Here is a 57671-nt window from a genome sequence, read left to right as displayed (position 1 = left end):
TTAATGTGGACGATCTGGAGTATCAATTTCAGGAACGTGTAAAAGCTTTGACGCTAGAAGACTTCAAAAACTTGTTTGAAAAAGCAGGTGTACATTTACTGGATATTTTTGGAGATTATAAATTACGTAAGTACCATAAAGACAAGTCCGAGCGCTTAATTATGATTTTTAAGTAGATGTCGTATGAATAAATACCTTTTACCTATATATGCCATAATTATTGGTGTGATCATAGCATTTTTAACCAAAAGGCAAAAATCCATTTATACCAAATTACTATTATCCTTTAGTGGTGCATTTTTATTGGCTCTAACACTTTTCGACCTGCTACCAGAAGTTTACGAGCATCTCGATGCCAAGCAGTCCGGATTTTTTATAATGTGTGGAATTCTGTTGCAGATTATTTTAGAATTTTTCTCAAAAGGAGCAGAACATGGTCATGTACATATACACAAAGAAGATACTAAATTCCCATGGATACTATTTATAAGCCTATGCATCCATAGTTTTTTAGAGGGTTTTCCAATTCACCAGCATAATGATATGGTTTATGGCGTATTTATACATAAAATACCAATTGCAGCATTGTTAACCTCTTTTTTATTGCAATCTAAATATATGAAAGAGCAGGCCATTAGTTTTATATTGGTTTTTGCCGCCATGACACCCTTGGGTACCTTAGTGTCTAATTTGTCTTCAATAGACCCACATATTCTTATAAGTATTAATGCATTAGTAATAGGCATCTTTTTACATATTGCAACCACCATTTTGTTTGAAACTGGTGAAGGGCATAAGTTTAATTTATCAAAACTGGTTGCCATTTGCTTGGGTATTTTAATTGCATATTTTATTTAAGAATATTCTATTTTTTATCTATCAATTAGCTACGCTCAGTTCAGCTTTGCCTCGTGTCGAGTGAATTTAGCAGATAGAAATCTGATAAAGTAGTATCGAGAATCTTATGAGATATAAACGATGAGGTTCTCGATACAATTTTCTATTGAAAATCGCTCGAACTGACGTAATATTGTAAGAGTATATCAACCCACTTCAATGTTTAGTAAAGAAGAAAGTCGCATATTAAGACAAGAATTCTGGACCAGCTTCGGAAAGTCCTTTCCAAGAAAATGGTTGCTATACAACACCAAAATAAAAGGTTTGTCCTTTAAATTTTATTTTGATACCAAGTCTGCATTAATCGCCTTAGACCTCGAAGACGATTTAGAAAATCGAATTAACTGTTGGGAAAAATTAGTGGCTTTAAAAGGCATCTTAAAAGACGAGTATTTACCAGATGCCATTTACGAAGAGGAATACTATTTAGACAATGGCAAAGAAATCTCTCGTATATACCTGCCTTTAGAGCAAAAGGTATCTATCCATAACAAAAATACTTGGCGCGATGTTATGGAATTCTTTAATGTTAATATGACTTTGTTTGAAACTTTTTTTGAAGAATACAAGGACATTATAAAAGTTTAATACTTTCAAAAAAGGGAGGTTCTATAAACTATCTAATGGACTTTTAATTTTTGATTTACTTCTTGGGGTAACCTTGGTGTAAATTTGGGTAGTTTTTATAGAATTATGCCCAAGTAATTCTTGAATAAAGCGCATATCTGCGCCAGACTCCAACAAATGAGTAGCGTATGAGTGTCTAAGACCATGTATACCTATATCCTTTTTAATACCAGCTTTTTTCATAGCCGTCTTAAATACCTGTTGTAAACTCGATTTGGCATAAGCACCACCATACTGTCCTTCTAGCAAATATATTTTTGGCTTATATCTTAAGTAATATTCCCTGAGTTCAGGCAAAATAGATTCGGGTAATGGTACATATCGGTCTTTTTTACCTTTAGAGCTGCAAACATGTACAACCATTCTCTTACTGTCTATATCCTTAATTTTTAAGCCCACGACCTCAGAGACGCGCAATCCCATGCCATAAGCTAATTCTAAGCCTATTCTATGTTTAAGATTCGTAGTTACCCTAAAAAGCTTTCTGACTTCTGATTTGCTTAACATTTTTGGTAAGGTCATTGGCTTTTTGGGGCGCGGAATATCGAAAAACATTTTTGGACGGTGTAATACCTGTTCAAAATAAAATTTAATGGCATTTATCTTACCATTCATCTTTCGTTCGCCCATTTTTTCCACTTTTATGCAATAGAGAAAGTAGTCCTTTAGACGCTTAGGTGAAAGGTCTGCAACATCATAATCATCCAAAAGATTAAGTAAATGGAAGAAGTCACTCAAATACATCCGTCTTGTATTTTGACTATATTTTTTAAGTGTAAGCTGTTTATCAAAGTCCAAGTATGCTTGTTGATTTATGGGATGAATTTTTAAGGCTTTTGCCTTGACCATATTTTTGGACTTTAACTTTAGAGCATCCCTTACTACCGGCAAGTCTGGTAAATACCATGACTTTTTTGTTGCGCTCCATTTTGCAGAAGGAAAACGTTGCCTAAGATCTCTAATTAAATCCTTATTGAATTGAAATTTAATTAGAATAACATCCTGATCTTTATGCTTGGCTGTTGAAAATTTATATTTTTTAAAATCCATACAGGTATATTGTATATCACTAGAGTTAAATATAAGCAATTTGATATACAAAATACATGATAACAAAAAATTAATTAACCATTGATATGCTTAAGTTTATAAATAATTTCTATATTAGAAAATAGAGACATAAATACAGATATATTTATGTGTTAGTGGCAATGCTTCGCACGAGAAAACCGTTTCGCTTATCGCGAAACTTCTTTTTGCTCTATTGCCACTAACGGCCAGACAGCACGACCGCTATTCGCTGGCAATAGCATATGGCCATTTCCTTTTACAACAATGAAAAGCAATCCCTACTAGGAACTGCCACTAACATCGGGTAAAGCGAATAACGTCTAAAGGCTTCTATTGCTTATATTTGTTACTCAAACATCGCAACTCGCCTTACCCGTCTGGCCGTTAGGTGTAATTTGACCAAACCCTGAAAATGATATTAAAACATGAAAATTTCGTAATCGAAATAACAGATGAATCTGATTTGGATTCAGCAAAATTCAGTCAGAAATTTAAGAAACAGTATCCAGCCGATTTAGGTCATAAATTAGAATATCAACCTTCCTCTAAACACGGAATTAGGATAATAGAAAACGGAATTGAAAAATGCAGCGTAATATTATTGGAAAATGGAGGCGCAACTGGAATTTCCGAAAACTCATTCCTCATAAAAAATGACAGAATCTATATCTGCTGTTCTGATAAAGTTTATTGCTTAAATATAACGGATTTATCTGCCAACTGGAGAAAACAATTTGACATTGCAACCTGTTTTGGAATTTACGAATTTGAAGGCGACTTTATTATACATGGAGAACTTCAGATTAGCCGAATCGACAAAAACGGAAACGAAAAATGGACTTTCGGAGCCAAAGATATTTTTGTGAATCCAGATGGAAAGGAAGAATTTAAAATTAATGATGACAGAATTGAATTGACCGATTGGAATGGAACGAAATATGAATTAAATTCTGACGGAGTTGAAATCTGAATAAACTACACCTAACAACGTGTATAGTCAATTGCTGGATGGTGTTTAAAGATTACCACGGAAATTCTGCCGAATTTCCTTCACGCAGTTTCTTTTTGCTAACTTAGCGCTAACAGCAACTAACCATACACGAACACGATGATGTACAATTCACCAAAAGGTGAACTCAAGTTGCTACATTGTCGCTGCGCTCCAATTCCCACCACTTGAGATATGTACATCATCGCAGGGCTATGCCAGATTGCATATGGCGTATGCATTAGGTATATGTCCTTCAATCACCTTTGGGCGCCATCGAGGAAAACTGTACATATCAATGGCTATATGCAACCTGTCCACGTTTATCTTGTATTTATAAATAGCAGCGAATATATTCGCTATATTTAAAATCCAAAACGTGGCTACACATAGCCCTGCGTTAGCCACAATTAAAACAAAAAATGGAGGAAATCGGAATTATTGCATTGTTACTTATCATTGCGAATGGAATTGTAACCTATAAAGGCTTAAATGATTTCATATTTTTCGATAAGTTTTTATTCAATGTTGACCGAATACTGGTCGATAAAGATTACAAAAGACTTGTCACCTCTGGATTTTTGCACGCTGATTGGACTCACTTTACATTTAATATGATAACCTTATATCTTTTTAGTCAAAGCTTGGAAGTATATATCGGAATACCAGCGTTTATAGCATTGTACTTCGTAAGTTTAATTGGTGGAAATTTACTTGCTCTTTATATTCATAGAAATCATCCTGACTATTCTGCGATTGGAGCTTCGGGAGCAGTTAGTGGATTGGTATTTGCCTCAATCGGATTATTCCCTGGAATGGAAATAGGTTTTATTTTACTTCCAATTTTTATTCCTGCTTGGCTTTATGGAATAGCTTATGTCTTATATTCAATCTATGGAATTAAAACAAAAAAAGATAACATTGGACACGAGGCTCATTTAGGTGGAGGAATTGTCGGGCTTATAATAGCAATTGGAATAAATCCAAGCATTATACAGACGAATTACTTTCCAATAATCCTAATCCTAATACCATCTTTGACTTTTTTATATCTAATCGTAAAGAAACCGCATTTTTTAATAGTTCAGAATCCTTTTTCAAAAACCAAAAATGTTGTAACAATAGAAGATAAATATAATTCGAACAAAGCCTCAAAACAGAACGAATTAAACCGAATTTTGGATAAAATAAATAAAAAAGGTTACGATAAGTTATCGAAAAAAGAAAAAGATAAGCTTAACGATTTATCAAAGTAAAGTACTTTTGGCAGCAATGTGTATAATTCATTGCGTTTGATTTTCCTTTCGGAAAATCCTCGCTCATGAACAATGGGTTTCTACTTATTTGCTATCTTAGGTCTCACGCAACTAACCATGCACAACAACGTTGTGCTTCATTATAACCAACCATTAAGATTCCCGCTTTCTCGGGAAATAGAATATGATAAAATTCTTTAGAAAAATTAGACAAGATTTACTTTCAAAAGGTAAAACTGGAAAGTATCTAAAATATGCGATTGGAGAAATTGTACTTGTTGTTATTGGAATTTTAATTGCATTGGGAATAAATAATTGGAATGAAAACCGCAAACAAAATAATATAATCCGTAATTTTTATTACCAATTAGAAGGAGACTTGGATGATGAGACACATAATCTAAAAACAGTAATTATTCGAATTGATGAAAGTATAAATTCATATGAGGAATATTTAGAACTTACTAAAGCATCAAATTTAAAACTCATCGAAATGATAAATGCACTAACTGAAGTTAAGTTAGCTTTTTGGTATCCATCATTTAATTCTAATACTATTGGAACGTTAGAGACTACGGGAGACATAAAATTAATGCCCTCTCTCATAAGACAAAAGTTAATTTCTCTGATAAGAAAACAAGAAGGAATTGTCAGTCAAGCCAATGGGAATTACAGTGTTTATTTGAGTGATTTACAAAAAGCTGGGAATTTAGGATTTTATAGAAACAATTATCACTTGAAAGAAAATAGCCATTTAAATTATACAGAAAACTACCCAGAAATAATATTGACTCTTGAGAACGCTTTATATCTTAAAAATTACACAGAAAAAAGACAACTAATTGAATTAAAGAAAATGCTAAATGATGTCAATGAATTGAAAGAATTAATTAAGATTGAGATAAATAAAAAATAACGAAAGCACAACAACGTGCATAGCTCATTGCGGCTGAATTCCTTAATCGGAATTGCTTCACCAGTTCGCTATGCTCGTGTCATTGCAATTTGCTATCTTTCGGTTACGGCGTAAAATCATGTCTTCGACAAGCTCAGGCACCAACTGATTTTCCGCAACGACACCATGAACAAGACCATTAAGTAAAATTTAAAAACATACATGAAAGTTACTAAGCACTTATTTTTTATAATTTTCTTTATTGGAATAACGAATCAGAGTTTAGCCCAAGTTAAAAAAGATACCCTGAGTGTTTTATTTGTTGGAAACAGCTACACATACTATTCTAATATGCCTCATCTTGTTTCTTTGATTTCAGACAGTACAAAAGTTAAATTAATAACCTCTAAAAGCACTGCTGGTGGAGCTAAATTAAGCGACCATTGGAATGGCAACAAAGGACTTAAATCAAAAGAAGCAATAAGCAGTGGAAAATACGATATTGTTGTATTACAAGGACAAAGTAAGGAAGCTGTTAAGGAAAAGGAAGAATTTCTCATGTATTCTAAAAAGCTATCTGACCTAGTTAAAGCGTCTGGTGCAAAACCGTACTTATATGTTACTTGGGCTCCACAAAAAATTCCACAATATCAAGAAACAATAACAGAAACGTTTCAACAAGCATCAAAAGAAAGTGATTGCGGACTTGTAATGGTTGGAGAAGCTTGGAAATTGGCTAAAGCATTAAGACCAGATATACAATTGTTTTTACCAGATGGTAGTCATCCATCAGATTTAGGAGCATTTTTAACGGCTTGCGCTTTTGTAAAAACTTTTTCAAAAGAACTACCTAAAAGTCAACCAGACAGGTTTTTCATAACTGATTCAGATGGAAAGGAAGTTATGATTTTCAGGGAAAATTCTATGAATATTGAATTCTGTCTAAAGGTAATTCAAAATTTATAGAAAAACCAGCAGGTAACAACCTTCATAATTCATTGCTAGGACTCGTCTACTTACGAATATTCTTTGGGAAAATTCTATTTGGTTTTTATTTACTAAATTAAGTGCTGAAACACCCCACTAACCATAAACAAACACGCCGTTAGCCTCAATAAACTTCAATAAAAGAATGAAAAAAAATACCCTGTTAATATTAACAATCTGTTCAATATTTATTTTGCATCAAGAAATTATCGGACAATCAAAGACAATCGAATTAGAGGTTGTAGATAGCCTATTTTCAACATCACTTCAGGAAAATCGCGAATTTTGGGTAAAGCTCCCTGAGAATTACGAACCAAATGGAGATCAAAAATATCCTGTGGTATATTTACTAGATGGATTCTCTCTGCAAAACACTTTGGAAACTGTATATAATAACTATTGGGGGCATTATTTACCTCATATGATACTTGTTGGGATTTCAAATAAAAATAACAGAATAAAAGACCTAACCACGTCCCAAGTTAAAATGAGGCGAGGAAGTATTATGGACGCTGAAACAGGAGGCGCAGGAATATTCACGCAATTTATAGAGAGAGAACTCATTCCACATATTGATAATACATACCCTACAACACCATATAGAACCTTAATTGGCCATTCCTATGCTGGCTTATTTACCATAAACACGCTCTTCAATCATAATCATCTATTTGAAAATTACATCGCAATAGATCCAAGTATGGATTGGGATGATCAAAAATTATTGAAACAGACGAAAGAAAAATTAAAGGCAAAAAGTTTTAAAGGAAAATCACTTTATGTATCTCTCGCCGCAGAACAACTACATATGTTCGATGAAAAAATAACAATAGATAATATTATGACCGATACCTCAGAATTTACACTGTTTGCTCGTTCAATAATCGATTTTTCAAAATTCATGGAATCGCGGACTGAAAGTGGATTAAATTTCTCTTGGAAAATTTATCCAGAAGACTTACATGGAACGGTGCCCTTACCTTCAATGAGAGATGGATTAATTTTTCTTTTTAACTGGTATCAGTTTAAAACCCCAGAGAGATATAACAACCCGGACACAACCGTAGGAGAATTAACTGAATTATTAAAAAAACAAGAGGAGATCTATTTAGCCCATTTTGGTTATCATGTACCTCCAATGATTGAGGAATTATTAAATGGTTATGGCCATATGAATATGCAAATGGGGCAAACTGAAAGGGCACATATGTTTTTTAAAATGAACGTCCACTATTACCCAAAAAGTGCAAATGCCTATGATTCAATGTCGGGTTATTATGAAACTCAAAATGATATTCCTAATGCACTCAAGTTTGCCCAGAAAGCTGCTGAATTAAGTGATAACGAATACTATAAAACTAGAATTAAAGAATTAAAAAATAAATAACCGAGGCTACAATGTATATAAGCCATACCCCCTTAGGGATACGGCTCATTTACTCGACATATCAGGCCACTAGATGCAATTATTCATGGCATTTATATTTTAAAAATAAGAATTCATCAGTCGCTTCGCTCGGTGGTTGCTCTTTTTTTGTTCCCAATAAAAGAAAAATCAAAGCTAACGCTCGCTTCCCCAGCTAGCTTAAGGTCGATAATTGGCAATTAAAAACCATAGCGCGGGATAACTATTGCAAATCATCGACACCATTTTTCATTATCTTCACAAAAAAACATACAACTGCAAATAGCGCAGCGTTGTGTTTAATTGGCAAAAAACTTTCAACTAAAATAAATCTGAATGGAACAAAAGAAAAAAAAGAGCTTAATTGGAACAGCAGTTACTGTAGCGATAATGGTACTTGCTGTGAATTTCGGTTCAAGATTATTTAAGTCTAAAAAAGAGCTGACTTTGAGTAATGAAAATACGATTGCGGAAAGAGCCAGAATTATGAATAAGGACTGTCCGTTTACTTTTGACTCAAATACGAGCCTTGACAGTGTGACTTCGCCTGAAAAGAATGTTTTAAGACAAAATTACACACTTCTGAATGACAGCAAATCTGATATAGATACACAGGCTTTTAAAGAATTATTTAAACCTGAATTCAAGAAAAATCTGCAAAGCCAAAATCAAGCTGAATATTTCAAAAAATATAATACAAAATTAGTTTATAGATTTTACGATAAAGACAAAAATCACGTAACTGACATCGTTCTTAACCCTGATGAATATTAAAACCGAAATCTGAATTGAGTAATCTGATAAAACAACTAAAACATAACAACGTGTATAGTTCATTGCTTCTGATGGCTAAGCGCAGTGTTGGCAATAATAATGAAACAAGCTTTTAGCATATTAATAATCTTTCTGATTTCAATCAATGGATTTGCTCAATGTGATGATATTGATAAACTGGAATTAGGAGGCACTTATTCGTCTCGAACAAGAAACTATATTCCATTTGGAATAAAGCACAAAGACTCAATAGAAAGAGAAAACACTTTTTATCCTTATGACATTAAGAATATTGAGGAATATTCTGATTTTATCCTAAAAAAAGCAAAAGAATATATTGTTAAACGTGCAAATATTGACTTTTACAATAAATTGGTAATGGGAGAATTTCAAGTTAATTATCTGGATAATGTAAAAGCGGAATATGACAAACCCGAATTATACGAATTAGCAAACTATAATGTCACTTATTGGATTCTCTTCACTTATCGGAATAACGGATTTGAACACGCATTTGGATTGGAATTTGACAAAGACGGAAAAATGGTTTCCGAAAACAAATTTCCTGACTTATCACTCAATCCTGAATTTGAAAATCTGACTGAACCTTGTCTTGCTCTGCAAAAAGTCAAATCGGACGAGAGATTTAAAAATAAAAAAGTGGACTTTATTGAGTTAGCCTATATCGATGATATAAATTCATTTTGTTGGTTAGTTAAAGAAAAAAGGAAGCAAGTAGAAAAATTGGGAGTTAGTGAATATTCTGTAGACTTATTTTATGTCAATGTAAATACAAACGAAATAGAACTTATTAAAAAAGAAAATGGAACTGTTATAGCTTGTGGTTATAAATTAACAAAGAAAACCAAAGACTAAAAAATTACTATTGCCAATACCGTTTATAATGAATTGCTTTGGTGTTTAAGTCTTAATCGGAAAATTCGGAGAATTTTCCTCAGGTTCTTTCCCTTTTGCTATCTTAGTCTCTACGCATTTAACCATTCATAAACACATTAGCCATAATTTTAAGAATGACTCGTCATATAATATTAACCTGCGTACTTATTTCGCTCCTGCTCTCATGCAATGAAAAGCCAAGTTTTATTGATTTTACTTATCCTAAAGGAAAAACAAAAGCCTTAGTGTTAAGCTATGATGATGGAACAATACAAGATATTGAATTAGCTAAACTTTTTGATGAAAATAGCCTTGTTGGAACCTTCAATTTGAATTCAAAATACTTGGGAGCAACAAGAGGTTGGCCACAACAAAATGGAGACACGATATATCAAAGATATGTTCCAAAAGATTCCTTAACAATCATTTATAAAAATCATGAAATAGCCGCTCATGGAGCTTTACACAAAAATTTCACTGGAATATCAAGTGAGGAAGTATTGGAGGAAACCAATACTGACCTTGAAATAATAGAAAAACTAACCAATAGAGAAATTATAAGTATGGCATATCCGTTTGGAAGTACAAATGATTCTATAGCCACATTAATTGCTTCAACTGGTATTAAAAATGGAAGAACTGTGGATGACACTCATGCATTTGATTTTCCAAGAAATTATATGATGTGGCATCCTACTTGTCATGATAGCAAAGTTTTGGATTATCTCGATTCTTATTTAGCATTGAATGACCAAAAATTATCTGTTTTTTATGTTTGGGGGCACTCATGGGAATTCGGCAATAACGAAAGATGGGAAAACATGGTTGAATTTTGTGAAAAAATTGGTAAATCAAAAGATATATGGTCTGTAAGTCATGGTAAACTGACCAACTATTTATTAGCCATTGAAAACGTACAAATTGGCAAACGTCAAATCATAAATCCTTCTTACAATGCTCCTATCTGGATAAATCTTTCAAGTGGAATTGAAAAATTAGATCCTGGTGAGTCTATTCAATTAAAACGGTAGCTAATAAAGTTTATAGTTCATTACTCTCAAATTCCTAATCGGAATTTCAAGCATTTTTACTAAGTTTATGGTTTGCTGCGACAAGTCACTCCGCTCGTGTTGGCGAAATGTATACAAAAACCTTGTCTGTCATACCACAACAAACGCAATAGCAACTGAAAACTGAATTAAAAACAAATAATAAATGTTCATTATAAATCTGACGTACAAAACAGAACTAGAAAACGTTGATCATTATTTAAACGAACATATTGAATTTCTAAATGAGCAATATGAATTGGGGAATTTTCTGGCTTCTGGACGAAAAATTCCAAGAACTGGCGGGATAATCTTGTCTAGAGTTGAAAACAAATCAGAACTTGAAAAAATCATTGAAAAAGACCCTTTTAACATAAATGAACTAGCCGATTATGAATTGACTGAGTTTATACCGAGCAAAACTTGTAATGAACTAAAGTTCTTAATTAAATAATAAGTACGAACACATCACAATGACTATGAGTAATTGCTTGTTTTCGTCTACTTCTAAAAATTTGCTAGCGCACAGCTCACACTTTGTGCTCGTGTCTCGCAGATCATCAGTTTGGTGAGTACTTGCAAAGTTAACTGCTAAACCACGCAACTACTCATAGCCGAAACCGTTTATAATGAATTGCTTTGGTGTTTAAGTCTTAATCGGAAAATTCTCCGAGTTTTCCTCAGATTCTTTCCCTTTTGCTATCTTAGTCTCTACGCAACGAGGCATGCACAAACACGTTGTAAACAATTAAAATAAGACAGAAGTATTCATGCGAATTTCATCCGAAAACATTCAAAAAGTTCTTTACGAACTTTTCGTTAAGTATAAATTCACCACAGAAAAAGCCCAATTAATTGCTAATGTTTTTACAGAAAGCACATTAGATGGTGTGAGTTCTCATGGGATCAATCGTGTGCCTCTTTTTATTGAATATATTGAAAAAGGTGTAATTAAAATTGATGCCGAAGCAGAAAAGGTAGCTTCTTTTGGCAACATAGAACGTTGGGATGGTAATCTAGGTCCTGGTATTGTCAATGCAACAAAGTGTACAAAAAGAGCTGTAGAGTTAGCAAAACAGCATGGAATGGGAATGGTTGCATTACGCAACACCAATCATTGGATGAGAGGTGGAACATATGGAAAACAAGCAGCTAATGACAATTGTATTTCGATTCTTTTTACAAATACTAAACCCAATATGCCACCTTGGGGTGGAAAAGACAGCAGAATAGGTAATAACCCCTTTGTTGTATCCATACCAAGAAAAAAGGGGCCTATTGTATTGGACATGGCAATTTCACAATTTGCGTTCGGTAAGATTAACGATTATAAATTAAGAGGTCAAAAGTTGCCTTACCATGGAGGTTGGGATGACAACAATGAACTCTCTAATGATCCTGATAAAATTCTATTAAAAGAACGCGGATTGCCAATCGGCTACTGGAAAGGGTCTGCCCTTTCTATTGTACTAGATATGCTGGCCACTATACTATCTGCAGGAAACTCTACCTACAAAATAGGTTCAAAGGAAATTGAGACTGCCATTTCACAAATTTATATCTGCATCTACCCTGAAGTTTTTAATGATAAAGGGCTACAGCAAAAACTAATAGAAGAAATCATTGATTTTACTCATGACGTAGAACCTATAATCCCAGGAGACAATATTTACTATCCAGGAGAACGAAGTTCACAAACCAGAGCTAAAAACTTAAAAGAAGGGGTTTTGGTCAACGAAAATATTTGGGAAAAGATTATGGCACTATCAAAAAAATAAATCAGACAAACAACTTATTGAAAATATATTGTCAAAAACCATTTAAAACAATGCATAACAACAATTTGTTTGCGTCAGTTCACTTCTCTCGTATCTAGCAGATTTTGCTACGCACAGTTCACTTCGTTCATGTCTATTCGGTTTGTATTTGCTAAATTAGTTGCTTAAACATGTACTAGTCATACATAAGACCGTTAAAATGAGCATCCGTAATTACACTATAATCTTAATCTTATTGTTTAGCCTATCGTCTTGCAAAGACACAGAGAGCAAATATAGTACTGATGAAATTACCAAAAACATTGCTTCGGACTTACAAATTGACCATCTCAATATTTGGGTTAATAATCCGAAAAAAACAAAAGAACGTTTAACTGATATTGGATTTACTGCTGTACCAGATTCACTTTCTGCAGTTCACCACGGACAAGGAACTGCAGGAAAGTATTTTCATTTTTTGAATGGCTACCTCGAATTGATTTTTGTTTATAACCAAAACGAGCTGGAAGACAATGTTTTAAAAAATAAAGATTTAGATTTTACGGAAAGAGCCAACTTTCAAAACAATGGAGCTTCCCCTTTCAGCATCGCTCTGAAAGTAAAAGATTATAAAACAGAAAAAATCCCATTCGAAAAAATAAGCTACCATCAAGATTGGATGGAGGAAAACACATCTATCTATTCAGCAAAAAACTCAAAAAAGCATCTTAAAGAACCTTCAATTTTTGTTGTCTATCCCCAAATTGAATCTGATAGATTTGAAACATTATCCGATTTAAAAAACATCCCAGAAGAATATGACTTTGTGAGAGCATTTTATAAGCATAAAAATGGAGCGCAAAAGATTACCAATATTATAATTACATCAACTGATTTAGATGTAAATACAGAAACGATCAAAGCAGTTAACGGAACTGAAAACTTGACCGTTAAAAATGGCCCAGAACATTTAATGGAACTTTATTTTGATAATAATATTCAACAAAAAACATTCGACTTAAGACCTCAACTCCCTTTAATTGTTTATTTGTAATCAACAACTTTTGACAATAACGTGTATAGTCCATTGCTACTATCGCAACCTTTAAGAATAATTTACAGACACACTAAAGTTCAGGTTTCTTTTACTAACTTTAAGCATATCATAGTAAATAGCCAAAAGATAATTGGAACAATCGATTTACATAAGCGAAAAATTCAAAATTCCAAGAATTGGTAAAATACCGCTCTGTGTAATTATTGTAGTTTTTGTTTTTATACTAGCAGTACTTCAAGATTATATATACAGTAGAATCAAACATACCGGATTTTATCTATCAGAATCAATGCTTTATAATACGTTCTGGGCATTTTTTATTCCATTGACCCTTTCTATAAACCGACTATTAAAACTTGTTAACCCAAAAAACATATTGGGTAGATTCCCTATAAATTTGGGAATTGCCATATCATTTAGTTTTATCCATATCCTAGTGTTCACCGCTCTATTTGTGCTAGTAAGTCATTTGGTATTTACGACACCACATCGTTTTACGACTATGTTTAATACTGCCTTTTCAAATCAATTTTTTATTGCTGTATTGTGGTATACTGTTTTCCCTGCAATTTATATTTCAAAACATAAACCAACTGATTTAACCACGAGTTATTTTGAAAAAATCAAAGTAAAAGTAGGCTCGAAAATTATTACGATTCCAACATCGACAATTCAGCTTATCTCGACTGATAAGCCCTATTCTATTATTTATACAAACGATCAAAAATTTTTAGACAATACAACTTTAAAGGAATTTGAAACTAAACTTAACCCAAAATGCTTCTTAAGAGTACATCGATCGACAATTATAAATGCAACGTACATTAAAGAACTAAAATCGAGAAGTAACGGTGATTATGATGCAAGACTCGAAAATGATGAAACTATTAGATTAAGTAGACATTACAGGCGCAACTGGCACCAACTACTCCAGTAAAACATATATTGACTCCACATAGATAAGTAACGACAAAAAGCAAAGTGAACATTCTCTGAAACATCTACATTTATTGAAAAACTTCAAAAATGTTAAGACTTTTAAAAATTGGACTCCTACTGACAACGTGTTTAAATTTGGTGAATTGTAATGGGCAAACTCACAATAAGGAGACCAACACCTTAAGTGATGATTTTAACAAATCAATGCCCTTTTATTACAAAATGCCCCAAAACTTATCATCAAGTGATACAAGTCCAGCATTTGCGAAAGCAGGACAAAAAATTCTTCTAACGGGAACCGTTTATCAACGAGACGGCAAAACACCTGCTCCAAATGTGATTCTATACTATTACCAAACAAATACTGATGGGATTTACGCAACCAAGGAAACCGAGGAACGAAATATGCCAAAAAATAAGTTGGGACAAACTCATGGCTACATTAGAGGTTGGTTAAAAACAGATGAACAAGGCAAATATTCGCTTTACACAGATAAACCTGGAGCGTACCCAAACAGAGACGATGCAGCACATGTGCATATTACGGTTAAAGAGAAAAATATGAAAGATCCATATTACATAGATAATTTTGTATTTGATAATGATCCTCTTTTAACTACAAAGCACAGAAAAAAAATGGAAAATCGAGGTGGAAGTGGCGTTGTCCGATTCGTTCAAAAAGGAGATCTATACATTGGTGAACGCAATATTGTTTTGGGCTTAAATATTCCAGATTACACTGTTCAAGCTCCAAAACATTCAAATTCGGGCAAAAATATTGGTGAAGATATTATTTCTTTTACGCCTTTTCATGCTTATGGAGCAGACAAAGGCACAAAAACCTGTCCGATTTGTAAATACGGTTGGTATCACGGGATTTTATACTTTGTTGGTAACAAACCCAATTGGGATGAAGTAAAAGATTGGCTTATATTTTTGGACCTTGAAAGCCAAAAAAGAGAAAACTATTTGAAAGTGTTTTTTGTATATGGCAAAGAATCGAACTACACCAAAGACAAGAGAATTCAAGAATTGGAAAAACTTGGAACTGAACTTGATTTACAAAAGGTCGCTTTAACCTTTGTTCCTTCCTTTAAAGATAAAAGTTCAGAAATAAATCTGAACAAAATAGATCCTAATGTGAAAAATACTTTTCTCATTTATAAGCGAAGTAATATTATTGACAAATATGTTGATCTTGAACCAAATCAAGAGAACTTTAAAAAAATAATTAATCGACTTGATGAAACAACCAACCAATACTTTAAGCTTTTAAGATCGAAGCAGTAATAAAAACGAGTCGATAGCCTATAAAAATAATAGCAGTTTTGGTATTTAAACAAAGCTGCTTTTTTTATATTTATGTTTAGTGCAATCCTAAAAAATCATTTTTTTTAGTACACTGCTTATATGAGACTATCATCAGAGACTTTAAGAATGATTAATGAAACCAAATAAGTAAAATGAAAACCAAATATCTTTTACCATTAATAAGCTTCATTTTTTTAATTGCTGCCTGTTCGGAGCATAAAACTAAAACGCATCATGAGGAAAGTAAAAAACAACATGTAACACCTTCTGCCAATGACTATATGCATCAGTCTTCAACCGACGAACTAATTGAACGTTTTGAATCGCCAGAAAGAGATGCCTACCAAAAACCAGAAAAAGTATTGGAGTATTTGGGTGATGTAAAGAATAAAAGGATTATTGATATTGGTGCTGGCTCTGGTTATTTTTCCGTAAAACTCGCAGAGAAAGGTGCAAATGTTATCGCTGCTGATGTTAGTGATGAGTTTCAAAATGCCTTAAAAAAGCGTATTGAAGACCATAAGATTAAAAATATTGAACTTCGTAAAATCCCATATGATAGTCCTAACTTAAAAGATGAAGAAGTAGATATGGTATTGATTGTAAACACCTATCATCACATAGAAAACCGAAGTGCTTATTTTTCGGAGGTAAAAGCTGGTACAAAAGTGGATGGAGAACTAATCATTATCGATTTTTTTAAAATCGAAGTTCCTGTTGGTCCACCTACAGACCACAAAATTTCTATAGATAAAGTCATAGCAGAATTGAAAGATGCAGGTTATAGCAAATTCAATGTCAATGTTGACCTATTACCTTACCAATATATCATCAAGGCCATGTGAAAGAGTGAGAAGTTCTAAGATGTTAAAACAGTCTTGGCAATTGAGGACTAACTATAAATACAATTAAAATAGTATGAGAACAACACAACATATAGCGCATCACCTACACCAGGTCTATTTTGGTGGTAACTGGACAGCTTCCAATCTTAAGGATCATCTAAATGGTGTGACTATAGAAATAGCTACTCGAAAAGTAAATGACTTAAACACCATATTAGCCTTAACATTTCATATTCATTATTACCTAAAGGGTACGATGGATGTTTTAAAAGGTGGTGATTTGACTATAAGAGATACGTTTAGTTTTGACCATCCTAACATAAGGACTGAAACAGAATGGCAAGACTTTCAAGCGAATATGTGGACTGAGGCTAATGAGTTCATTTCATGGATTGAAAAACTTAATGATACTATCCTAGAAACATACTTGGCAGAAGAAAAGTATGGCACGTATTTTAGAAATTTGGCAGGCATTATAGAGCATACCCATTATCACCTGGGACAAATTGCTATCATAAAGAAAATAATAGTGTCATCTTAAATCACGTGATTAAAGATCATAAAAAAATGACAAATAGCACCAGCCAAAACAAACATATGCCAAATAACGTGGTTGTAAGGAATCCTCTCAATAGCGTAAAACACAATTCCTACGGTATAGAATAATCCGCCAGCCATTAACCAAAATACGCCGCCGGTTCCAAGTGCTTCAGCAGTATTTGTATAGTCGAAAACAATCAACCAACCCATCACCAAATAGAGTAGTGTGGAAAAGGTTTCAAATCGTCCTGTAAAAAAGAGTTTTAGTATCACGCCAAAAGCGGCAATTCCCCAAACCACCCAAAATAACGACCAGCCCAAACTATCTCTCAAAAGAATCAACAAAACTGGTGTGTATGTTCCTGCTATTAATACATAAATACTAATATGATCTACGATCCTAAAATAATGTTTGCGCTTCTCCCCTTTTACTCCATGATAACATGTAGATGCCAAAAATAAAACGATGATGGAGGTACCATAAGTTATAACACTAAATAAGCTCCAAGGTTTGGCCTTATTATCTGAATATAAAATGAGTAGTATAAGAGCTGCTATTCCCAGAGCTGCACCAATACCATGAGATATGGCATTTAATTGCTCTTCGCGTTTAGATTGGATTCTCATTTATTGCTTGGGTTTAGCCTTTCTTCTAGTTTTTGGTTTGGACCATTTGTTTACACAAGCATAGAAGTCAATGTCAAATGCAGGTCGTTGACGTTCCAATTGCTCATTCTGAAAAGCGCGCTGTAGAATATCTTCAATTAAATAATCTTCTTCTTCTGCTAAGGGATCAAACGCTTTCTTCAATGAAATATCAAATAATTTCGCCGTACTATTAAACCAAAAGGCGCGCCAGCCACTGCGAAGTTCCTTAATAAGATCAAAGGTAGTTTTACCCGTTTGCCTATGAATAAGCTTTACCAAGATTTGGCCTTCTGTCTTTGTGAGTTTCTTCAACTCTTCAGAAAACTCATCTTCGATATACTTCTGAATCACTTTCGCGTATTTCTTTTTTTCACTTTTTCGTTTTAGTTGGTCTAATCGCTCTTGTAAAGCCTCTAAACGATCTGCTGCCAATTTAGCATAAGGATAGACCTTTAGTGTTTTACGTCTTAAGATGATATAGCGAATACGAGCATCACGATTTTCAAAATGAAGATTGGGCAATACTAGAACCTCTTCCAACTCTACAGATGTGACAGGAATGGAATCTCCCTCAACAATGATGTAATGGACCTGGGTGGAATCCTGCTCTACTGGTTCTATTTGGGCAAATACTGCCCATGAAAAAAATATTAAAATGTAGGTTAAATGCTTCATATGTTTTGTTACTTCCAAAACTGTTCCAAACTGCAATCTTGGAGTTCTTCAAAATTAAGAATTATTAAAGGCTATAACCTTAAATTCCTATTAATATTATTATTTTTAAAGAAAAATTTTACAAATGGCCAAAAAGCAATTACTAACAAAAAAGTCCATGGACTTTTTAGAAAAATATTTGAATAACGCATCACCTACTGGATATGAATGGGAAGGACAAAACATATGGATGGATTACCTTAAACCTTATGTTGATGAATTCATTACAGATACATATGGCTCAGCCGTGGCGGTGATAAATCCAAAAGCAAAATACAAGGTTGTCATTGAAGGACATGCAGATGAAATCTCATGGTATGTTAACTACATTTCGGACAAGGGTTTACTATACGTCATTAGAAATGGTGGAAGCGATCACCAGATTGCACCAAGTAAAATAGTTAATATTCATACCAAAAAAGGCATCGTAAAAGGTGTTTTTGGGTGGCCAGCAATACATACAAGGAGTAGAGCAAAAGAAGAGCCACCTAAGCCAGATAATATTTGCATTGATATTGGTGCTAAGGATAAAAAGGAAGTTGAAAAAATGGGCGTTCATGTAGGTTGTGTCATTACCTATCCTGATGAATTTCATATTTTAAACAAAGACAAATTTGTTTGTAGGGCCTTAGACAACCGAATGGGAGGTTTTATGATTGCTGAAGTGGCACGTTTACTACATGAAAACAAAAAGACCTTACCTTTTGGTTTATATGTTACCAATTCCGTACAGGAAGAAATCGGACTCCGTGGAGCCGAAATGATTACAGAAACCATTAAACCTAATGTAGCCATTGTTACTGATGTCACACACGATACAACCACACCTATGATAGATCCTAAAAAACAAGGTCTTGCAAAAATTGGAGATGGTCCCGTGGTAGCTTATGCACCTGCCGTACAGCAAAAACTGAGAGATTTAATTACCGATACTGCAGAGGAAAAGAAAATACCTTTTCAACGTACTGCGTTATCCAGAGCTACGGGAACTGACACAGATGCCTTTGCGTATAGTAATGGTGGCGTAGCTTCGGCATTGATTTCTCTACCACTTCGCTATATGCATACAACCGTAGAAATGGTGCATAAAAGTGATGTTGAAAACGTGATTCGGTTAATTTACGAAACACTTTTAAAAATAGAAGACGGAGAAACGTTTAGCTACTTCAAATAGAATTAGGTCCATGGCAATAGAAGATCTAAAAGATCAATTTAGTTTTCCAAACGATGTCGCCTATTTGAATACAGCAAGTTTTTCTCCTGCCTTTAAATCGGTCGAAGACGCTGGAATAAAAGCAGTGCAACTTAAAAGTAGGCCAGATTTTTATCAGAACTCTGACTTATTTGAACCTGTTGCAAAATTGCGACAATTATTTGCAAAAGTTATTGGCGCAGATGACCATAATCGTATTGTAACTATTCCTTCAGTGTCATATGGTATGGCAACAGTTGCCAATAACATTACGCTACAAAAAGGAGATGAAATTCTGTTAATCGAAGAGCAATTTCCTAGTAATGTGTATACGTGGAGAGCGCTTGCAAAAACTTTCGATGCGAACATCGTTACTATCAAACAACCTAAAACTATTGCCGATTGGAATTCTGAGATCTTAAAAGCTATAAACGATAAAACAGCAGTTGTTGCCATGGCCCATATCCATTGGGCGAATGGCTATATTTTCGATTTAAAAGCGATAAGATCTAAAACAAAACAGCATAATGCGTTGATGATTATCGATGGTAGTCAATCCATTGGTGCCTTGCCTTTCTCTATAAAAGACATACAACCTGATGCCTTAATCTGTGCTGGTTATAAATGGCTGTTTGGACCTTATGGCTGTGCTTATGCCTACTATAGCGACTATTTTGACAATGGTTCTCCAATTGAACAGAATTGGACCATTCGCCTCAATAGTGAAAATTTGGCGGGATTGACCAAATACCAGACCGCATACAAGCCTTTAGCACAGCGCTACAATGCTGGTGAGTCTGCAAGTTTTATTTATGTGAAGATGCAAACAGCCGCTCTAAAGGAAATTTTAAAGATTGCTCCTAAAGAGTTACAAGATTACTGCGACTCTATTTCAAAAGATGCTTTAGAGGATTTGAATGCATTAGGTTTTATTAGCGATGATTCTGAGATAAGAGCAAAACATTTATTTGGTATTAAAATTCCTAAAATAGTAGATTTAGAAAAATTAAAGCATCAATTAAAGAGTGATAATGTTATTGTTTCTTACAGAGGAGATTACATTAGAATTTCATGTCATGTTTTTAACACTAGAATACATTTTAACAAATTAGTAGAAAGTATCACCAAAGTTGTTAGTTAGTGGATGAATACATAGACATAGTAACTTCTGCAGGAATAGCAACTGGCAAAACCGCTTTAAAATCTGAAGCACATAAAAATGGCTGGTATCACAACACGATTCATTTATGGTTATATACAAAAGCAGGTGAGATTTTGTTACAACAACGTTCACATAAAAAAGCCATTCACCCTCTCCTTTGGGACGTTTCGGCCGCGGGACATATTGACGCTGGAGAAACATTTATTGGAGCAGCTTTAAGAGAAACCAAAGAAGAAATTGGATTGGAACTTCAGGAAAGTGAACTGGAGAAAATTGGCGTATTTCTACATGAAAGTTCCTATGCCAATGGAAATATCCAAGATAATGAGTTCCATCAAGTATATATTTCAGAATTAAGGGTTAGCATCAATCAATTAAAACCGCAAGAAGATGAAGTCGAAGCCTTAAAATTGGTGTCTTTTAAACAGTTCAAAGATTTATTGGCCCTGAGCGAAACCAACAACCATTTTATACCTACAAATAAATCGTATTATAACTTTGTGCTAAACGCTGTAAAACAAAAACTAGGCTTATGAATTTATTGCTCATGGCAGTGGCACCAGTAATGGTGATTATCGTATATATCTATTTTCAGGATAAATATGAAAAAGAGCCTATCGGTCTACTTCTAGCCAGCTTTCTTTTTGGAGCTATTGTCAGTATCATAATTGTCACCATACTTTATTTATTTACAGGCCGATTTATACCAATTACCGATGAGTTTAGTGTTTGGCAACAATTCATTCAGGCTTTTGTAGTCGTTGCATTATCGGAAGAATTTAGTAAATACGTCATTGTAAAATACTTTAACCAACCAAAAAAAGCATTCAATGAGCCTTACGATGGTATTGTCTATGCCGTTATGGTATCCATGGGCTTTGCATGTACTGAAAATATTATGTACGTATTGGATGGAGGCTACCAAACCGCTATACTAAGAGCATTCACTGCTGTTCCTGCTCATGCCACCTTTGGAATTTTAATGGGTTATTACATGGGCAAAGCAAAATTCTCCAATAATCGGTTTAAATTGAATATGTTTGGTTTATTCTTGGCGGTATTGTTTCACGGGGCATATGACTTTTTCTTATTTATAAGTTTTATTCCTGGTATTTCTATTGGAGCCTTTATATCGCTTGCAGTGGCCATTTATTTATCTAAGAAAGCCATAAAAAAGCATCAAGAGGTTTCAAGCTTTAAAACTTTAGAAGATTCTTAAAATAAGCTGATTATTTTCATATTATGTTTGCCTATTTAGTTTTAAATTAGCATTCCGTTAATAATACGTAGTGCATGTATAAAATAAAAGTGAACAGTTCGCATAGTTTCGATGTCTCTAAAGAAACCATGGAAGCGCTTGACGCCATTGAGACAACATCAAATAATTTTCATATTCTTAAAGATAATATCTCTGAAAAGGCTACAATCTTGGATGCTGATTTCAACAAAAAACAATATATCATCAAGGTAAACAATAACGTTTACCACGTGGATATTAATGATGCATTAGATCAGCAGATAGAAGCTTTAGGCTTCGAAATTGGAGCATCTAAAAAAGTGAATGAGATTAAAGCACCAATGCCAGGATTAATACTAGAACTTAGTGTGGCTGAAGCACAAGAAGTTAAAGAGAATGATTCTTTATTAATTCTAGAAGCTATGAAAATGGAAAATGTGATTCATTCACCTAGAGATGGTGTGATAAAATCCATAAGTGTAAAGCAGGGAGAAACTGTAGATAAAAATTCACTTTTAATAACATTTGAATAGCATGAAGAAGATACTTGTTGCCAATAGGGGAGAAATTGCTATTCGTGTGATGCGAACAGCAAAGAAAATGGGAATTAAAACAGTCGCTGTGTTTTCTGAAGTCGATAGAAACGCGCTTCATGTAAAATATGCTGATGAAGCTGTTTGTATTGGTCCCGCACCATCAAATCAGTCTTATCTAAAAGGGGATAAAATTATAGAGGTTGCCAAATCACTTAATGTAGATGGCATTCATCCAGGTTATGGATTCTTAAGCGAAAATGCGGACTTTGCAGAGCTTTGTGAGAAAAATGATGTGATTTTTATTGGCCCAAAATCACATGCTATAAAAGTGATGGGAAGTAAATTGGCAGCCAAGGACACTGTAAAAGCTTATGATATTCCTATGGTACCAGGAACTGATGAAGCGATTACAGATATTCCTGAAGCTAAGAAAATTGCAGATGAGATAGGATTTCCAATTTTAATAAAAGCCTCTGCTGGTGGCGGTGGAAAAGGGATGCGCATTGTAGAGAGTGCTGATGAATTCGAATCTCAAATGAATAGAGCTATTAGTGAAGCGACATCTGCTTTTGGAGATGGTTCTGTATTTATAGAAAAATACGTAGGCTCGCCTCGTCATATTGAAATTCAAGTGATGGCAGACACGCATGGCAACTATTTACATTTCTTCGAGCGTGAGTGCTCTGTACAAAGACGTCACCAGAAAGTTGTGGAAGAAGCCCCTTCTGCGGTGCTAACTCCAGAATTAAGAGAACAAATGGGACAAGCAGCTATTAACGTGGCACGCTCTTGTGATTATATTGGTGCAGGAACCGTTGAATTTCTATTAGATGAAAATCTAAACTTTTATTTCTTAGAAATGAATACAAGATTACAAGTAGAACATCCTGTTTCTGAATGGATTGCTGGAGTTGATTTAGTCGAACTACAAATTAAAGTCGCGAGAGGAGAACAACTAGACGTTAAACAAGAGGATTTAAACATTAATGGTCATGCTTTAGAACTCCGCGTCTATGCTGAGGATCCTATGAATGACTTTTTGCCGAGTGTAGGTAATTTAGAAGTATACCAACTGCCAGAAGGCAAAAATATACGTGTCGATAATGGTTTTGAAGAAGGTATGGATATCCCAATTTATTATGATCCCATGCTATCGAAGCTAATCACTTACGGAGATACACGTGAAGAAGCCATACAACTCATGATAAAAGCAATTGATAATTATCATGTAAAAGGTGTACAAACTACTTTACCTTTTGGGCGATTTGTATGCGAGCATGACGCCTTTAGAAGTGGTAACTTCGATACGCATTTTGTAAAGAAGTACTACTCACCTAGCCTTTTAGAAGACCAACATAAAAAAGAAGCAGAAATTGCAGCGAAGATTGCGTTGAAACGTTATTTAGAAGATCAGAAATTATTACGAGTACCGAATTAGAAGTAATATGAGCGGTTTAAAATCATTGCATAAATATCAAAAATTATTGATTTTACTTGTTCTATCAATAAGTTCAAGTTGTGCTTATGAATCCCAAAATCGTGAAAAACTCGTTTCCTCTTTCGAAGACAACTTTGGTTTTAAACCGCCTGAATCTATAAAGGAAATTAAACTTAAAAATCGTGGGTATTTTGATTTTCAAGTTCACTATATGTCTTTCACATATGACTCTGATGTTTTAGAAAAAATAATTGCGCATGACCAGCCTCTAAATGTTGTCGAAAGGAATAATGTAAAATTTGAAATTATAATTGAGGATTTAAAAAAAGACCCTAATTATCCTAAATGGTTTGATATACCTGATAAAAATATTGACCGAATTTATTATAAGACCGATTTTTTAGACCATACTTTCAGTGAATATTATTTATGGACTGATAAAAAAACTGCAATGACATATTTGTATGTTCATTTCTTTGATTGAAAATAAAACACAGCTTTGCGCCTTTGTGCCTTAGCGAGAAAACAAAAAGCATGGATAACAAAATAAAAACATTAAATGATAAACTAGCCTTAGCCAAATTAGGAGGTGGACAAGCTAGAATAGATAAACAACACGCCAAGAAAAAACTAACAGCCAGAGAGCGTGTGATGTACCTTTTAGACGAAGGTTCTTTTGAAGAAATAGGAGCTTTAGTAACACACAGAACTAAAGACTTCGGCATGGCAGATCAACAATTCTATGGTGATGGAGTGGTCACTGGTTATGGTACTGTAAATGGTAGACTAATTTATGTCTTCGCACAAGACTTCACAGTTTTTGGTGGTTCTTTATCTGAAACCCACGCTGAGAAAATCTGTAAAATTATGGATATGGCAGTTAATGTTGGTGCGCCAGTTATTGGTTTAAACGATTCTGGTGGAGCACGTATCCAAGAAGGTGTGCGCTCTTTAGGTGGCTATGCTGATATCTTTTATAGAAATGTACAAGCTTCTGGTGTGATTCCTCAAATTTCAGCGATTATGGGTCCTTGTGCTGGTGGAGCAGTGTACTCACCAGCCATGACAGACTTTACTTTAATGGTAGAAGACACCAGTTACATGTTCGTAACAGGGCCAAATGTTGTAAAAACGGTGACTAACGAAGAAGTCACTAGTGAAGAATTAGGTGGTGCATCTGTGCATTCTACCAAATCAGGTGTGGCACATAAAACCTCAGCAAATGATGTAGAGTGCTTAGAAGATGTAAAACAATTATTAAGTTACTTACCGCAAAGTAATAAGGAAAAACCTTTAGATATTCCTTTTGAAATCGAAGAAGAAGTCAGAACGACATTAGATGATATTGTACCTGATAATCCTAATAAACCTTATGATATGCATCAGGTGATTGAAGGCATTATTGATGAGGATTCCTTTTATGAAATTCATAAAGACTTTGCTGAGAACATTATCGTTGGCTTTGCTCGATTAGGCGGTAAATCTGTTGGAATTGTAGCGAATCAGCCAATGTTTTTAGCTGGTGTGTTAGATGTTAACAGTTCTACCAAAGCCGCACGATTTGTGCGCTTCTGTGATTGTTTTAATATTCCGTTGCTAGTCTTAGAAGATGTGCCAGGATTTTTACCAGGTACAGATCAAGAATGGAATGCTATAATTACCAATGGTGCAAAATTATTATACGCGTTTAGCGAAGCGACTGTGCCTAGAGTGACTGTAATCACACGTAAGGCCTATGGAGGTGCTTATGACGTAATGAACTCTAAACATATTGGTGCTGATATGAATTTTGCATGGCCAAATGCCGAGATTGCCGTAATGGGAGCGAAAGGTGCTGCTGAAATTATCTTTAAACGTGAAATTTCTAAAGCTGATGATAAAGAAGCGAAGTGGAAAGAAAAAGAAGCAGAATATGCTGAGCTCTTTGCAAACCCATATAGTGCTGCAGAGCGTGGATTTGTAGATGAAGTGATCTTACCTCATAACACTAGGCGTAAACTCATTAAAGCCTTTGCTATGCTAGAGAACAAAGAGGTTGTAAAACCTCAACGTAAGCATGGGAATATTCCTTTGTAAACTAGACGTCTATATATAAAAAGGCTTGAGCAAAAAACTCTCGCTATTTTTGCTTTTTTTAAGCTTTGTTATTTAACTTTAAAAGTGCCATTTGTTCTTATATAAATCAATACACTAGTCCCTTTATTATTAGTGATTTTATGTATTGCTTTGTCAGAAGAACTGAATGAACTCCCAACACTAAGTGATTTAGCGTCATTATCTTGAGGTAATTCGTAATTTAGCTCTCCGTCTATAACTACAGCTCTAAAAACACTTCCATCACTTTCAATAGCACCATTAAATCCGCTTTGAAGTTTAATAAATAAGCCTTGAAGTCCTTCGTTTTCCCACAAAAAACTAATTTCAGCTTTAGATTTAGATTTAATCAAATTAGTTTTATTTGCACCAAGCCAGACAATATTAGATGCATCTAAATTCATAGGTTTTTCTCCATCGTCAAAAGCCTCATCAATTGGTTTTACTAAATATGGTCCTTTGTCAATCTCTACATAAGCAATATTCTCCTTACCCTTTGCCGATGTAATGTGTGCTTCCCCTTTGGGCTGCGTCCAAAAACTTCCAGTTCCCATCCACATATTTTCTGCTTCTGCATCATCATTATGTATCTGACCTTTAAGAACAACTGCTCTATAAGTTACATTGTGTATATGGGGTGGTGAAGAAAAACCATCTACGAATTTTGCTAAAAACCCAGTTGCGACCTCTCCTTTTCTATCTCCCCAAATAGTTCCTGCCTGAGGACTTTGGTCTCCACGTGCAGGATTTAACTTTTCCCATTGAATTTCTGAGCTTAATACAACTGCATTCGTTGGACTTATGATTTGACCGTTAATATTTAAATTTGTTTGTTCCTTTTTATTAGAGCATGATAAGACCAAACAAATCATCAATAGGAGTATATCTGTATTCTGTTTCATAATTAATTTTTATTTAAAACTTCTTCTGTATGTTTTAATAATTGTTTTATTAATTCCTCATCATAAGCATCTGAATGTGCTGGACTAAATAGGCCTTTTGGATCGCCTTTGTCATTATCAAAATATTTTCCTGTTATACCATTATACTCATCCGAAATAGCTAAGTCATATAAAATATCAGAACCTTTTGTTGCAGGTGACCAGTGCTGTCCGTAAGCTTCATTAGCCATACGCGTATTTAAAAGTGAACCTGGATTCACAGCAATTACAGAAACTGCCTCTAGTTGTTTTGCCAAATCAAAACTCCACATGGTCAAAGCCAGTTTACTTTGTGCATAAGCCTCACTAACATTAACAGAAGCTTCACCGTTTAAAGCACCTATTCTGACTGTCGACTGTGCAGCAGAACTTAAATTAATGATTCTACTAGCTGTGTTAGTTTTTAGCAACGTCAACAATGCATTGGTTAAAATATATGGCGCAAAATAATTAACTGCAAAACGAATATCTAACCCATCTTTGGTTTTATCAATTGGACTTTTAAAAATTCCAGCATTGTTTATTAGTATGTCAATTTTTGAAAGTTGTTTTTTAATAACATTTGCCATATTGTCAACAGCTTGTAAATCAGAAAAATCCGCGACAAAACCATCGATGTTATTATTACCTGAAACTTGTTTAATCTCTGCTATTACAGTATCTAACTTTTCAGAATGTCTTCCGTGTAAGTAGATTCTATGTCCATCCTTAGCCAACCTTATAGCAACTAATTTTCCGATACCGTCTGTACTTCCTGTAATTAAAATTATTTTACTCATATGTCTTATTCTTTTACTCCATGTGAAAATGTGGTAATACTTTTTCAGCAAGTTGGTTTAATGTGTCTTCTATTTTATTAGTATTGAAACGAAGATTTATGGCAACATGATTTACACCTATCTCTTGTAAATTGCTGAAATAATTTACTAAATGTTTAGCGCCAATCTTAAATCCAAGATGAATAGGTTCTGGACGAAAATCATCGTCTTCTTGCAAGTCCACATATAAGGGTTGCATAAAAGGTTTACTATACTCTTGAGGCATCAATTCGCGCCATTGTCTTATGGTATGTTGTTGCTGGTATAAATTACGTGGATAGTACATCCAGCCGTCACCATGCTCAGCATTCCACTCTAAAGACTGTTGACTGTAACCTGTAACTAGCATCGGAATTTTATGGGCAGTGGACTTTGGTAGCACATCGACATGACCTTTTAGCATTCCGAAATGATTTTCTATAACCGGAAAGTCTTCTCGAACTTTTCTAATGTAATCAAAAGCCTCGCGAAATAGTTCTCCTCTTTTTTCATAATTAATGCCCATGGCTGGATATTCATCATAACGATCACCAGAAGCCACTCCCAATATTAACCTTCCTCCTGATAGTTGATCAATAGTAGCCGCAGATTTTGCCGTATGAACAGGATGATGTAAAGGCAAAGCAATACTAGAAATGCCTAGTGCAATTTTAGATGTTTGTCCAGCTAAAAACCCTAAATATGCGAAAGGATCGTAGGTTTGTCCTGCATCACCAAATGATGGGACATGAAAAGGGACATCACGAATCCAAAGTGCCTTAAAACCAAGTTCTTCTATTAACTTAACCCGCTCTAAATGGTGTTGCATTGTTGGTATAGAACTATTAGCGTAATTCTCTATGGGCACTACTGCTCCAATACTTAACTTTTTAGGTCTAAACGTATTACTAAATCCTCTATTTATGGTTTCAAAATTCATTATTCCGAAATACGCTTTCTATTTCCATGTTACAATAGCATCCATATCTCTTCTAGTCTTCGCATGAGGTGGTTCAGCTTTTCTATACCCAAATGCTACCATATAAGATAATCCATATTCATCTGTATCTACTCCAAATTTTTCTTTTAAAAGCGCTTCTGCTTTTTCTTGATGAAATCCTTCAATTGGACAACTATCTATTCCGTTTAAAGCCGCAGAAGTCATCATATTTGCTAAAGCAATATAAGTTTGTTTAGAAGCCCAATCAAATAGTTTCTTGTCAGAATCCAAATTAAAATCTCGCTCCTGAAACTCTCTATAAAACTTCGAATACATTTCAACAACATCTTCTGGGAATTGTTTTACATCTTTCATCATATGCATGATATAATCAGAATCCCATTTAGTCATTGGTGCTTTCATACTTAATCCAAGTATAAAGTGGCTCGCTGTATCCAATTTTAAAGGTGCTCCCCAAGCAACAGGTTTTAATAGTTCTCTTAATTCTTTGTCTTGTACAACAATAAAGTGCCAAGGTTCAAAACCAAAAGAACTTGGTGATAGGTTCGCTGTTTTTAGGATAAAATTGATGTCGTCATCTGTTAACTTACGAGTTTCATCAAACTCTTTGGTAGCATGTCTATAGTGAAATGCATTTAAAATGTCTTCTTTTGAAATATTAGGAATGCTCATTATATTTTGATTTTTAATTAAACTATACTTTTTATAGTTGCAAAACTAAGTATAGTATTTTATCTTTGCAATAACGGTCAAATATGATAGTATAAAAATTATGGGGAAAACGATTCGAAATACATACACTTATAATGGTAAAGATTACCCATGCTGTGCTAGTCTTACCATGGGTGTTATTGGTGGTAAGTGGAAAACAGTTATTCTTTATCACTTAATGGACGGTACTTTGCGCTATAATGAATTACGAAAACTGATGCCTACAGTAACAGAACGCACATTAAGCCTACAATTAAAGAAATTGGAAGAGGATCATATTATTGAACGCAAAGTGTATACTAAAAAGCCTCCTTTAAAAGTGGAATATAAACTCACAACTTTAGGCGAAACTTTAATTCCGTTAATTCGTTCTATAGCTGATTGGGGAAATTCGGTTTCCTGATTTTTAGTCAAAAAACATTCCTAAATCATACAATTTGTGCATTGTCCTGTAAGTAACACATCTACAGACTGAATATTTCGATCTTCTATACTTGGAATAGGAATATTAACCTCCAAACATTCCACTTTTCCACAATCTTTGCACTCAAAATGCGGATGTATATCGTTATGATGATGCGCAGTACATTGGCTACATTTAGCATACCATTTTAATCCATTAGTTCCCGAAAAGGAATGAATAGCGCCTTCTTTTTCTAAGCGCTCTAGGATACGATACACTGTGGTTTTATTCATTTGATTTTTAAGTCGCTCAACTAAATTAACGACAGATAAGGCTTCTTCTCCACTTTCAAATATTGAGAGCATTGTAGTTACAGATTTGGTTCTTCGTTTTATTCCCATTTTACAAATTTAACGCAACTATGTTGCATTATCAAATTAAATATTATATTTGCAACTAAGTTGCATTAAACAACATGATCACTAAATACTTCCAGCATAATAGATCAGATTCAATAGGCGCATTGGCCAGTGGCTTGTGTTTGATACATTGTATCGCCACACCTTTTATATTTTTAGCTCAGACATGTTCTGCTATATGCTGCGACACTGCTCCTGCATGGTGGACTTCAATCGACTTTTTATTCATTGGTATTTCATTTTTTGCCGTGTATCTATCTGCAAAAAACACTTCCAAAATATGGATTTCAACTACTTTATGGATTAGCTGTATCGGGCTGTGTTTAGTTATACTAAACGAAAAGTTAGCATTAATATCTCTACCCGAAAGTACTATTTATATTCCTGCAATAGCATTGGTCCTGTTACATTTATATAATAGAAAATATTGCCAATGCAAAGATGGTACATGTTGCGTTTAGCGAACTAATTTGAGACTATGAAAAAAGAGGATATAGAACTTTTAGGTAATGCGCATATAGCAACAAGCATTGATACGCCACTAAGACCTGATGCATTTGATAAATCTGATAATGAAAAAATTAATGCCATTCAAAGACATTTTGAAGCGATAATGCATGAACTCGGATTAGATCTCACAGATGATAGTTTATCTGGAACACCCTATCGTTTCGCCAAAATGTACGTCAAGGAATTATTTTACGGTCTTAATCCCAATAATCGTCCTAAAATATCCACGTTTCATAATAAGTATGGCTACAAGAAAATGCTTGTTGAAAAAGATATTAATATAGACTCATCTTGTGAACATCATTTTTTACCTATTGTCGGCATCGCACATATTGGCTATATACCAAAAGATAAAGTGGTTGGACTTTCTAAAATTAATCGCTTGGTAGATTATTATGCGCATCGCCCTCAAGTACAAGAACGTCTTTGTCTACAAGTACTTAAAGATTTGCAAGATGCCCTAGAAACAGAAGATGTCATCGTAGTGATTACAGCTAAGCATTTATGTGTGTCATCAAGAGGGATTAAAGACAAAAATAGCTCTACAACAACCATAGAATATGGAGGCAATTTTATCGAGCCAGAACAGCGGAATGCCTTCTTAAAGCTAATTGATTGAAAAATCAATTGTAATCCGTTTAATTATATTGTGTTAAAAATTAAACGATTTGTTTGAAAAAAGCTCACCAGAAATGGTGAGCTTTTGCATTCTATGTACCCTTAGGGATTAACCAAATAATCGTCCATAGTAATTTAAATCTACAACTTCACCTTTAGTCGTTTTGTAGTCTCTACGGATTGTACCTTCTAATTCAAAACCATTTTTAAGAATAACAGCAATGCTACCTTTATTTCTAGAATTTGCTCTACATAACAGTTTTATGAATTTATATTCTTCAACGATATGATCTACGACAAGGTCGGTAGCTTTTGAAACGATGCCCTTTCCTTCATAGCGACTATCAATGAAAGACCCTAACTCTGCCTTTGGTACATTCATATCTATATTCTTTACATCTACCAAACCTATAAATTCATTAGTATTAATATCAGTAATCATATAAGGTAAATAGCTTATAGATTTAATTCGCTTTTGTATCTCATTGCAATAGTTAAGCGTATCTTCTAGTGTTCGTGTTTTAGAAACCGTTCCCGCAAAGAAATCTTCGAGTCGTGCTCTATTTTTATCTATTAAGTCATAAAAAGCTTCACCTCTGCTTTCACTTAATAGTTCAATTTTAAAATGGTCAAAAGTCATAAGCTACTGATCTAATAAACGTCTATGGTAATTTATTTGCCCTAAATGGTAAGCTAAGTGCATAGCCAAGTGCGATAAAAAATATTCTGTAGTCATGTAATCCTCAGAAAGATTCCTACGATATTCTTTTTTCAAGTCATCTTCTGTCAAATTTTTCAAGATATTGGTTACTATAACAATAGTGCCATCAATTTGCTTAATCATGTCTTCTCTAGGAACGTTTTTAAGCGAGAATTCTAATTCTCTTTGCCTTATGTAACCTGTATTTCCCAGGGTAGCGCCAATAAAGTGATTAAGGTTTCCAACTAAATGCAAGCAAAGATTTCCTGCGGAATTCGACACCAATCCATCAACTTGCCACAAATTTGATACGTTGCTATATGAATTAATTTCTTCTTTCAGTTTACTTAAATCTCTCTTAAATAGTTTTATTAAAGTCTCTGTTGGCATGACATATTGTTATTGAATATTAATATCTGATAATAGTATAATAGCTTTTCAAAAATAGGCAATAATTGACTTACTTTTGCGCTATGCAAAAACGCTCTCAATTTGAATTTGTAGTCCTCATGGCTGCGCTAATGTCTATCGTGGCGCTATCCATTGATGCGGTATTACCAGCATTGCCAATGATTGGAGACTATTTAAGCGTTTCCGACCCATTAGATAATCCAAAACTCATTACCTCGATATTTTTAGGTCTCGGTATCGGTCAGTTAATCTTTGGTCCTTTATCCGATAGCTTTGGTCGAAAGCCCATTGTATATATGGGTTTTCTTTTGTTTATAGTGGCTTCTATTATTTGCATAACAACCAAAAACTTTGAAATGATGCTTTTCGGGCGTGTTTTGCAAGGTATTGGTTTAGCGTCCCCAAGAACAATGTGTATTGCCATGGTAAGAGATTCTTATGATGGCGATTATATGGCAAAAATATTATCTATTGTTGTGATGGTTTTTATATTGGTTCCTATAGTCGCACCGACGTTAGGACAATTTCTAATGAATCATTATAGTTGGAAGTTCATATTCTCCTTTACCTTAGTATTTGGCCTTTTAGTAATGCTTTGGTTTTGGCTAAGACAACCAGAAACATTAAAAGAAAAGTATCGGATTCCATATCGCCTATCTATTTTTAAAACTGGTACCGTGCAATTTTTTAAAATTAAATCAGCCGTGATCTACACCTTACTTTCTGGGTTTATAACGGGTTCATTTATGGTGTATTTGAGTACGTCCCAACAAATCTTTGAAAAGCAGTATGACTTGGCAGAAGAATTCCCTTTGATTTTTGCAAGTTTAGCTATTTCTGTTGGCTTAGCGACTTTTATGAATAGTCAGTTAGTAGTGAGATTTGGCATGAGACGCATTGTACATATAGCCATGTGGAGTTTTATCTTAACGTCATTGGTATTCATCATCTTATTTCGCGCAAGCAACAATCCTAATATTGAAGTCTTAGTGACTTTTTTTGCTATTCAATTCTTCACTATTGGTTTTCTATTTGGAAACTTACGGGCCCTGGCCATGCAACCTATGGGGCATATTGCAGGTATTGGCTCAGCGTTGAATGGTTTTATCTCTACCGTTATGGCAGTCCCAATAGCTAATTATATTGGTAGCTTTGTAGTAGATTCCGTGACTCCGCTTTTTATGGGCTTTTTGGTCTGTGGTTTAATTTCAATAGCACTTTTCTACTACAATAGTGATAAAGTCTCAAGTGCTATAAAAGCAGCCTAAAATATCTCTAAACTGCCTTTCCCCTCTCTTACGATTTCTGGTGGCTCAACAGACAAATCTATAACCGTTGATGCTTCATTTCCACCATAACCGCCATCAATCACTGCATCTACCAAATTATCCCATTTTTCTAAAATTAATTCTGGATCAGTAGTATATTCCAGGACATCATCTTCATCTCTTATAGAGGTTGATACAATTGGATTACCAAGAGCATTGACCAAGGCTAATGCAATGGAATTATCAGGCACTCTAATCCCTACGGTCTTTCGTTTCTTAAAAGGGTTTGGCAAATTCTTTGAACCTGGCAGAATAAAGGTATAAGCTCCTGGCAAGGCACGTTTTAATATTTTAAAAGTTGTGGTATCAATTTGCTTTACATAATCACTAAGATTGCTTAAATCTTCGCAAACAAAAGAAAAATTGGATTTTTCTAGCTTCACACCTTTTATTCTTGCAATCCGCTCAAGCGCTTTCATATTAGTAATATCGCAGCCTAAACCATAAACGGTATCCGTCGGATAAATAACCAATCCACCATTCTTCAAGATTTTTATAACTCTCTGAATTTCTCTTGGATTTGGATTCTCTGGATATATCTTAATAAACTCCGCCATAATATGTATCTTACAAATACGTTTACAATGTAAATAATATTTTCAATATGAAACATTTAAAACTAATCTTCATAACATTCTTATCTATTTCCATCTTTGTTTCATGTTCATCAGATGACACCGTAAATATTGATCCAGAAACACTAAGTCCTCTTGAGGCTTATGAAGAATTTGATATTGCCTATGGTAGTGATAGTGAACAGGTTTTTGATTTATACCTTCCTCCAAATCGAAATTCAGATACTAAAATCATAATTCTTGTGCATGGTGGTGGTTGGACCTCTGGAGATAAGACAGATATGGCTGATATCGCAGAAATCATTAAACTTCAATTACCAAATTATGCTATCGCTAACATTAACTATAGACTAGCGGATGAGGATAATTTTGCATATCCAATGCAAATCAATGATATTACCAGTGTTGTGGACTATCTTGAAAACAATCAGGATATTTATACCATTTCTGATGATATCGGTTTTATTGGTGCAAGTGCCGGTGCCCATTTATCTATGCTATGGAGTTATGCTTTTGACACTGAAAGTCAAGTAGATATGGTTTGCAGTATTGTTGGACCTACAAACTTTACCGACCCTGCATACCTGGATAATCCTGTCTTTCAAGAACTATCGAGCGCTTTTGGCATTACCCTAACTATAGATTTCCTAGAGGAAATGAGTCCTTATCACAGGGTGACGTCTTCTGCTCCTCCAACAATTCTATTTTATGGTGGCGAAGATCCTTTAATACCTAGCTCACAAGGTATGGATATGAGTGACATACTACAAGAACTTAACGTGACTCACGAATTCAATTTTTATCCAAGTGAAGGTCATGGTTGGGGCGGTGCAAATTGGATTGATAGTGTCATAAGACTTAAGGGGTTTATAGAAACACATATGTAGAATGTTAAATCTTTAAAAAACTGTAACACACAGAGCATATTAACAGTCTATATAGTATGCATCAATCAATCAAAATCATCATAGCACTTTTGATTTCAGTGCGTCTTTACGCTACTGAAATCACACCTCCTAAAGTAAGTCCACCTATTATTTTCACTAAAGCAGAAATAATAAATGCCTCAACAACGCGTATTCCATTTAAGGTTGTTGACCAACTTATTATTGTTGAAGTCGAATTACTAGATCAAGAAGGCAACTTTATAATTGATACAGGTTCAGAAACATTAATATTGAACAGTGTTCACTTTAAACCTACTAGAAAACATAGGCAAGAGGGTAAGCAAAAAAGTGGCGTACATAATGATATTGAAAATGTAAAAGAAAAACATCTTAGCAAACTAAGTATTAACGACCTAAGCATAGAAAGACTTAACGCAGATGTAATCGATTTATCGCACATTGAAAAGACAAAAAAAATAGAGCTTTTGGGCATAATCGGTTTCAGCCTTTTAAAAGATTTTGAGGTATTCATAGACTTGCACCTTAACCAGATCACCTTAACCAAGACCGATAAAAATGGGGATCATTTATCTAATAAAGTCTATGCAGAAACTATTTCAGACAGTATTGAATTTAGACTAAAAAAGCATACAATAATTCTTGATGCCTACATTGGTAATGAAAAACTGTCATTTGGTTTGGATACGGCAGCAGAATACAATCAACTCAACAAAAACTTAGGTTCAGAAATTTTAGACTATTTTTATCCTAGCAAAGAATTGAAGCTTACAGGTGCTAGTGGTAAGAGGAAAAAAGTTTTGGCAGGGAAATTGTACAGAGTTAGATTGAGTGATTCGATATACTTTGGACCAATGAAAACCGTGCTTACTAATTTAAGACAAATGAATAGTGCTTTTGGCACAGAACTCGATGGCATACTTGGTTTTGAATTCTTCGCTCAAAAAAGAACGATTATTAATTACAAAAAAAGGAAACTCTATTTTATTAAGAGTCCTATCATTGAGCCTTGATACTTAAAAACAACATTTCTTTATCTTTTTTATGTTTTCTTTTTATTGCCCTAAGTGTTAATTCTCAAAACAGTACAATTAAAGGCTACAAAATAAGAGGTGAAAATGTCATTTTCATCTTCAACGTTAATGATTATCCAAATATAAAAAACAATGGAGATACTATAGATGATGTATTTGTCTCTGGAGAGTTCAATAATTGGGCTAAGGACCAATGGAGAATGAATAAGGTCAATGATTCCGTTTATAAGCTACAAAAAGACCTGTCCATATTCACTTCAGATTTTGACTGGGAGTTTAAATTCATTGTTAATAGCGAACATTGGGCTGAACCATCTAGAGATTTTAAAAACATTGTTGATGCTAGAGATTACAAGGGTCAGAAACTTATGACTTACAATCTTAAATTATATAGTGCATTTGCTACAGATTACGGAAACGTCACCTTTAAATTGAAAGGCTATGAAGATGCAGAAAAAGTAGTATTAAGTGGCACTTTTAATCGTTGGGATGAAACTAATTTTAAGATGAAACCTACAGAAGACGGTTGGGAAGTCACCTTGCAACTTCGCCCAGACATATATAAATATAAGTTTATTATAGATAATCATCATTGGATTGAAGATCCACAAAACCCATCAAAGGTTGAAAACGAATTTGGTGGTTTTAATTCGGTTATTGATGTCCAAAAAAATATTGAATTTAGACTTTGCGATTATCAAAATGCCGAAAGTGTTATTCTAAGTGGTGATTTCAATGATTGGTCGGAAGACACCTATAGAATGACTAGAGTGAATGATTGTTGGGTCTTTAACCAAAAGTTATCTGGTGGAAAATACCATTATAAATTTATTGTAGATGGCGAATGGATTATTGATCCTGTAAATTCAGTCAAAGAATACGACAATAAAGGCAATGTCAACTCTGTTTGCATGGTGAAGTAACAAAAGAGGTTTCCACTAAAAACCCCCTCTTCCTCCTCCTGGACGTCCGCCTTGACCTCCATTAGTTCCTCCTCTTATTCCACTGTTTTGATTCCGATTATTAGATGGCTCTTCTGGTGTCATTTCTTTCTTAACTTTGTTCTGATATTTTAACCATTTTTTATATTGCTTTTCACTTAGTAAAGATTCCAACTCTTTATTTAATAAACCTTCTTCTATAAGCACCTTGGCTTTTACTGCTTCGACTTTTTCCTTACTCCTGTGCATTATTTTTCGAACGGGATCCCTTTCATCAAAGTCTCCATTTTGCCTTTTAGAATCGCTGTTACTGTCTTGGCCCCTGCCCATTCGACGTCCACCTGTACCACTATTTTGCCGCATTCGTTTTCCTATTGTGTTCATAAAGTCGTTTATAGTATCAAAATTCTCAGTATTCAAAAGAGTGACCTCATCCATACGCATATTGTATTTTGAAATGGCTTTACTTACTTTTAATTCTAAGTCTTCATCGTTTTTCAACTTCATCTTTTTTATAGCTTCAGTATCACTATAAGAAAATATTCCAGCAACTTTTGCTGCATCGAATTCAGGTATATTTTTTTGCTCTTCTCGACCGCCATTCATTTGCCCACCTTGACGACCTCCACCCATTCTCTGGCCGCCTTGACCACCACCAGGTTGCGCACATATAAAAGAAAATGTTAAAAAGCAAAATAGTAAAATAGGATATCTCATAATAGTTTCATTTAATAATCACACTATTATAGATGCATTAAAAAATAAAAACTCTTGCTCCTTTTTATTTTTAACAAGAGGTTAACATAAAGAGGAGATCAACTAATAATCTGAAGCTTGGCAAATCTGAGAAGTAATTTTTTAGAATCCCCATTTTCAAACTTTATTTCAGCTTTTAAATCACCTCCTGCACCTTCAATTTTAAGCACCTCTCCTCGGCCAAAACGTTGATGGTTTACGATATTGCCAACTGTCAATTTACTATCAAATAAATTTGAAGCACCATTAGAAGCATTTACAGGCTTTAATTTTTTAGGCGTACTGATTTTGAAATTTTCAGGCTTACTTTTCGTTTCTTTTTTCCTGAACTTAGGCGACTTCGGTTTTGCAAATCGAATTTTATTAGGTTCTACATCGCCAAAAATTGAAGCATCCAACATTGGGTTAAAATGTTGCTCTTTGAGTGGTGTTGTAATATTTACATACTCATCCTCGATTTCTTCTATAAATCGACTTGGCTCAGCATCAATAAGTTTTCCCCATCGATAACGTGATAGTGTGTATGTTAAATAGGCCTGTTTTTCTGCTCTTGTTAAAGCCACATAGAATAAACGTCGTTCTTCCTCAAGTTCACTTCTTGTGTTCATGCTCATGGCGCTAGGAAACAAATCCTCTTCCATGCCTACTATAAAAACATGCGGAAACTCTAGACCTTTTGCTAAATGAATGGTCATTAAAGCCACATGATTAGGATCGCCTTTATCACCATCCAAATCAGTAGCCAAGGCTACATCTTCTAAAAACTCAGCTAAAGAATCACCAGCATCTGCCAATTCTATCTGGCCTTCAACAAAATCCTTAATACCATTGAGTAATTCCTGAACGTTATCCATTCTAGTAACACCTTCTGGTGTACCATCCTTATTTAATTCACGAATTAAACCACTTGTCTTGGTCACGTGCTCTGCTAAATCAAAAGCATTCGCCGTCTGGTTCATGACCTTGTAACTCTCTATTAGCGTTACAAAATCCTTAAGTTTATTTTTAGTACCATTATTGATATTAATAGCAACGTTATCAATATCCTTCATAATATCATAAATGGTTCTACCCGTTGCGTTAGCTGCAACAACTAGTCGATCTATGGTAGTTTGACCAATACCTCTTCCTGGGTAGTTAATGACACGTTTTAAAGCTTCTTCATCAGCCGTGTTTAAAATTAAACGTAAATACGCTGTGACATCCTTAATCTCCTTACGTTGGTAAAATGATAAGCCTCCATAAATGCGATACGGAATATCTCTTTTGCGCAAGGCGTCCTCAATGGCTCTGGATTGTGCATTGGTACGATATAAAACGGCAAAGTCACTATTAGGTAATTGCTCATTCATTTTTGTTTCCCAAATGGTACTCGCCACATAACGTCCCTCATCACCATCTGTCATAGAACGATGTACGATGACTCTTTCACCAATGTCATTAGCCGTCCAAACAATTTTGTCGAGTTTGGTCTTGTTGTGTTCTATAACAGAATTTGCAGCACCAACTATCATTTTGGTCGAGCGGTAATTCTGCTCTAAGCGGTAGACCTTAACATCGTCATAGTCTTTTTGAAAATTGAGAATATTATTAATATTCGCTCCACGAAACGCATATATACTCTGCGCATCGTCTCCTACAACACATATATTCTGAAAACGATCAGATAAAGCTCTTACAATTAAATATTGTGAATGATTCGTATCCTGGTACTCATCCACCAAGATATATCGAAACTTATTTTGATATTGTGCTAAGACATTTGGAAATCGAGTGAGCAGTTCATTGGTCCTTAGCAATAAGTCATCAAAATCCATAGCACCTGCCTTAAAACAACGGTCAACATATGCCTTGTATATATCTCCCATTTTTGGACGACGTGCCATAGCATCGGCTTCCATTAATTCTGGATTGCTAAAATATGCTTTAACCGTAATAAGACTATTCTTATACGACGATATCCTGCTGTAAACTTGCTTGGTCTTATAAATATCTTTATCCAATCCCATCTCTTTGATAATGGAACCTAAAAGCTTTTGGGAATCTTGAGTGTCGTAAATGGTGAAATTACTTGGGAAACCTAAATGATGCCCCTCAAATCTTAGAATCTTAGCAAATACAGAATGAAATGTTCCCATCCAAAGATTTTTGGCCTCGCTATCACCAACAATATCTGCTATTCTTCCTTTCATTTCTCTAGCCGCCTTATTGGTAAATGTCAATGCCAGAATATTGAATGCATCCACACCTTGACTCATCAAATAGGCAATACGATACGTTAATACACGTGTCTTACCAGAACCAGCACCAGCAATGACAATCATTGGTCCGTCTTTCTGAAGTGTTGGTGCTAATTGAGCGTCGTTAAGTTGACTAAGATACTTTTCCAAAAGCTAATTTTTTCGAATTGTGAAAATACACATCCTTATAAGTTTTTCCATGTTTAAAAGGCAATAATTATAAACAATATATTAAGAGTTTTGTTTTCCTAAATTTCAATATCTTAGTGCAAATTTTGCCCATAAAGGCATTTGGCCAATAATTCTTATTGCCAACATAATCTTAGACAAACTAAATATGAAAAACCTCAGCTTTTTAATACTAATCTTCGCTTTTAGTCTATCCGCTCAAAACTCAATAGAACAAGACATTACCAATATTGAAGAGAAACTCATAGATTGGCGACATCATTTCCATCAAAATCCAGAATTATCGAATCGTGAGTTCAAAACTGCTGAAAAAATTGCTGAGCATTTAAAGTCTTTGGGTTTGGAAGTCGAAACAGGGATTGCAAAAACTGGAGTTGTTGCACTTCTTAAAGGAAATCAACCTGGAAAGGTAGTGGCCTTAAGAGCAGATATCGATGCACTCCCCGTTACAGAACGTAACGACTTACCATTTAAATCTGAAGTTAGAACCACATTTCTAAATACCGAAACTGGTGTAATGCACGCTTGTGGACATGATACTCATATCTCTATTTTAATGGCCACAGCAGAAGTCTTGTCAAAACATAAAGACAAAATCAAAGGCACAATAAAATTTATTTTTCAACCTGCGGAAGAAGGACCACCTCCCGGCGAAGAAGGAGGCGCAAAATTAATGATCAAAGAAGGTGTTTTAGACAACCCAAAAGTAGATGCCATTTTTGGTTTACATATCAATTCCCAGACACCAGTGGGTACTATTAAATACAAAACCGGTGGTATTATGGCTTCTGTTGAGCGATTTGTTATTAATGTAAAAGGAAAACAAACCCATGGTTCGCAACCTTGGTCTGGCGTAGATCCTATTTTAATTTCTGCCAAGATTATTGATGGACTGCAGACTATTATCAGTAGAGAAGCCAAACTCACGGATGAAGCGGCGGTTATTACTGTTGGTAAAATCACTGCTGGTACTCGATTTAATATCATTCCAGAATCTACCGAAATGATAGGAACCGTAAGAACACTCGATCCAAAAATGCGTACCATGATTGAAACGCGCATGAAAGAAATGGTAGAGACATTGGCTAAAGCTTACGGTGGTGAAGCGACAATTACATTTCAGAACAACACCTCTATTACGTTTAACGATCCAGACTTAACAGCTCAAGTATTACCATCACTGCAAGCAGCAGCCGGTGAAGAGAACGTACAACTAATGAAAGCCACCACAGGTGGTGAAGATTTCTCATATTTTCAAGAGGTTGTCCCTGGCGTTTATTTCTTTTTGGGGGGAATGACTCCTAGTGCTACTGAAGTTTATCCACATCATACACCAGATTTTAAAATTGATGATAGTGGTATGTTACTTGGTGTAAAAGCGTTTACGCAGTTAACACTGGATTATTTAAACAATTAATTTATGAATGCAGTATTAGACGCATTGGGTAGTGTGCCTTGGTGGCTGTGGGTAATATTTGTTATTGCTATTGTAGCTATCAGAGATATTTTCTTTCAAAGTAAACACACTATTAGTCATAATTTCCCTGTTGTAGGTCATCTACGTTATTGGCTTGAGAGTATTGGACCAGAGATGAGACAATATTTTGTTGCTAACAATAGAGAAGAGTTACCGTTTAATCGTATAGAACGCGGTTGGATTTATGCATCCGCAAAAAAAGAAAATAATTACGAGGGCTTTGGAACAGATAGGGATATTTATGCGCATCAACACATTTTTATCAATAATGCTATGATGCCTTATAAGGTTGAAGACAACCATCCAAGCGCTATTGACAAAACCTTTGTCCCTTGCGCCAAAGTTATGGGCGCCTATAACAAACGTAAGCGACCTTACAGGCCTGCATCAGTTATAAATGTTTCTGCAATGAGTTTTGGCTCTTTATCCGCAAAAGCTATTGAATCTTTAAACAAAGGTGTGAAAATTGCAGGTGCCTATCACAATACTGGCGAAGGTGGCTTATCACCATACCACAGTCACGGTGGAGATGTTGTCTTTCATTTTGGAACGGGCTACTTTGGGGTTAGGGCCAAGGATGGTGGATTCTCCATGGAAAAGATGGTGAAGCTGGTTGCAGACAATCCTTTTATTAGGGCTATTGAAGTAAAACTATCTCAAGGCGCCAAACCAGGAAAAGGTGGTGTTCTACCTGGAAAGAAGATTACTAAAGAAATTGCTGAAATCAGAGGTGTTGAAGTCGGCAAAACGGTATTATCACCTCCAAACCATAAGGCATTTTCCAATGTTCCTGAGTTAGTTGATTTTATTGAAGCCATTGCTGAAGCTACAGGCTTACCAGTAGGCATTAAGGCAGCAATAGGAAAGCTAGAGCAATGGGAAGAGTTAGCCGAAATTATGGAAAAAGAAAATCGAGGACCAGATTTTATTGCCATTGATGGTGGTGAAGGTGGCACTGGCGCTGCTCCTCCTAGTTTTGCTGATCATGTCTCATTACCTTGGATTTATGGATTTAGCGATATATACAAGTTATTTCAGAAACACGACTTAACGGATCGTATTGTCTTTATTGGTAGCGGTAAGCTTGGTTTTCCCGCTAAAGCAGCCATGGCTTTCGCTATGGGCGTGGATTGTATTAATGTGGCTCGTGAGGCAATGATGAGTATTGGCTGTATCCAAGCACAGATTTGTCACACCAATCGTTGTCCAGCTGGTATTGCGACACAAAGCAAATGGCTACAAAATGGTATTAATATACCCCTAAAGTCAGAACGTCTAGCACAATACTTCAAGACCTTTAAAAAGGAACTAATAGAAATTACAAATGCAGCAGGTTACGAACACCCATGTCAATTTAACATGAATGATATTGAAATGAATGTCGATGACCATAACCTAACAAAAAACTTTGACCAAACTTTCAGATATCAAAAAACACCTGTCCAATTTAAAAATATGCAACATTTGAAAGAATGTGTTTATCTTGGTGGAAAGAATTGAAAGCTAGAAGTGAGAAGTTTGGAGTGTAAATTGTAAAAACTAATAAACTAAATAACAGAAATGGAACAACAACTTATCGATCTTTTAATGTACTCCGTTCCCACGTTGATTACGGGAGCAATAGCCTATCTATTTTTCAGGGAACACGTAGAAAACGAAAACAATCGTCGTAACTTTTTAATCACAAAAGATCTTCAAAAAGAAGCATTTCCTATAAGACTTCAAGCCTATGAACGCATGTCTCTTTTTCTGGAACGCATTGCACCTGCTAAATTACTTACTAGAATAAATCCAACATCCTCAAATAAAGAGGATTATGAAAATTTACTTACAGCAGCAATTGAACAAGAATTTGAGCATAATCTATCCCAACAAATCTATGTTAGCGACCAATGTTGGAACATTATCATGGCCGCAAAAAATGCTACAATTCAATTGATTAGAAAAGCTAACATGAATGAAAAAACTGATACCGCGAATAAGTTGCGCGAAGTGATTTTAACAGAACTAATGGATAAATCCTCACCGAGCAAGGCGGCACTTTCATATATTAAGCAAGAAGTTGGGGAACTTTGGTAAAGCCCATCTAAATCTTCCCAGAGGGAAGACTTTATACATATTCAAGCTATTATAATCTTATTTAGATTTAAAATATTTGTATTCTGAAAACTGATAATATTTAGGTCGACTATCGATTCTTACGTGAAGCCAATGCACACCTAATCCCGAAGTACTAAGCCATTTTAAATCTTCTCCAATGTTAGTCGAATAGGTATTGACAACTTTTCTCCAAAAATCTAATATTTGATTTTGACTAGCTGTTCTCACAAACTTAGCTATATGCGCATATTCTGTTTGATCAGAAACAGGACTGGGAACCACCAATTCAGCATCACCTCTAATATTTAAAAACTTCAATACCGATTCTTCTCCAACAAAATAGTCAAGAAATGACGAATTATTTGTTTCAATACTGTTCAGAGCATTACTCTTCACTATTACAAATTCAAATGGTTGGCTAAGCAAGGTTTTATCCACAGGCTTCACTTCCCAGAAAAAAGCCTCAAAATCAGAGTTAATAAGGGTTTGATTAAACTGCTTTATAAAGTCATCTGAACTCTTCATTGCATATACACAATCTGAGAAGCTCATTACGTGATCACCTATAAAGCAATTGTGCTTTGTGATTTTCTCGCTTAATATTTCTGTTTCAATTCTAAACTTCACCAATTGAACTCTTGATTTTAAAAGACATCTAAAAATATTATGCGCTTGAGTGCTTTTGCTCAGCATAATCATAGCCTTGCTTCCACCATTTTTCCATCAAACGCTTACTAAAGATTAGCGAGTTTTCCGTTAAACTTGTTGGAGTATAGTATAAGTTAAGCTTAACGTTTTTGTTTTTAGCCGCAAGTTTCCCTATAACAATGTCATTGCGCTCTACCTGATCCAACAAATGGCCAAAAAGACTAATCATTAAGGAAAACGGATTTTTACCCAGCACTTTTTGCTTACCAATGGTTTCAGCCTCCAGGACAACGGCGTCAACTTCGGTCGCACCCCGTAAAATAGCTTCTCGTATTGGAATTACACAACCCAAGCCACCATCAGCATATTCATAACCATCAACCTTAGCTAGAGACATGAAAGGGATATAATTACAAGAAATCCAAATCCAATTACAGAATTCATCATAAGAACACTCTTTGATAGACTTATACTCCACCCTGTTCATAGACAAATTAGAGACCGTAACAACGACATCATGCTTGGTCATCTTAATTTTCTCATACTCCTCTTTTGTGAAATTCTTTCTGATATGCTTTCTCAAAGCTTTACTCTCTCCAAATGTTCGTTTAAGCCTTAGAAATTGCCATAAGGAGTTCACAAAATCTATAGAAACATATTCCCTATCGCCTTTTTTACGCTGAACAAATGGACTTATACTAAAAATATCTTGTTGCTGTACATTGGTGAAAATGTCATACAACTTAGAGATATCATTCGTAGCTAAATGAGGCACCAGAAGACTTCCTGTAGAAGTTCCCAAAAACATGTCGTACTCTCGCTTTTCACGCTCCATAAGATATTGCGCTACTCCGCCAGCAAAAGCACCTTTACTTCCGCCTCCTGAAATGACCAGTGCTCTCATTAATTTTTGTTTTGTTGAATCTGTTCAGACAATTGCTTTGCAAACTTAACCAATCTCCAGTTATGATGCGATTTCGCTTGCCCTAAGTTAGATTGACATTTATCATTACAAGCTTTCATGAGACTTAAATACCGAAAAGCATTCATGCGTAAATCCGCATTATACTTTTCGTCCGTATAGCTTACCAATTCTTCGTAAAGACCTTGCTTATTATCGGCTTTATAAAATGGTGTATTTAGATTTAAAACAATCCATAGCAATCGTACATTCTTATCACTAAAACCAATAATATCTCTCGTTTTAGCTAGATATTTTGAGCGGTCTTCTGGAAAATTATCCCACAAATTATACAAAGCGCTTTCTATGGTGATATAAGACCTATCATCAAGAAGCGTTTCGTAATCAGCCTTTAGGTCTTTGGGTATTTTTTTAACATATTGCGAAATAGCCTGCCTTACTTTCAAACTATTTTTAAACGTATCCCTGGTCACTAAATCCGGAGCTTGAGAAATGATCTTTACTTTGGCTTCATCTGAAACATAGTATTTCAATTGCTCAGCACATTTCGATGTTTTCACTTGACAATCCACCATTAAATATTCATTAATATAAGTGGATTGGCTCTTTAGTAAATCAAAAGCACTATCTACTGGGAATTCCTTTTTCTTAATCCATAGATTAGCAAAACCAGCTAAGGACCTACCATATAAACGTTCAACCTCTTTAATAAAATCTGATGTTTCTACATTAGTAAATTGATATTTCTCCAAGTAATTTGTCACGGCTTGCTTAAATATCTTATCTCCTACTTTACTCCTTAATCCATGCAAAACCCAAGCACCGCGCTGATAAAACGTTAGGCTACTCGACTTAGGATTTAAAAGCGACGTTCCATTACCGGCAATATCTTGACGACCTAAATCCACAGCAGATTCATATAGTTTAAAATAGAAATGGTTGTCGCCAAAAATATCGCGCTCAGCCAATAAGGCATAATACGTCGCAAAACCTTCTTGCAACCAATGATGCTCCCCAGACTTAGCCGTTACCAAATCCCCAAACCATTGATGTGCCAGTTCGTGCGCATTGATATTGATGTAACTCTTATCATTAAATCCTATAGAATCGACGACAAAAGCATCCGAAAAAATTGTACAACTTGTATTTTCCATTCCTGCATACAAAAAATCGTGCACTGGGACTTGTTTATAGTTTTGCCAAGGATAGGAAAAACCCAGTTCCTCTTCAAGAAAATCGAACATGCGCTTGCTATAACGATAGGTTGGCTCAACTTTTAAAGAATCTTCAGGATAGAAATAATATTCTAGGGGAATACCGCTTTTTGAGGCTTCCGTTTTTTTATTGTATTTACCGACAATCACAGCCACCAAATAACTAGACATAGCGCGCTCCATATCGTATTCCCATAAGGTATTGCCTAGGTTATCATATTTCGATTTTAGCTTTCCATTTGAAATGACCTTATATGCCTTTGGCGCTAAAAATTTTAAATCAAATTCTATTTTATCATTAACATCATCAATACTTGGTAGCCAATTGCTTGTATACTTACCTTGCCCTTGTGTCCAGATTTGATTTCTTCCATCATTTTCCCAACCCAGAAAATACATTGCTTTTTTTGGCGAATTAAAAAAGATAAAGCTGAGCTTATACTCTTGATCTTTTTCGAAATTATTATAAACCACAAGCCTTTTTCCGTCGTTTCGGAATTTCGCCTTGGAATTGTTGATTGCCAGATGTTTAAACTCCATGTTAACAGCGTCCAAATAGATAGAATCTGTTTGTTTCAGAATTTTGAAATCTATTTCATAAGAATTATACGTTGTGCTATCCACGGCCAACTGATTAAACACAATTAAAGCCTCCACACGCATGAAATCCACATAATCCGTTTGCTGGGCATTAGAAACGCACATTAAGAAGAGAGATAAAACAGCAAATATTCTTTTCATAACTAGATTTAAGCAAGAATAAGACCAAATTACGATTTTCTGCCATTTCGAATGAGGTACTACTAAGAAATATTACTGAAAAGCAAAATAATAGGATTTCTCACTGCGTTAGAAATGACACAACTTAGAGATTCCTTTTTTCAAAGGAATTGGGTAAATTCGCTTTATGAGTGTGAATTTACAAACTCCCATTGATTATCTCAAAGGCGTTGGGCCAAACAGAGCGGATTTACTGCGCTCAGAATTGGGTATTCACACGTATCAAGACCTCATCAATCTATTTCCTAATCGTTATTTAGACCGAACCAAATACTACAAGATCAGTGAGCTGCAGCGCAATAATGCCGAAGTCCAAGTTATTGGTACTATCGTAGGCTTTAGAGAAGTTGCTCAAAAGCGAGGTAAACGTCTGGTCGCCGACTTTAAGGACGACACAGGAATGATGGAACTTGTGTGGTTTAGAGGCCAAAAATGGATACGAGATAGCATAAACATAGGAAAACCTTATGTGATTTTTGGAAAGACCAATTGGTTTAACGGCAAATTCAGTATGCCACATCCTGAGCTAGAATTGCAAGAAGAACACGAAAAGAATCTTCGCTCAGCCATGCAAGCAATCTATCCTTCTACAGAAAAGCTATCCAACAAAGGCATTACCAATCGTGTTGTTACCAAAATAATGCAACAACTATTTCTGGAAACCAAAGGTCATTTTGTTGAAACATTATCAGATTCAATTAAAGGTGAGTTGAAATTATTATCTAAGTCCGAGGCATTATTCAATATTCATTTTCCAAAACACCAAGACTTACTTTCCAGGGCACAATTTCGATTAAAATTTGAAGAATTATTCTACATTCAATTACAGTTAATTCTGAAAAATCTAATCCATAAATCAAAAATTAAAGGCTTCGTTTTTGACAAAGTTGGCAATTATTTCAACACCTTTTATAATGAGCAATTACCCTTTGAATTGACCAATGCACAGAAACGTGTTTTAAAAGAAATTCGTTCCGATTTAGGTAGCAATGCACAAATGAATCGGCTTTTGCAAGGTGATGTAGGCTCTGGAAAAACCATAGTCGCCTTTATGTCAATGCTCATGGGACTTGACAACGATTTTCAATGCTGCTTAATGGCGCCAACTGAAATTTTGTCAGTCCAACACTATAATGGATTAAAAAAATGGTGTAAAACATTAGATATCAGTATTTCACTATTGACTGGGTCAACTAAAACTTCAGATAGACGAATCATTCATGAAAATCTTGAAAATGGCAATTTACAGATACTAATTGGCACCCATGCCCTACTTGAGGACAAGGTAAAATTTAAGAATTTAGGGCTGGCCATTATAGATGAACAACATCGATTTGGAGTCAAACAAAGATCAAAATTATGGAAAAAGAGCCCATCTCAATCTTCCCAGAGGGAAGACGCGAAAATCGTATTGAATAGATACCGAACTGCTCGCCCATCAACCTATAAATTGATGAAAGAATTGCAGCAAGAAAACAAAAAAAATAGCACTGAAGCAGAACGTATTTTATGGGAGTCTTTGAGAGGAAAAAAACTAGATGCAAAATTCAGAAGACAACATATCATCGATGAATTCATAGTAGATTTTGTGAATCTTGAAAAGAACTTGGTTATTGAAGTAGATGGTGGCTACCACAATTTAAAAGAACAACAAGAAATTGATGAGATACGAACATTAATATTAAAAGATCTTGGATTTAAGGTCATTCGCTTTTCAAATGAACAAGTCATTGCAGATATTGATTCTGTATTAAATTCTATTGGGCAAGAATTGAAAAGCCTCCCTTCTGGGGAGGTTGGAGGGGCAGTTCCACCACATATTTTGGTTATGACCGCCACACCAATTCCAAGAACCTTGGCCATGTCGGTTTATGGTGATCTAGATATTTCGGTTATTGATGAATTGCCAGCGGGAAGAAAACCTATAAAAACGGTTCATCGTTATGATAATAATCGTCTGAAAGTTTTCAAGTTTATGAAAGATGAAATTGCAAAAGGACGGCAAATTTATGTCGTGTATCCATTGATTCAAGAAAGTGAAACCATGGACTACAAGGATTTAATGGATGGTTATGAAAGCATTTCACGAGAGTTTCCAATGCCTTATTATCAAATATCCATAGTTCATGGGAAAATGAAAGCTGTAGATAAGGATTATGAGATGCAACGCTTTGCAGAAGGAAAAACCAATATTATGGTAGCTACAACGGTCATTGAAGTTGGTGTGAATGTGCCTAATGCTTCCGTTATGGTTATAGAAAGTGCAGAACGCTTTGGGTTATCACAATTACATCAACTACGCGGTCGTGTGGGCAGAGGTGCCGAGCAGAGCTATTGCATTCTAATGACTAGCCATAAATTGAGTAATGACAGCAAAACTCGACTAGAAACTATGGTACGTTCTAGTGATGGCTTTGAAATCGCAGAAGTAGACCTAAAACTTCGTGGACCAGGCGATATAATGGGCACACAACAAAGTGGCGTATTAAATCTTAGAATTGCAGATATCGTAAAGGACAAAGATATTTTAGAACAAGCGCGATACTACGCCAAATCAGTTTTAAAACTAGATCCAAGTCTTGGCTTAGCCAAACATAAAGTAATCCTTAATACGTATAGACAAATGAGTAAGTATCGTAATATTTGGAATTACATTAGTTAAATCACAAAAAAAAAGAATAACTATGCTACACTTAAAGTTAGAAACAGATCCACGTTGGGTAGATATTGTCGAGTCTAATATTGAAGAAATATTGGTCGATCATGCTTGGTGTGAGCAAAAAGCAGCTACAAATGCGATTACGATAATCACATATAATAGCGAGCATGAAGATTTAGTCACTCAACTTTTAGAATTAGCCATAGAGGAATTAGAGCATTTTCAGCAAGTCCATAAAATTATAAAAGAACGTGGTTATGCCTTGGGGCCTAAACGCAAGGACCATTATGTTAATCAGCTTTTTAAATTTATGAATCGTGGTGGGAATCGCACCCAAAGCTTAGTGGATCGGCTTTTATTTTCGGCAATGATAGAAGCCAGAAGCTGCGAGCGTTTTAAGTTACTGTCTCAGCGTATTAAGGATAAAGAACTGTCCAAGTTTTACTACGACCTTATGGTTAGTGAAGCTGGCCATTATACCATCTTTATAACCTTTGCACGAAAATATGGTAAAGGAATAGATGTTGAGAAACGATGGAAGGAACTTGTTGAATTTGAGGGGAAAATCATTAAATCTTACGGGAAATCTGAAACCATACATGGGTGATTTAATGAGATACTGAAACAAGTTCAGTACAAGAAAAGAGGGCCTGGCACCAACAATGACCAGACCCTCCAAAACATAACCAAACGTGTTTTGCTGATGAAATTCTTACAAGGCACCTAAGTCCTTTAGATTTTTTTCTGTATTTGCCTTTACTCTTGCTGTAGGGTTCAACTTTAATGACTTTTTAAAATGCTTAATCGCTATTTTGTTGTCACCTTTAGCTTTGTAAGCTGCTCCCAAGCTATTTTGCCAATTCGCATTTTCAGGATCATTTTTTGTGTTGATGTTAAGGTATTCAATAGCTTTTTCGAAATTTTCAGCATTGATCATAGCATATCCTGCCCTATTAATTTGATTGGCATTTGCCATAGCAACGGCTTCGTCCATCGTACTTACAAAACCATCCTTATCGCCTTTCTTGTTTAGAATATTGGCCTTAATCACCAAACCATTAAATGTTTTCTGACTAAAAAATTGTCCTTCTAATCCTTTATTTATCCAGCTCAAGGCTTCATCCAAATCGCCACCGTTATTAAGAAGATAGTTTGCCGCTTGTTCCCAATGCTGACTTATAAACGCATTTTGACCTGTTAACTTTGCTCTTAAGTCTTCAGTCACGATGTTTAAAACATCAACTTCTATTGTAAAAGGAATAGCTTTCTTTTCCCACTTTAAAGCTGCGGTAGTCGATGTTGACTTTACCTCATCAAAGCTAAATGTCAGTAGTTCTGTATGATCTATGTCTATCAATTTTACATCTGCTCTTAAAGCGTCATTTTCAGGATCATAAAAATAACTTCCCCAAGCTTCGGTGTCCTTAGATAAAATTATGGTCGCATTATTCTCATCTTTTACATTGATGTGTAATCCATAAGTTCCGGCTTCAACAGGTTTACCTTCTACGTTTACATTATGCGTAAAGGTCACAAGCGTGTTCTCATTAGCGCCTGCACGCCATGGTGCGGCTTTCGAAGTTCCAAAACCAAAATTATTCATGCCAAAAGGCACTAATTTCCCCCAGACTTCACGGTTATTCACGCTAGGTCTAGAATAGGTAATAGTAATGTCCGTAGTTCCAACGCGCTGCATTATAGAAGCCATCTGACTACGTTGTGGTGTGTTGAGTTGTGCTGTTGCGGTAAATGAAATAGATAGCAGAAAGCACATTACAAAAGAAGTAATTGTTCTTCTCATTTTATATTGAATTTTTGATTAGTAGTACCACCAAATTACTCGCATTATAAAAGCAAGGCTGTTAGAGACTTGTTAAAGAATAGTGACACTTTGTTAATTAACTAAATCTTAAGAGTGCTAAAAATAAAACTCCGATTGGCATAAAAAATTTATCTTAGTCTCAACCAACCAGATTTTCCATGCTCACAAAACTCGGCCAGAAATTTACGGACGGCTTTACCAAATACATGCCAAGTGCTTACGTATTTGCACTGCTGTTAACCTTGCTAACAGGCTTATTGGCCATAGCGTTTACTGAAAGTAAGCCCTTAAACATTTTAGAGGGTTGGTACAATGGTTTTTGGAATTTGTTGTCATTTGGTATGCAGATCGTTTTGATAATTATTACAGCCTATTGTATTGCACAGTCCTCACCAGTAAAAAAAAGTATAGACCGCATTGCTAAACATATCAAAACACCAACACAGGTTTATATCATCGTCATTACACTAGGCGTATTGCTGTCCTTAATTAGTTTTGGTATGGTAATCATCACTGCTATTTTAGGACGAGAATTGGCGCTGCGGATTAGAGGCATCCACTACTCTTTTTTGGTGGCTTGTGTTTATTTTTCCTTTAACGGTTGGGTGTGCGGTTTATCAAGCTCTATAGCTTTACTCTTGAATACCGAAAACAATTTCTTAATTGAAAATGGTATCTTAAATGATACCATTTCTACAAGTTACAGTTTAGGCTCTAACTTAAATATCACTATGATTGTTTTGTTTGTAGTAGTCTCACCAATTTTAATGTGGCTATTGATCCCGAAATCCTTTGCAGGAAAAGAACTCAAAGACTTACAGACCTCTTTGGATGATGAAGAAAGTTCTGTTAAATCCGAAGCGCTATCTTACAAGTTGCCTTTTAAAGCGATGTCTGACGCCTTAAACAATGCCGGCTGGTTGCAAATTAGTGTCGCAGTTTTTGGTGTTATCTATATTGTTTATCATTTTGGAACCAAAGGTTTTGACCTCAACTTTAATATCATGATTTTTATATTCTTGATTGTTGGTATGTTGTTGCATGTAACACCTATGCGCTACAGTATTGCCATGAAACGTGCGAGTAGTAATATTTCTGGCATACTGTTTCAATATCCGTTTTACGCAGGTATCATGGGTATTATGATCGCTTCTGGCTTGGGGGAAAAACTGAGCACAGTTTTAGTGTCCATTGCCACACCAGAATCTTATGCCTTTATCTCCTATCTCACAGGAGGTATTATAAACTTTGCCATTCCCTCTGCTGGTGGGGAATTTGCGGTGATTGGCCCAAGCATTATTAATATGGTACAGGATTTAGGTGCCAACCTCTCACCCACTGAAATCACCGCAATGACTGCTAGAGCATCTATGTCTGTGGCTTATGGTGAAAGTTTAAGCAACCTTCTTCAACCTTTCTTTTTATTGATTGTCTTTCCTGTGATGGGCAAGGGCATTAAAATACAAGCTAGAGATGTGGTTGGTTATTTATTCATTCCATTTATGGTACTATTTGTGGTACAGGCTTTGTTAGTGACTTATATACCGATTTAAAGGATAAATCTTACAGGTATTTTGTATATCACTTGAGTTAAATATAAGTAATTTGATATACAAAATACATGATAACAAAAAATTAATTAACCACTGATATGCTTAAGTTTATAAATAATTTCTATATTAGAAAATAGATACATAAATACAGATATATTTATGTGTTAGTGGCAATGCTTCGCACGAGAAAACCGTTTCGCTTATAGCGAAACTTCTTTTTGCTCTATTGCCACTAACGGCCAGACAGCACGACCGCTATTCGCTGGCAATAGCATATGGCCATTTCCTTTTACAACAATGAAAAGCAATCCCTACTAGGAACTGCCACTAACATCGGGTAAAGCGAATAACGTCTAAAGGCTTCTATTGCTTATATTTGTTACTCAAACATCGCAACTCGCCTTACCCGTCTGGCCGTTGTGCTTCATTACCAGAAACCAATAACCAATGATAAAATTCTTTAGAAAAATTAGACAAAATTTACTTTCAGAAGGAAAAACTGGAAAGTACATTAAATATGCAATCGGAGAAATCATTCTTGTAGTTATTGGTATTTTAATTGCTCTTCAAATTAATAATTGGAATGAAAACCATAAGAACAAATCCATTTTATCTAATTATACTGAATCGTTAATTCAAGATTTAAAACAGGACACTACTACTCTTAATATAGTGACAAAACATATCGTAAATGATAATACTCATTTAGCAAATTTGACCGAACGGCTCTCATCTAAAAATGCGACAATCGATAGTCTTAAAAAAATTGTCAGATATGATTTATCCGCAGATTTTAAAACCTACAGACCACCGAATGACAAAACACTTCTGGCTATGCAAGCAAATGGAATTATGGAACTATTTGATGAGCAGACCTATAGTTTAATAATGGATTTACAAACTGCCCAAGGTGTTGCTAAATCAATTATTACAACAAACAATGCAGCTTTTGTAACACAATTTTCCAACCTTATATCCAAATATACTATTAACGAAACTAATACAATAAAAGGACCATTATTAGATAAGTACTGGGAGAATATAGATGAAAATGATTTATTTGCAACAGTCGAAGGTGTTATGAGTATGAAAAAAGAAATGAATCGAAATAATGGAACGAGCTACAATATGTTATTGACTTTAACCGAAACATTATTAGATAGGTTAATTAAGATTCACAAAAAATAACGAAAGCACAACAACGTGTATAGTCAATTGCTAAGCTATTACCTACTTGGAAATTCCTTCGGAATTTCCTCTGGTTCGTTTTCTTTTGCTAATTTAGTTACTTACAAACGCAACTAACCATACACGAACACGTTAGTGGCAATGCTTCGCACGAGAAAACCGTTTCGCTTATCGCGAAACTTCTTTTTGCTCTATTGCCACTAACGGCCAGACAGCACGACGGCTATTCGCTGGCAATAGCATATGGCCATTTCCTTTTACAACAATGAAAAGCAATCACTACTAGGAACTGCCACTAACATCGGGTAAAGCGAATAACGTCTAAAGGCTTCTATTGCTTATATTTGTTACTCAAACATCGCAACTCGCCTTACCCGTCTGGCCGTTACCTGCAAGCTGAAAAAACCAATGACTCTGAATAAAATAACAGACAAACAAAAAACGAGTTATCTGCATATAACCCAATCTGAAATTCTGAAAATTGATTGGAGTGACGGAAAGAATTTGGTGTTCTATGCGTTTGATAAAAATAAGAATCTGCGAATAGTTGATAAAGATTATTTCGGACTTACAACAGTTGGAAACAACTATAAAAAAATTGAAAAACAATTGTTTGGTTCACTTGAAGATTATTGCTCAACAAAAGGAGAAAACGGAGACATCTATTTTTGCACACATCAAGAAGATAAATTATACAGATTTGATAAAAACGGAAATAAAACACTTGAATGGGAAGTGGAAATTGGAGTAGGACATCCTATTTATGATATCAAATTTGAATCACCTGACTTTATGTGGTTCGCATTTCCAACTGGACAAACGGTTTCTCAAGTTTCAATATCTGAAAAAAAAGAGGTTTTTAAAGTCGGGGAATATTCTTGGGATGATGATTCTGAATTCTTGAGTTATCCAGAAAGTATTTTCATCAATCAAAGTCATTTGTATATTCCCAATATGGGAAATAACAGATTATATAAAGTAAATTTAAAAACAAAGGAATTAACCTTGATTAAAACCTTTGAAGAAAAAATATGGCAATATGCTCAAACTGAATTTGGAACTTTTATAGTAACTGATTCTGGAATTTACGAAATGAAAGAATAATGGAGAAAAGCCAGCAGGTAACAATGGCTATAATTAATACGGGTTTTGATACTTAACCCAAAGTTTAGTGCTTTTAACCAAGTCCGCCAAATCTTTTGATTTGGCTTTAAAAAAGAAAAGATAAAACAAAATAAAAAGTTTTGGCTAAGTGCTTAATCGAAAGTTAACTACTTTTAATTCCCGTACTAATCATAGCCGAGACGATGATGTCGAATACGCCTGCGGCGTACTTTTGTCTATGCTGCTTCGCAGACTATATATCCAAAAGCAGTTCGACATCATCGCTGCGCTATGCCAATTGCAACATAACATTTACGAAGTACATATCAGCAAGTTTCGCCGCTACGGCTGATTTACTCAACATATCAGGTCGCTAGATGCAATTGGTTGCTCTTTTTTGTTCCCAATAAAAGAAAAATCAAAGCTAACGCTCGCTTCGCCAGCTAGCTCAAGGTCGATAATTGGCAATTAAAAAACATAGCGCGGGATAACTATTGCAAATCATCGACACGATTTTTCATTATCTTCACAAAAAAACAGACAACTGCACATAGCGCAGCGTTGTGCTTCATTATAACCAACCATTAACCAATGATAAAATTTTTTAGAAAAATTAGACAAAAAATGCTGAATGAAAATAAGTTCAGTAAATATCTTCTATATGCCATTGGAGAGATTGTTCTAGTTGTTATAGGTATTTTAATTGCTCTAGGTATAAATAATTGGAATGAGCAACAAAAAATAGCAAAAGAAGAAACTAGTATGCTAAAGGAACTTAAGAATTCCATATCTCAAGACATCCAACAGCTCAATTCCCTCAATATGCAAGGCGAAGAAGATATAGTAAGCGCTGACATCTTAATAAACTGGTTGGATAACAAAGTAATTTATAATGACACTCTGGCTAATCATTTCCCTATCATAACAAGAACTGGGCAATCTAAAATATTTAGACCTCAAAATTCAACATTCAGAGTATTGGAATCGAAAGGAATTGATTTGATTACAAATGATGGTTTAAAGAATCAAATTTTGAATTTATATAATATTGAATATTCGCATTTAAATTTTGTCTATGATAACTACAGACAAAACATTCTCGATTATGGGAGACCAATAGCAAGAACAAAATTTAAAGTTAAAGGAGAGCTTGGAAATATGGAGCCAAATGACAATGAAGAACTGAAAACCAATTCAGAATTATACAACGTCCTCAAAATTTTAAAATTAAGTAATAATAGTATTAATTCAATTATCAAAGAAGTTTTAGAGAGTTGTAAAAAGATTCAAATTTCAATTGATAATGAAATCGAAAAATAACGAAAGCACAACACCGTGTATAATTCATTGCTAGTACTCGCCTACTTACGAAAATCCTCGCGGATTTTCTATTTGGTTTGTATTTGCTAAATTAGGTGCTTAAACACGCAACGAAACCATACACAAACA

The 57671-nt window shown here is 34.9% G+C and carries 59 protein-coding genes (1 of these 59 running past the window's edge); 42 read left to right on the top strand and 17 right to left on the bottom strand.

Annotated features, from left to right (window positions below; translation table 11 throughout):
- From H7F21_RS16700 to H7F21_RS16690, 3 genes are all read left to right on the top strand, one after another.
- Positions 1-176, top strand: the 3' end of a protein-coding gene (locus H7F21_RS16700; protein ID WP_185790459.1) for a class I SAM-dependent methyltransferase. Its footprint begins 556 nt before the window's first position; the window shows 176 of its 732 coding nt (coding positions 557-732); its start codon lies beyond the left edge, outside the window; its stop codon occupies positions 174-176.
- 7 nt (positions 177-183) lie between these two features.
- Complete coding sequence (locus H7F21_RS16695) at positions 184-858, top strand: ZIP family metal transporter (RefSeq protein ID WP_185790458.1); 675 nt, start codon at positions 184-186, stop codon at positions 856-858.
- A gap of 198 nt (positions 859-1056) precedes the next feature.
- Complete coding sequence (locus tag H7F21_RS16690) at positions 1057-1485, top strand: DUF4268 domain-containing protein (protein ID WP_185790457.1); 429 nt, start codon at positions 1057-1059, stop codon at positions 1483-1485.
- A 21-nt stretch (positions 1486-1506) separates the two neighbouring features.
- Here H7F21_RS16690 and H7F21_RS16685 read toward each other — a convergent pair whose 3' ends face one another.
- Positions 1507-2574 carry a tyrosine-type recombinase/integrase gene (locus H7F21_RS16685; RefSeq protein WP_185790456.1) on the bottom strand — a complete coding sequence of 356 codons (1068 nt, stop codon included), beginning with the start codon at positions 2572-2574 and terminating at the stop codon, positions 1507-1509.
- Between the two features lie 433 nt (positions 2575-3007).
- Here H7F21_RS16685 and H7F21_RS16680 point away from each other — a divergent pair, with 433 nt between their 5' ends.
- The 15 genes from H7F21_RS16680 (at position 3008) to H7F21_RS16610 (ending at position 17296) form a co-directional block, all read left to right on the top strand.
- A complete protein-coding gene (locus H7F21_RS16680) occupies positions 3008-3565 on the top strand; it encodes a hypothetical protein (RefSeq protein ID WP_185790455.1) in 558 nt (185 codons plus the stop codon).
- Between the two features lie 440 nt (positions 3566-4005).
- A complete protein-coding gene (locus H7F21_RS16675) occupies positions 4006-4839 on the top strand; it encodes a rhomboid family protein (protein WP_185790454.1) in 834 nt (277 codons plus the stop codon).
- Between the two features lie 184 nt (positions 4840-5023).
- Positions 5024-5755: a DUF6090 family protein gene (locus H7F21_RS16670; protein WP_185790453.1), complete on the top strand. Its 732-nt coding sequence runs from the start codon at positions 5024-5026 to the stop codon at positions 5753-5755.
- A gap of 201 nt (positions 5756-5956) precedes the next feature.
- The gene (locus H7F21_RS16665; protein WP_185790452.1) at positions 5957-6700 is read left to right on the top strand and encodes an SGNH/GDSL hydrolase family protein; all 744 of its coding nucleotides are present in this window, start codon (positions 5957-5959) and stop codon (positions 6698-6700) included.
- A gap of 166 nt (positions 6701-6866) precedes the next feature.
- Positions 6867-8108 (top strand): alpha/beta hydrolase-fold protein, encoded by a 1242-nt coding sequence (locus H7F21_RS16660; RefSeq protein WP_185790451.1) that lies wholly within the window; start codon positions 6867-6869, stop codon positions 8106-8108.
- Positions 8109-8462: 354 nt separating this feature from the next.
- Positions 8463-8900, top strand: a complete 438-nt coding sequence (locus H7F21_RS16655; protein WP_185790450.1) for a hypothetical protein — start codon at positions 8463-8465, stop codon at positions 8898-8900.
- 99 nt (positions 8901-8999) lie between these two features.
- The gene (locus H7F21_RS16650) at positions 9000-9776 is read left to right on the top strand and encodes a hypothetical protein (RefSeq protein ID WP_185790449.1); all 777 of its coding nucleotides are present in this window, start codon (positions 9000-9002) and stop codon (positions 9774-9776) included.
- Positions 9777-9931: 155 nt separating this feature from the next.
- Positions 9932-10828: a polysaccharide deacetylase family protein gene (locus H7F21_RS16645; RefSeq protein ID WP_185790448.1), complete on the top strand. Its 897-nt coding sequence runs from the start codon at positions 9932-9934 to the stop codon at positions 10826-10828.
- A gap of 184 nt (positions 10829-11012) precedes the next feature.
- Positions 11013-11300, top strand: a complete 288-nt coding sequence (locus tag H7F21_RS16640) for a YciI family protein (RefSeq protein WP_185790447.1) — start codon at positions 11013-11015, stop codon at positions 11298-11300.
- Positions 11301-11616: 316 nt separating this feature from the next.
- Positions 11617-12624 carry a 3-dehydro-L-gulonate 2-dehydrogenase gene (yiaK, locus tag H7F21_RS16635; protein WP_185790446.1) on the top strand — a complete coding sequence of 336 codons (1008 nt, stop codon included), beginning with the start codon at positions 11617-11619 and terminating at the stop codon, positions 12622-12624.
- A gap of 199 nt (positions 12625-12823) precedes the next feature.
- Positions 12824-13657, top strand: a complete 834-nt coding sequence (locus H7F21_RS16630; RefSeq protein WP_185790445.1) for a VOC family protein — start codon at positions 12824-12826, stop codon at positions 13655-13657.
- A gap of 133 nt (positions 13658-13790) precedes the next feature.
- Complete coding sequence (locus H7F21_RS16625; RefSeq protein WP_185790444.1) at positions 13791-14597, top strand: LytR/AlgR family response regulator transcription factor; 807 nt, start codon at positions 13791-13793, stop codon at positions 14595-14597.
- An 89-nt stretch (positions 14598-14686) separates the two neighbouring features.
- Positions 14687-15889, top strand: a complete 1203-nt coding sequence (locus H7F21_RS16620) for a dioxygenase family protein (protein ID WP_185790443.1) — start codon at positions 14687-14689, stop codon at positions 15887-15889.
- 173 nt (positions 15890-16062) lie between these two features.
- Complete coding sequence (locus tag H7F21_RS16615; RefSeq protein ID WP_185790442.1) at positions 16063-16755, top strand: class I SAM-dependent methyltransferase; 693 nt, start codon at positions 16063-16065, stop codon at positions 16753-16755.
- A 73-nt stretch (positions 16756-16828) separates the two neighbouring features.
- A complete protein-coding gene (locus H7F21_RS16610) occupies positions 16829-17296 on the top strand; it encodes a DinB family protein (RefSeq protein ID WP_185790441.1) in 468 nt (155 codons plus the stop codon).
- On the opposite strand, the gene trhA is transcribed toward H7F21_RS16610, so the two are convergent.
- The gene (trhA, locus tag H7F21_RS16605) at positions 17293-17922 is read right to left on the bottom strand and encodes a PAQR family membrane homeostasis protein TrhA (protein WP_185790440.1); all 630 of its coding nucleotides are present in this window, start codon (positions 17920-17922) and stop codon (positions 17293-17295) included. The two genes, H7F21_RS16610 and trhA, sit on opposite strands and share 4 nt — an antisense overlap.
- Entirely contained in the window at positions 17923-18618 is a 696-nt protein-coding gene (locus H7F21_RS16600) for a DUF4294 domain-containing protein (RefSeq protein WP_185790439.1), read from the bottom strand.
- 124 nt (positions 18619-18742) lie between these two features.
- Here H7F21_RS16600 and H7F21_RS16595 point away from each other — a divergent pair, with 124 nt between their 5' ends.
- The 8 genes from H7F21_RS16595 (at position 18743) to H7F21_RS16560 (ending at position 26298) form a co-directional block, all read left to right on the top strand.
- Positions 18743-19831, top strand: a complete 1089-nt coding sequence (locus H7F21_RS16595) for a M42 family metallopeptidase (protein ID WP_185790438.1) — start codon at positions 18743-18745, stop codon at positions 19829-19831.
- Between the two features lie 10 nt (positions 19832-19841).
- On the top strand, positions 19842-20990 hold the full coding sequence (locus H7F21_RS16590) for an aminotransferase class V-fold PLP-dependent enzyme (RefSeq protein WP_185790437.1): 1149 nt from the start codon (positions 19842-19844) through the stop codon (positions 20988-20990).
- Complete coding sequence (locus H7F21_RS16585) at positions 20990-21547, top strand: NUDIX domain-containing protein (protein ID WP_185790436.1); 558 nt, start codon at positions 20990-20992, stop codon at positions 21545-21547. Before H7F21_RS16590 ends, H7F21_RS16585 begins: the two co-directional genes overlap by 1 nt.
- A complete protein-coding gene (locus tag H7F21_RS16580) occupies positions 21544-22230 on the top strand; it encodes a PrsW family intramembrane metalloprotease (RefSeq protein WP_185790435.1) in 687 nt (228 codons plus the stop codon). The genes H7F21_RS16585 and H7F21_RS16580 overlap by 4 nt, the downstream gene beginning before the upstream one ends.
- Before the next feature lie 74 nt (positions 22231-22304).
- On the top strand, positions 22305-22781 hold the full coding sequence (locus H7F21_RS16575; RefSeq protein WP_185790434.1) for an acyl-CoA carboxylase biotin carboxyl carrier protein subunit: 477 nt from the start codon (positions 22305-22307) through the stop codon (positions 22779-22781).
- A gap of 1 nt (position 22782) precedes the next feature.
- Positions 22783-24222 (top strand): acetyl-CoA carboxylase biotin carboxylase subunit, encoded by a 1440-nt coding sequence (gene accC, locus H7F21_RS16570; RefSeq protein WP_185790433.1) that lies wholly within the window; start codon positions 22783-22785, stop codon positions 24220-24222.
- Between the two features lie 7 nt (positions 24223-24229).
- On the top strand, positions 24230-24706 hold the full coding sequence (locus tag H7F21_RS16565; protein ID WP_246431507.1) for a hypothetical protein: 477 nt from the start codon (positions 24230-24232) through the stop codon (positions 24704-24706).
- 50 nt (positions 24707-24756) lie between these two features.
- Positions 24757-26298 carry an acyl-CoA carboxylase subunit beta gene (locus H7F21_RS16560; protein ID WP_185790432.1) on the top strand — a complete coding sequence of 514 codons (1542 nt, stop codon included), beginning with the start codon at positions 24757-24759 and terminating at the stop codon, positions 26296-26298.
- A 68-nt stretch (positions 26299-26366) separates the two neighbouring features.
- On the opposite strand, the gene H7F21_RS16555 is transcribed toward H7F21_RS16560, so the two are convergent.
- From H7F21_RS16555 to H7F21_RS16540, 4 genes are read right to left on the bottom strand one after another with little or no spacing between them, the layout of a single operon-like run.
- The gene (locus tag H7F21_RS16555; RefSeq protein WP_185790431.1) at positions 26367-27218 is read right to left on the bottom strand and encodes a DUF4437 domain-containing protein; all 852 of its coding nucleotides are present in this window, start codon (positions 27216-27218) and stop codon (positions 26367-26369) included.
- A 2-nt stretch (positions 27219-27220) separates the two neighbouring features.
- A complete protein-coding gene (locus H7F21_RS16550) occupies positions 27221-28036 on the bottom strand; it encodes an SDR family NAD(P)-dependent oxidoreductase (protein WP_185790430.1) in 816 nt (271 codons plus the stop codon).
- Positions 28037-28049: 13 nt separating this feature from the next.
- Entirely contained in the window at positions 28050-28994 is a 945-nt protein-coding gene (locus H7F21_RS16545) for an LLM class oxidoreductase (RefSeq protein ID WP_185790429.1), read from the bottom strand.
- An 18-nt stretch (positions 28995-29012) separates the two neighbouring features.
- Positions 29013-29687, bottom strand: coding sequence for an NAD(P)H-dependent oxidoreductase (locus H7F21_RS16540; RefSeq protein WP_185790428.1), 675 nt, complete (start codon positions 29685-29687; stop codon positions 29013-29015).
- Positions 29688-29787: 100 nt separating this feature from the next.
- On the opposite strand from H7F21_RS16540, the gene H7F21_RS16535 reads away from it, so the two are divergent.
- Entirely contained in the window at positions 29788-30129 is a 342-nt protein-coding gene (locus tag H7F21_RS16535) for a winged helix-turn-helix transcriptional regulator (RefSeq protein ID WP_185790427.1), read from the top strand.
- A gap of 20 nt (positions 30130-30149) precedes the next feature.
- Here the strand turns inward: H7F21_RS16535 and H7F21_RS16530 are convergent, their stop codons facing one another.
- A complete protein-coding gene (locus H7F21_RS16530) occupies positions 30150-30530 on the bottom strand; it encodes a Fur family transcriptional regulator (protein WP_185790426.1) in 381 nt (126 codons plus the stop codon).
- Positions 30531-30604: 74 nt separating this feature from the next.
- Between H7F21_RS16530 and H7F21_RS16525 the strand changes: the two genes are divergently transcribed.
- On the top strand, positions 30605-31009 hold the full coding sequence (locus H7F21_RS16525; protein ID WP_185790425.1) for a MerC domain-containing protein: 405 nt from the start codon (positions 30605-30607) through the stop codon (positions 31007-31009).
- A 17-nt stretch (positions 31010-31026) separates the two neighbouring features.
- A complete protein-coding gene (folE, locus tag H7F21_RS16520) occupies positions 31027-31677 on the top strand; it encodes a GTP cyclohydrolase I FolE (RefSeq protein WP_185790424.1) in 651 nt (216 codons plus the stop codon).
- A 108-nt stretch (positions 31678-31785) separates the two neighbouring features.
- Here folE and H7F21_RS16515 read toward each other — a convergent pair whose 3' ends face one another.
- Complete coding sequence (locus H7F21_RS16515; protein ID WP_185790423.1) at positions 31786-32316, bottom strand: GNAT family N-acetyltransferase; 531 nt, start codon at positions 32314-32316, stop codon at positions 31786-31788.
- Between the two features lie 3 nt (positions 32317-32319).
- Positions 32320-32766, bottom strand: a complete 447-nt coding sequence (locus H7F21_RS16510) for a DinB family protein (protein WP_185790422.1) — start codon at positions 32764-32766, stop codon at positions 32320-32322.
- Positions 32767-32849: 83 nt separating this feature from the next.
- Here H7F21_RS16510 and H7F21_RS16505 point away from each other — a divergent pair, with 83 nt between their 5' ends.
- Complete coding sequence (locus tag H7F21_RS16505; protein ID WP_185790421.1) at positions 32850-34055, top strand: multidrug effflux MFS transporter; 1206 nt, start codon at positions 32850-32852, stop codon at positions 34053-34055.
- Here the strand turns inward: H7F21_RS16505 and H7F21_RS16500 are convergent.
- Positions 34052-34672 (bottom strand): L-threonylcarbamoyladenylate synthase, encoded by a 621-nt coding sequence (locus H7F21_RS16500; RefSeq protein ID WP_185790420.1) that lies wholly within the window; start codon positions 34670-34672, stop codon positions 34052-34054. The genes H7F21_RS16505 and H7F21_RS16500 overlap by 4 nt on opposite strands.
- Before the next feature lie 47 nt (positions 34673-34719).
- Between H7F21_RS16500 and H7F21_RS16495 the strand changes: the two genes are divergently transcribed.
- From H7F21_RS16495 to H7F21_RS16485, 3 genes are read left to right on the top strand one after another with little or no spacing between them, the layout of a single operon-like run.
- Entirely contained in the window at positions 34720-35577 is an 858-nt protein-coding gene (locus tag H7F21_RS16495) for an alpha/beta hydrolase (RefSeq protein ID WP_185790419.1), read from the top strand.
- A gap of 56 nt (positions 35578-35633) precedes the next feature.
- Positions 35634-36608, top strand: coding sequence for a pepsin/retropepsin-like aspartic protease family protein (locus H7F21_RS16490; RefSeq protein WP_185790418.1), 975 nt, complete (start codon positions 35634-35636; stop codon positions 36606-36608).
- Positions 36605-37552 carry an early set domain-containing protein gene (locus tag H7F21_RS16485; protein ID WP_185790417.1) on the top strand — a complete coding sequence of 316 codons (948 nt, stop codon included), beginning with the start codon at positions 36605-36607 and terminating at the stop codon, positions 37550-37552. Before H7F21_RS16490 ends, H7F21_RS16485 begins: the two co-directional genes overlap by 4 nt.
- Before the next feature lie 15 nt (positions 37553-37567).
- On the opposite strand, the gene H7F21_RS16480 is transcribed toward H7F21_RS16485, so the two are convergent.
- The gene (locus tag H7F21_RS16480) at positions 37568-38287 is read right to left on the bottom strand and encodes a hypothetical protein (RefSeq protein ID WP_185790416.1); all 720 of its coding nucleotides are present in this window, start codon (positions 38285-38287) and stop codon (positions 37568-37570) included.
- 98 nt (positions 38288-38385) lie between these two features.
- Complete coding sequence (locus tag H7F21_RS16475) at positions 38386-40716, bottom strand: ATP-dependent helicase (protein WP_185790415.1); 2331 nt, start codon at positions 40714-40716, stop codon at positions 38386-38388.
- 187 nt (positions 40717-40903) lie between these two features.
- On the opposite strand from H7F21_RS16475, the gene H7F21_RS16470 reads away from it, so the two are divergent.
- The 3 genes from H7F21_RS16470 to H7F21_RS16460 are packed head-to-tail and all read left to right on the top strand — an operon-like array spanning position 40904 to position 44311.
- Complete coding sequence (locus tag H7F21_RS16470; RefSeq protein WP_185790414.1) at positions 40904-42172, top strand: amidohydrolase; 1269 nt, start codon at positions 40904-40906, stop codon at positions 42170-42172.
- A gap of 3 nt (positions 42173-42175) precedes the next feature.
- A complete protein-coding gene (locus H7F21_RS16465) occupies positions 42176-43732 on the top strand; it encodes an FMN-binding glutamate synthase family protein (protein ID WP_185790413.1) in 1557 nt (518 codons plus the stop codon).
- Positions 43733-43792: 60 nt separating this feature from the next.
- Positions 43793-44311: a DUF7935 family protein gene (locus tag H7F21_RS16460; RefSeq protein ID WP_185790412.1), complete on the top strand. Its 519-nt coding sequence runs from the start codon at positions 43793-43795 to the stop codon at positions 44309-44311.
- A 57-nt stretch (positions 44312-44368) separates the two neighbouring features.
- Here H7F21_RS16460 and H7F21_RS16455 read toward each other — a convergent pair whose 3' ends face one another.
- The 3 genes from H7F21_RS16455 to H7F21_RS16445 are packed head-to-tail and all read right to left on the bottom strand — an operon-like array spanning position 44369 to position 47857.
- Positions 44369-44959, bottom strand: coding sequence for a DUF6940 family protein (locus tag H7F21_RS16455; protein WP_185790411.1), 591 nt, complete (start codon positions 44957-44959; stop codon positions 44369-44371).
- A gap of 37 nt (positions 44960-44996) precedes the next feature.
- Positions 44997-45884, bottom strand: coding sequence for a patatin-like phospholipase family protein (locus H7F21_RS16450; RefSeq protein WP_185790410.1), 888 nt, complete (start codon positions 45882-45884; stop codon positions 44997-44999).
- Entirely contained in the window at positions 45884-47857 is a 1974-nt protein-coding gene (locus H7F21_RS16445) for a M1 family metallopeptidase (protein ID WP_185790409.1), read from the bottom strand. The genes H7F21_RS16450 and H7F21_RS16445 overlap by 1 nt, the downstream gene beginning before the upstream one ends.
- Before the next feature lie 166 nt (positions 47858-48023).
- On the opposite strand from H7F21_RS16445, the gene H7F21_RS16440 reads away from it, so the two are divergent.
- Together H7F21_RS16440 and H7F21_RS16435 are read left to right on the top strand one after the other, a co-directional pair.
- Positions 48024-50558, top strand: a complete 2535-nt coding sequence (locus H7F21_RS16440) for a DUF559 domain-containing protein (RefSeq protein ID WP_185790408.1) — start codon at positions 48024-48026, stop codon at positions 50556-50558.
- 22 nt (positions 50559-50580) lie between these two features.
- Entirely contained in the window at positions 50581-51162 is a 582-nt protein-coding gene (locus tag H7F21_RS16435; RefSeq protein ID WP_185790407.1) for a MiaE family protein, read from the top strand.
- A 105-nt stretch (positions 51163-51267) separates the two neighbouring features.
- Here H7F21_RS16435 and H7F21_RS16430 read toward each other — a convergent pair whose 3' ends face one another.
- Positions 51268-52356 (bottom strand): DUF2911 domain-containing protein, encoded by a 1089-nt coding sequence (locus H7F21_RS16430; protein ID WP_185790406.1) that lies wholly within the window; start codon positions 52354-52356, stop codon positions 51268-51270.
- Positions 52357-52535: 179 nt separating this feature from the next.
- Here H7F21_RS16430 and H7F21_RS16425 point away from each other — a divergent pair, with 179 nt between their 5' ends.
- From H7F21_RS16425 to H7F21_RS16410, 4 genes are all read left to right on the top strand, one after another.
- Complete coding sequence (locus tag H7F21_RS16425; protein ID WP_185790405.1) at positions 52536-53930, top strand: short-chain fatty acid transporter; 1395 nt, start codon at positions 52536-52538, stop codon at positions 53928-53930.
- 447 nt (positions 53931-54377) lie between these two features.
- Positions 54378-55118, top strand: a complete 741-nt coding sequence (locus tag H7F21_RS16420) for a DUF6090 family protein (RefSeq protein ID WP_185790562.1) — start codon at positions 54378-54380, stop codon at positions 55116-55118.
- 408 nt (positions 55119-55526) lie between these two features.
- A complete protein-coding gene (locus H7F21_RS16415) occupies positions 55527-56222 on the top strand; it encodes an NHL repeat-containing protein (RefSeq protein ID WP_185790404.1) in 696 nt (231 codons plus the stop codon).
- Between the two features lie 591 nt (positions 56223-56813).
- Positions 56814-57542: a DUF6090 family protein gene (locus tag H7F21_RS16410; protein WP_185790403.1), complete on the top strand. Its 729-nt coding sequence runs from the start codon at positions 56814-56816 to the stop codon at positions 57540-57542.
- Positions 57543-57671: the final 129 nt, after the last annotated feature.

It is taken from the genome of Winogradskyella flava, assembly GCF_014243395.1.
In the GTDB taxonomy this organism is placed as follows: domain Bacteria; phylum Bacteroidota; class Bacteroidia; order Flavobacteriales; family Flavobacteriaceae; genus Winogradskyella; species Winogradskyella flava.
This window is presented reverse-complemented; position numbering and strand designations above follow the sequence as displayed.

Coding starts and splice junctions, on each gene's coding strand:
- H7F21_RS16695 (WP_185790458.1), top strand. CDS start 184: ATGAATAAATACCTTTTACCTATATATGCCATAATTATTGGTGTGATC.
- H7F21_RS16690 (WP_185790457.1), top strand. CDS start 1,057: ATGTTTAGTAAAGAAGAAAGTCGCATATTAAGACAAGAATTCTGGACC.
- H7F21_RS16685 (WP_185790456.1), bottom strand. CDS start 2,574: ATGGATTTTAAAAAATATAAATTTTCAACAGCCAAGCATAAAGATCAG.
- H7F21_RS16680 (WP_185790455.1), top strand. CDS start 3,008: ATGATATTAAAACATGAAAATTTCGTAATCGAAATAACAGATGAATCT.
- H7F21_RS16675 (WP_185790454.1), top strand. CDS start 4,006: ATGGAGGAAATCGGAATTATTGCATTGTTACTTATCATTGCGAATGGA.
- H7F21_RS16670 (WP_185790453.1), top strand. CDS start 5,024: ATGATAAAATTCTTTAGAAAAATTAGACAAGATTTACTTTCAAAAGGT.
- H7F21_RS16665 (WP_185790452.1), top strand. CDS start 5,957: ATGAAAGTTACTAAGCACTTATTTTTTATAATTTTCTTTATTGGAATA.
- H7F21_RS16660 (WP_185790451.1), top strand. CDS start 6,867: ATGAAAAAAAATACCCTGTTAATATTAACAATCTGTTCAATATTTATT.
- H7F21_RS16655 (WP_185790450.1), top strand. CDS start 8,463: ATGGAACAAAAGAAAAAAAAGAGCTTAATTGGAACAGCAGTTACTGTA.
- H7F21_RS16650 (WP_185790449.1), top strand. CDS start 9,000: ATGAAACAAGCTTTTAGCATATTAATAATCTTTCTGATTTCAATCAAT.
- H7F21_RS16645 (WP_185790448.1), top strand. CDS start 9,932: ATGACTCGTCATATAATATTAACCTGCGTACTTATTTCGCTCCTGCTC.
- H7F21_RS16640 (WP_185790447.1), top strand. CDS start 11,013: ATGTTCATTATAAATCTGACGTACAAAACAGAACTAGAAAACGTTGAT.
- yiaK (WP_185790446.1), top strand. CDS start 11,617: ATGCGAATTTCATCCGAAAACATTCAAAAAGTTCTTTACGAACTTTTC.
- H7F21_RS16630 (WP_185790445.1), top strand. CDS start 12,824: ATGAGCATCCGTAATTACACTATAATCTTAATCTTATTGTTTAGCCTA.
- H7F21_RS16620 (WP_185790443.1), top strand. CDS start 14,687: ATGTTAAGACTTTTAAAAATTGGACTCCTACTGACAACGTGTTTAAAT.
- H7F21_RS16615 (WP_185790442.1), top strand. CDS start 16,063: ATGAAAACCAAATATCTTTTACCATTAATAAGCTTCATTTTTTTAATT.
- H7F21_RS16610 (WP_185790441.1), top strand. CDS start 16,829: ATGAGAACAACACAACATATAGCGCATCACCTACACCAGGTCTATTTT.
- trhA (WP_185790440.1), bottom strand. CDS start 17,922: ATGAGAATCCAATCTAAACGCGAAGAGCAATTAAATGCCATATCTCAT.
- H7F21_RS16600 (WP_185790439.1), bottom strand. CDS start 18,618: ATGAAGCATTTAACCTACATTTTAATATTTTTTTCATGGGCAGTATTT.
- H7F21_RS16595 (WP_185790438.1), top strand. CDS start 18,743: ATGGCCAAAAAGCAATTACTAACAAAAAAGTCCATGGACTTTTTAGAA.
- H7F21_RS16590 (WP_185790437.1), top strand. CDS start 19,842: ATGGCAATAGAAGATCTAAAAGATCAATTTAGTTTTCCAAACGATGTC.
- H7F21_RS16580 (WP_185790435.1), top strand. CDS start 21,544: ATGAATTTATTGCTCATGGCAGTGGCACCAGTAATGGTGATTATCGTA.
- H7F21_RS16575 (WP_185790434.1), top strand. CDS start 22,305: ATGTATAAAATAAAAGTGAACAGTTCGCATAGTTTCGATGTCTCTAAA.
- accC (WP_185790433.1), top strand. CDS start 22,783: ATGAAGAAGATACTTGTTGCCAATAGGGGAGAAATTGCTATTCGTGTG.
- H7F21_RS16565 (WP_246431507.1), top strand. CDS start 24,230: ATGAGCGGTTTAAAATCATTGCATAAATATCAAAAATTATTGATTTTA.
- H7F21_RS16560 (WP_185790432.1), top strand. CDS start 24,757: ATGGATAACAAAATAAAAACATTAAATGATAAACTAGCCTTAGCCAAA.
- H7F21_RS16555 (WP_185790431.1), bottom strand. CDS start 27,218: ATGAAACAGAATACAGATATACTCCTATTGATGATTTGTTTGGTCTTA.
- H7F21_RS16550 (WP_185790430.1), bottom strand. CDS start 28,036: ATGAGTAAAATAATTTTAATTACAGGAAGTACAGACGGTATCGGAAAA.
- H7F21_RS16545 (WP_185790429.1), bottom strand. CDS start 28,994: ATGAATTTTGAAACCATAAATAGAGGATTTAGTAATACGTTTAGACCT.
- H7F21_RS16540 (WP_185790428.1), bottom strand. CDS start 29,687: ATGAGCATTCCTAATATTTCAAAAGAAGACATTTTAAATGCATTTCAC.
- H7F21_RS16535 (WP_185790427.1), top strand. CDS start 29,788: ATGGGGAAAACGATTCGAAATACATACACTTATAATGGTAAAGATTAC.
- H7F21_RS16530 (WP_185790426.1), bottom strand. CDS start 30,530: ATGGGAATAAAACGAAGAACCAAATCTGTAACTACAATGCTCTCAATA.
- H7F21_RS16525 (WP_185790425.1), top strand. CDS start 30,605: ATGATCACTAAATACTTCCAGCATAATAGATCAGATTCAATAGGCGCA.
- folE (WP_185790424.1), top strand. CDS start 31,027: ATGAAAAAAGAGGATATAGAACTTTTAGGTAATGCGCATATAGCAACA.
- H7F21_RS16515 (WP_185790423.1), bottom strand. CDS start 32,316: ATGACTTTTGACCATTTTAAAATTGAACTATTAAGTGAAAGCAGAGGT.
- H7F21_RS16510 (WP_185790422.1), bottom strand. CDS start 32,766: ATGCCAACAGAGACTTTAATAAAACTATTTAAGAGAGATTTAAGTAAA.
- H7F21_RS16505 (WP_185790421.1), top strand. CDS start 32,850: ATGCAAAAACGCTCTCAATTTGAATTTGTAGTCCTCATGGCTGCGCTA.
- H7F21_RS16500 (WP_185790420.1), bottom strand. CDS start 34,672: ATGGCGGAGTTTATTAAGATATATCCAGAGAATCCAAATCCAAGAGAA.
- H7F21_RS16495 (WP_185790419.1), top strand. CDS start 34,720: ATGAAACATTTAAAACTAATCTTCATAACATTCTTATCTATTTCCATC.
- H7F21_RS16490 (WP_185790418.1), top strand. CDS start 35,634: ATGCATCAATCAATCAAAATCATCATAGCACTTTTGATTTCAGTGCGT.
- H7F21_RS16480 (WP_185790416.1), bottom strand. CDS start 38,287: ATGAGATATCCTATTTTACTATTTTGCTTTTTAACATTTTCTTTTATA.
- H7F21_RS16470 (WP_185790414.1), top strand. CDS start 40,904: ATGAAAAACCTCAGCTTTTTAATACTAATCTTCGCTTTTAGTCTATCC.
- H7F21_RS16465 (WP_185790413.1), top strand. CDS start 42,176: ATGAATGCAGTATTAGACGCATTGGGTAGTGTGCCTTGGTGGCTGTGG.
- H7F21_RS16460 (WP_185790412.1), top strand. CDS start 43,793: ATGGAACAACAACTTATCGATCTTTTAATGTACTCCGTTCCCACGTTG.
- H7F21_RS16450 (WP_185790410.1), bottom strand. CDS start 45,884: ATGAGAGCACTGGTCATTTCAGGAGGCGGAAGTAAAGGTGCTTTTGCT.
- H7F21_RS16445 (WP_185790409.1), bottom strand. CDS start 47,857: ATGAAAAGAATATTTGCTGTTTTATCTCTCTTCTTAATGTGCGTTTCT.
- H7F21_RS16440 (WP_185790408.1), top strand. CDS start 48,024: ATGAGTGTGAATTTACAAACTCCCATTGATTATCTCAAAGGCGTTGGG.
- H7F21_RS16435 (WP_185790407.1), top strand. CDS start 50,581: ATGCTACACTTAAAGTTAGAAACAGATCCACGTTGGGTAGATATTGTC.
- H7F21_RS16430 (WP_185790406.1), bottom strand. CDS start 52,356: ATGAGAAGAACAATTACTTCTTTTGTAATGTGCTTTCTGCTATCTATT.
- H7F21_RS16425 (WP_185790405.1), top strand. CDS start 52,536: ATGCTCACAAAACTCGGCCAGAAATTTACGGACGGCTTTACCAAATAC.
- H7F21_RS16420 (WP_185790562.1), top strand. CDS start 54,378: ATGATAAAATTCTTTAGAAAAATTAGACAAAATTTACTTTCAGAAGGA.
- H7F21_RS16415 (WP_185790404.1), top strand. CDS start 55,527: ATGACTCTGAATAAAATAACAGACAAACAAAAAACGAGTTATCTGCAT.
- H7F21_RS16410 (WP_185790403.1), top strand. CDS start 56,814: ATGATAAAATTTTTTAGAAAAATTAGACAAAAAATGCTGAATGAAAAT.